The 57,671-nt window shown below is 54.9% G+C and carries 52 protein-coding genes and 1 rRNA gene (1 of these 53 running past the window's edge); 48 read left to right on the top strand and 5 right to left on the bottom strand.

Annotated features, from left to right (window positions below; all coding sequences use genetic code 11):
* The 13 genes from BN3277_RS00655 to hydG all read left to right on the top strand — a co-directional run.
* On the top strand, positions 1 to 901 hold the 3' portion of the coding sequence (locus tag BN3277_RS00655; RefSeq protein WP_059040398.1) for a peptidylprolyl isomerase. The gene continues 233 nt to the left of window position 1, outside the view; the window shows 901 of its 1,134 coding nt (coding positions 234-1,134); its start codon lies off the left edge, out of view; its stop codon occupies positions 899 to 901.
* A gap of 305 nt (positions 902 to 1,206) precedes the next feature.
* On the top strand, positions 1,207 to 1,749 hold the full coding sequence (spoVT, locus tag BN3277_RS00650; protein WP_059040397.1) for a stage V sporulation protein T: 543 nt from the start codon (positions 1,207 to 1,209) through the stop codon (positions 1,747 to 1,749).
* 206 nt (positions 1,750 to 1,955) lie between these two features.
* Positions 1,956 to 3,182, top strand: a complete 1,227-nt coding sequence (locus tag BN3277_RS00645) for a polysaccharide biosynthesis protein (protein WP_232436291.1) — start codon at positions 1,956 to 1,958, stop codon at positions 3,180 to 3,182.
* A 585-nt stretch (positions 3,183 to 3,767) separates the two neighbouring features.
* Positions 3,768 to 5,264: a bifunctional methyltransferase/pyrophosphohydrolase YabN gene (yabN, locus tag BN3277_RS00640; protein WP_059040395.1), complete on the top strand. Its 1,497-nt coding sequence runs from the start codon at positions 3,768 to 3,770 to the stop codon at positions 5,262 to 5,264.
* Positions 5,265 to 5,448: 184 nt separating this feature from the next.
* Positions 5,449 to 5,721, top strand: coding sequence for an HU family DNA-binding protein (locus tag BN3277_RS00635; RefSeq protein WP_018753532.1), 273 nt, complete (start codon positions 5,449 to 5,451; stop codon positions 5,719 to 5,721).
* Complete coding sequence (locus BN3277_RS00630) at positions 5,721 to 6,002, top strand: RNA-binding S4 domain-containing protein (protein ID WP_059040394.1); 282 nt, start codon at positions 5,721 to 5,723, stop codon at positions 6,000 to 6,002. Before BN3277_RS00635 ends, BN3277_RS00630 begins: the two co-directional genes overlap by 1 nt.
* 590 nt (positions 6,003 to 6,592) lie before the next feature.
* The gene (hydE, locus tag BN3277_RS00625; protein WP_059040393.1) at positions 6,593 to 7,651 is read left to right on the top strand and encodes a [FeFe] hydrogenase H-cluster radical SAM maturase HydE; all 1,059 of its coding nucleotides are present in this window, start codon (positions 6,593 to 6,595) and stop codon (positions 7,649 to 7,651) included.
* A 101-nt stretch (positions 7,652 to 7,752) separates the two neighbouring features.
* Complete coding sequence (locus BN3277_RS00620; protein WP_059040392.1) at positions 7,753 to 8,745, top strand: 2-oxoacid:acceptor oxidoreductase family protein; 993 nt, start codon at positions 7,753 to 7,755, stop codon at positions 8,743 to 8,745.
* A 57-nt stretch (positions 8,746 to 8,802) separates the two neighbouring features.
* The gene (locus BN3277_RS00615; protein WP_059040391.1) at positions 8,803 to 11,094 is read left to right on the top strand and encodes a thiamine pyrophosphate-dependent enzyme; all 2,292 of its coding nucleotides are present in this window, start codon (positions 8,803 to 8,805) and stop codon (positions 11,092 to 11,094) included.
* Positions 11,095 to 11,131: 37 nt separating this feature from the next.
* Positions 11,132 to 11,635, top strand: coding sequence for an NADH-quinone oxidoreductase subunit NuoE (nuoE, locus tag BN3277_RS00610; RefSeq protein WP_059040390.1), 504 nt, complete (start codon positions 11,132 to 11,134; stop codon positions 11,633 to 11,635).
* A gap of 16 nt (positions 11,636 to 11,651) precedes the next feature.
* Positions 11,652 to 13,538 (top strand): NADH-quinone oxidoreductase subunit NuoF, encoded by a 1,887-nt coding sequence (nuoF, locus tag BN3277_RS00605; RefSeq protein WP_198342942.1) that lies wholly within the window; start codon positions 11,652 to 11,654, stop codon positions 13,536 to 13,538.
* Positions 13,539 to 13,556: 18 nt separating this feature from the next.
* Positions 13,557 to 15,293, top strand: coding sequence for an NADH-dependent [FeFe] hydrogenase, group A6 (locus tag BN3277_RS00600; RefSeq protein ID WP_059040389.1), 1,737 nt, complete (start codon positions 13,557 to 13,559; stop codon positions 15,291 to 15,293).
* 90 nt (positions 15,294 to 15,383) lie between these two features.
* The gene (gene hydG, locus BN3277_RS00595; RefSeq protein WP_059040388.1) at positions 15,384 to 16,820 is read left to right on the top strand and encodes a [FeFe] hydrogenase H-cluster radical SAM maturase HydG; all 1,437 of its coding nucleotides are present in this window, start codon (positions 15,384 to 15,386) and stop codon (positions 16,818 to 16,820) included.
* A 76-nt stretch (positions 16,821 to 16,896) separates the two neighbouring features.
* Here the strand turns inward: hydG and BN3277_RS00590 are convergent, their stop codons facing one another.
* Both BN3277_RS00590 and BN3277_RS26355 read right to left on the bottom strand, forming a co-directional pair.
* Entirely contained in the window at positions 16,897 to 17,766 is an 870-nt protein-coding gene (locus tag BN3277_RS00590; protein WP_222860907.1) for an IS3 family transposase, read from the bottom strand.
* A complete protein-coding gene (locus BN3277_RS26355; RefSeq protein WP_059040387.1) occupies positions 17,763 to 18,074 on the bottom strand; it encodes a transposase in 312 nt (103 codons plus the stop codon). Before BN3277_RS26355 ends, BN3277_RS00590 begins: the two co-directional genes overlap by 4 nt.
* A 476-nt stretch (positions 18,075 to 18,550) precedes the next feature.
* On the opposite strand from BN3277_RS26355, the gene BN3277_RS00580 reads away from it, so the two are divergent.
* Positions 18,551 to 18,991, top strand: coding sequence for a hypothetical protein (locus BN3277_RS00580; RefSeq protein WP_059040386.1), 441 nt, complete (start codon positions 18,551 to 18,553; stop codon positions 18,989 to 18,991).
* Between the two features lie 183 nt (positions 18,992 to 19,174).
* Here BN3277_RS00580 and BN3277_RS00575 read toward each other — a convergent pair whose 3' ends face one another.
* The 3 genes from BN3277_RS00575 to BN3277_RS00565 form a co-directional block, all read right to left on the bottom strand.
* Positions 19,175 to 19,627, bottom strand: a complete 453-nt coding sequence (locus tag BN3277_RS00575; RefSeq protein ID WP_059040385.1) for a hypothetical protein — start codon at positions 19,625 to 19,627, stop codon at positions 19,175 to 19,177.
* 273 nt (positions 19,628 to 19,900) lie between these two features.
* The gene (gene hydF, locus BN3277_RS00570; RefSeq protein ID WP_059040384.1) at positions 19,901 to 21,142 is read right to left on the bottom strand and encodes a [FeFe] hydrogenase H-cluster maturation GTPase HydF; all 1,242 of its coding nucleotides are present in this window, start codon (positions 21,140 to 21,142) and stop codon (positions 19,901 to 19,903) included.
* Positions 21,143 to 21,157: 15 nt separating this feature from the next.
* Positions 21,158 to 22,591 (bottom strand): aspartate ammonia-lyase, encoded by a 1,434-nt coding sequence (locus BN3277_RS00565; protein WP_059040383.1) that lies wholly within the window; start codon positions 22,589 to 22,591, stop codon positions 21,158 to 21,160.
* Positions 22,592 to 22,753: 162 nt separating this feature from the next.
* Here BN3277_RS00565 and yabP point away from each other — a divergent pair, with 162 nt between their 5' ends.
* The 34 genes from yabP to BN3277_RS00395 all read left to right on the top strand — a co-directional run.
* A complete protein-coding gene (gene yabP / locus BN3277_RS00560) occupies positions 22,754 to 23,035 on the top strand; it encodes a sporulation protein YabP (RefSeq protein ID WP_059040382.1) in 282 nt (93 codons plus the stop codon).
* A complete protein-coding gene (gene yabQ, locus BN3277_RS00555; protein ID WP_059040381.1) occupies positions 23,032 to 23,619 on the top strand; it encodes a spore cortex biosynthesis protein YabQ in 588 nt (195 codons plus the stop codon). The genes yabP and yabQ overlap by 4 nt, the downstream gene beginning before the upstream one ends.
* Positions 23,620 to 23,636: 17 nt before the next feature.
* Positions 23,637 to 23,993 (top strand): FtsB family cell division protein, encoded by a 357-nt coding sequence (locus BN3277_RS00550; protein ID WP_059040380.1) that lies wholly within the window; start codon positions 23,637 to 23,639, stop codon positions 23,991 to 23,993.
* Positions 23,994 to 24,117: 124 nt separating this feature from the next.
* Positions 24,118 to 24,594 carry a S1 domain-containing RNA-binding protein gene (locus BN3277_RS00545; RefSeq protein ID WP_059040379.1) on the top strand — a complete coding sequence of 159 codons (477 nt, stop codon included), beginning with the start codon at positions 24,118 to 24,120 and terminating at the stop codon, positions 24,592 to 24,594.
* A gap of 452 nt (positions 24,595 to 25,046) precedes the next feature.
* Entirely contained in the window at positions 25,047 to 27,554 is a 2,508-nt protein-coding gene (gene spoIIE / locus BN3277_RS00540) for a stage II sporulation protein E (protein ID WP_089153290.1), read from the top strand.
* Between the two features lie 111 nt (positions 27,555 to 27,665).
* Positions 27,666 to 28,577, top strand: a complete 912-nt coding sequence (locus tag BN3277_RS00535) for an ArsR/SmtB family transcription factor (RefSeq protein ID WP_059040378.1) — start codon at positions 27,666 to 27,668, stop codon at positions 28,575 to 28,577.
* A 241-nt stretch (positions 28,578 to 28,818) separates the two neighbouring features.
* Entirely contained in the window at positions 28,819 to 30,573 is a 1,755-nt protein-coding gene (locus BN3277_RS00530; protein ID WP_059040423.1) for an ABC transporter substrate-binding protein, read from the top strand.
* A gap of 89 nt (positions 30,574 to 30,662) precedes the next feature.
* Complete coding sequence (locus BN3277_RS00525) at positions 30,663 to 31,619, top strand: ABC transporter permease (protein WP_059040377.1); 957 nt, start codon at positions 30,663 to 30,665, stop codon at positions 31,617 to 31,619.
* 14 nt (positions 31,620 to 31,633) lie between these two features.
* Positions 31,634 to 32,569 carry an oligopeptide ABC transporter permease gene (gene opp4C, locus BN3277_RS00520; protein ID WP_059040376.1) on the top strand — a complete coding sequence of 312 codons (936 nt, stop codon included), beginning with the start codon at positions 31,634 to 31,636 and terminating at the stop codon, positions 32,567 to 32,569.
* Positions 32,570 to 32,580: 11 nt separating this feature from the next.
* Positions 32,581 to 33,564 (top strand): ABC transporter ATP-binding protein, encoded by a 984-nt coding sequence (locus BN3277_RS00515; protein WP_059040375.1) that lies wholly within the window; start codon positions 32,581 to 32,583, stop codon positions 33,562 to 33,564.
* Positions 33,557 to 34,522, top strand: coding sequence for an ABC transporter ATP-binding protein (locus tag BN3277_RS00510; RefSeq protein ID WP_059040374.1), 966 nt, complete (start codon positions 33,557 to 33,559; stop codon positions 34,520 to 34,522). Before BN3277_RS00515 ends, BN3277_RS00510 begins: the two co-directional genes overlap by 8 nt.
* A 51-nt stretch (positions 34,523 to 34,573) precedes the next feature.
* Entirely contained in the window at positions 34,574 to 35,029 is a 456-nt protein-coding gene (locus BN3277_RS00505; protein ID WP_059040373.1) for a hypothetical protein, read from the top strand.
* 168 nt (positions 35,030 to 35,197) lie between these two features.
* Complete coding sequence (locus BN3277_RS00500) at positions 35,198 to 35,941, top strand: VWA domain-containing protein (protein ID WP_059040372.1); 744 nt, start codon at positions 35,198 to 35,200, stop codon at positions 35,939 to 35,941.
* Entirely contained in the window at positions 35,913 to 36,866 is a 954-nt protein-coding gene (locus BN3277_RS00495; protein ID WP_082691246.1) for a protein kinase domain-containing protein, read from the top strand. The genes BN3277_RS00500 and BN3277_RS00495 overlap by 29 nt, the downstream gene beginning before the upstream one ends.
* A 290-nt stretch (positions 36,867 to 37,156) precedes the next feature.
* The gene (gene tilS / locus BN3277_RS00490) at positions 37,157 to 38,620 is read left to right on the top strand and encodes a tRNA lysidine(34) synthetase TilS (protein WP_059040371.1); all 1,464 of its coding nucleotides are present in this window, start codon (positions 37,157 to 37,159) and stop codon (positions 38,618 to 38,620) included.
* A 51-nt stretch (positions 38,621 to 38,671) separates the two neighbouring features.
* Positions 38,672 to 39,211, top strand: coding sequence for a hypoxanthine phosphoribosyltransferase (hpt, locus tag BN3277_RS00485; protein WP_059040370.1), 540 nt, complete (start codon positions 38,672 to 38,674; stop codon positions 39,209 to 39,211).
* 99 nt (positions 39,212 to 39,310) lie between these two features.
* Positions 39,311 to 41,443, top strand: coding sequence for an ATP-dependent zinc metalloprotease FtsH (ftsH, locus tag BN3277_RS00480; protein WP_059040369.1), 2,133 nt, complete (start codon positions 39,311 to 39,313; stop codon positions 41,441 to 41,443).
* 573 nt (positions 41,444 to 42,016) lie between these two features.
* A complete protein-coding gene (gene nadA, locus BN3277_RS00475; protein ID WP_059040368.1) occupies positions 42,017 to 42,955 on the top strand; it encodes a quinolinate synthase NadA in 939 nt (312 codons plus the stop codon).
* Between the two features lie 36 nt (positions 42,956 to 42,991).
* Positions 42,992 to 44,608 (top strand): L-aspartate oxidase, encoded by a 1,617-nt coding sequence (gene nadB / locus BN3277_RS00470; RefSeq protein WP_059040367.1) that lies wholly within the window; start codon positions 42,992 to 42,994, stop codon positions 44,606 to 44,608.
* Entirely contained in the window at positions 44,598 to 45,464 is an 867-nt protein-coding gene (gene nadC, locus BN3277_RS00465; protein WP_059040366.1) for a carboxylating nicotinate-nucleotide diphosphorylase, read from the top strand. Before nadB ends, nadC begins: the two co-directional genes overlap by 11 nt.
* A 7-nt stretch (positions 45,465 to 45,471) precedes the next feature.
* A complete protein-coding gene (locus BN3277_RS00460) occupies positions 45,472 to 46,236 on the top strand; it encodes a type III pantothenate kinase (protein WP_059040365.1) in 765 nt (254 codons plus the stop codon).
* Between the two features lie 48 nt (positions 46,237 to 46,284).
* Positions 46,285 to 47,175 (top strand): Hsp33 family molecular chaperone HslO, encoded by an 891-nt coding sequence (hslO, locus tag BN3277_RS00455; protein WP_059040364.1) that lies wholly within the window; start codon positions 46,285 to 46,287, stop codon positions 47,173 to 47,175.
* Positions 47,176 to 47,442: 267 nt separating this feature from the next.
* On the top strand, positions 47,443 to 48,381 hold the full coding sequence (gene cysK / locus BN3277_RS00450) for a cysteine synthase A (protein WP_059040363.1): 939 nt from the start codon (positions 47,443 to 47,445) through the stop codon (positions 48,379 to 48,381).
* A 144-nt stretch (positions 48,382 to 48,525) separates the two neighbouring features.
* Positions 48,526 to 50,079 (top strand): anthranilate synthase component I family protein, encoded by a 1,554-nt coding sequence (locus BN3277_RS00445; protein ID WP_059040362.1) that lies wholly within the window; start codon positions 48,526 to 48,528, stop codon positions 50,077 to 50,079.
* A gap of 18 nt (positions 50,080 to 50,097) precedes the next feature.
* A complete protein-coding gene (pabA, locus tag BN3277_RS00440) occupies positions 50,098 to 50,679 on the top strand; it encodes an aminodeoxychorismate/anthranilate synthase component II (RefSeq protein WP_059040361.1) in 582 nt (193 codons plus the stop codon).
* Positions 50,676 to 51,653 (top strand): aminotransferase class IV, encoded by a 978-nt coding sequence (locus BN3277_RS00435; protein WP_059040360.1) that lies wholly within the window; start codon positions 50,676 to 50,678, stop codon positions 51,651 to 51,653. The genes pabA and BN3277_RS00435 overlap by 4 nt, the downstream gene beginning before the upstream one ends.
* Positions 51,634 to 52,473, top strand: a complete 840-nt coding sequence (folP, locus tag BN3277_RS00430; RefSeq protein WP_059040359.1) for a dihydropteroate synthase — start codon at positions 51,634 to 51,636, stop codon at positions 52,471 to 52,473. The genes BN3277_RS00435 and folP overlap by 20 nt, the downstream gene beginning before the upstream one ends.
* A 32-nt stretch (positions 52,474 to 52,505) precedes the next feature.
* On the top strand, positions 52,506 to 52,868 hold the full coding sequence (gene folB, locus BN3277_RS00425) for a dihydroneopterin aldolase (RefSeq protein WP_059040358.1): 363 nt from the start codon (positions 52,506 to 52,508) through the stop codon (positions 52,866 to 52,868).
* Positions 52,869 to 52,879: 11 nt separating this feature from the next.
* The gene (gene folK / locus BN3277_RS00420; RefSeq protein WP_059040357.1) at positions 52,880 to 53,428 is read left to right on the top strand and encodes a 2-amino-4-hydroxy-6-hydroxymethyldihydropteridine diphosphokinase; all 549 of its coding nucleotides are present in this window, start codon (positions 52,880 to 52,882) and stop codon (positions 53,426 to 53,428) included.
* On the top strand, positions 53,380 to 53,586 hold the full coding sequence (locus BN3277_RS00415) for a helix-turn-helix domain-containing protein (RefSeq protein WP_059040356.1): 207 nt from the start codon (positions 53,380 to 53,382) through the stop codon (positions 53,584 to 53,586). Before folK ends, BN3277_RS00415 begins: the two co-directional genes overlap by 49 nt.
* Before the next feature lie 44 nt (positions 53,587 to 53,630).
* Positions 53,631 to 54,632: a tRNA dihydrouridine synthase DusB gene (gene dusB, locus BN3277_RS00410; RefSeq protein WP_059040355.1), complete on the top strand. Its 1,002-nt coding sequence runs from the start codon at positions 53,631 to 53,633 to the stop codon at positions 54,630 to 54,632.
* Positions 54,633 to 54,999: 367 nt separating this feature from the next.
* On the top strand, positions 55,000 to 55,476 hold the full coding sequence (greA, locus tag BN3277_RS00405) for a transcription elongation factor GreA (RefSeq protein ID WP_009226297.1): 477 nt from the start codon (positions 55,000 to 55,002) through the stop codon (positions 55,474 to 55,476).
* A 101-nt stretch (positions 55,477 to 55,577) separates the two neighbouring features.
* Entirely contained in the window at positions 55,578 to 57,086 is a 1,509-nt protein-coding gene (gene lysS / locus BN3277_RS00400) for a lysine--tRNA ligase (protein ID WP_059040354.1), read from the top strand.
* Positions 57,087 to 57,446: 360 nt separating this feature from the next.
* Positions 57,447 to 57,671, top strand: a 16S ribosomal RNA gene (locus BN3277_RS00395); the annotation flags it as partial.

The raw sequence follows: 57,671 nt of genomic DNA, 5'->3' as shown, positions 1-57,671 counted from the left end.
GGATTTCCGCCAGTATTTGATCAAGCAGGAGATCGCTTATGAATACCTTGAAACCAAAGCCGACGACAAGACCAAGGAAGCCGGCAAGAAGAAGGCGGAAGAGCAGTTTGACCTGATGAAATCCTCGTACGGCGAGGACAACTTCAAGCAAATGCTGGACGCTCAGAAGCTGACCGAAGCGGAGTTCAAGAACTACATGGTGCGGATTTATACCGTGATGGAAGGCGAACGGCTGAAGATCTCCGAGGACGACGTGAAGAAGGAATTTGAAGCGACGAAGCAGGATTATACGACGGCTTCGGTCCGTCATATCCTGATCAACTTCACCGATCCGGACGGCAAAGAGCGTACCTCTGAGGACGCTTTGAAGCTGGCGAAGGATGTCAAAGCTAAGTTGGACAAGGGTGAGGATTTCGCCACTTTGGCGAAAGAGTACTCCGAAGACCCAGGCTCCAAGGATAACGGCGGTTTGTACGAAAACGTGGAGGTCAGCAATTGGGTAGAAGCTTTTAAGCAAGCTGCCTTGACCCAACCGGTGAACGAAATCGGTGATCCGGTAGAGACCGAATACGGCTACCACATTATTCGTGTGGAATCTCGGACCGAGAAGAAATTTGAAGATTTGACCCAAGAGCAGAAAGACATGATCCAAACGACGTTGGCCTCCAACAAATTGGACGAGTTCATGTCGGGTGATCTGGAGAAGAAGATCATCAAGAAAATCGAATTGCCTAAAGTGGAAACCAACACGGGCGAAAACGACACGGATGCAGGCACCAATGCGGGGAACGGAACGAACGCCGGGACCGACGCAGGGACCAATGCCGGTACGGAAGGGTCCGGCAACGCCGGAAACGCTGGAACAAACGGCAACGGGGCTGGGAACGATACGAACAAATAAGCAGAACAAGGAAGCAGCGCGGGAGTTCCGCGCTGTTTTTTTGCGAGGACATTTTTACCTATACGCGGCAAGGGGTTAAAAATCATGGTTCATTATGATGAATAAGGTGTTCGCCCGGGATGAATACTATGGTCATAATCACAGAACAAGCCATCCCTGTCCCCACCTTCGGCCGCTCGTTTTGGCGAAGCTCATGGCGCATACACTGTGTAAGCCGCAGATTACGTATAAAGTCCGAATAGGTGAAGCTTAAGGAAATTCAAGCCGTAGTTCAAAACTTCTAAGAAAGCGGGGCATCAAGTGAAATGAAAGCTACTGGTATTGTACGCCGTATCGATGATCTGGGCCGTGTTGTTATCCCTAAGGAAATTCGCCGCACGCTGCGAATTCGGGAAGGAGATCCGCTCGAAATTTTTGTGGACCGGGATGGAGAAGTGATTCTGAAGAAATATTCGCCGATCGGCGAGCTGGGTGATTTCGCCAAGGAGTATGCGGAGTCGTTGTATGAAAGCACCAGTCATATTACCTTAATCTCCGACCGAGATACGATTATTGCTGTGGCGGGGGCTTCTAAGAAAGAATATCTGGAAAAGCAAATCAGTTCGCTGCTGGAGAGCAGTATGGATGGCCGTAAAATCATTATGGAAGCGGAGTCGGGGTCCTACGAAATCACAAAGGATCATCCGGAGAACCTCTCCTCGTTCGTTATCGCGCCGATTATTGCCGGCGGAGATCCGATCGGAACGGTGGTGCTCGTCAACAAAGACGATTCCGTAAAAATGTCCGATTTGGAATCGAAAATGGCCGAAACGGCGGCTGGTTTTCTGGCTAAACAGATGGAGCAATAGAACCATAGGCAACAAGTATGGCGCATGGAGGAACTTACACACACCCGCTGTTTGGGGCGGACTTGGTCCGGCCGAAACTTTCGAGGGATGTGTAAGTTTTTTGCGTTTCACCCGGGGGGAAATGGCGGCAGCCCCTTGTTTCGTCATATAATGGAACCTGTTAGTTGATGCAATAGGTCATTATTGATGAAGCAAAGTAGGTTGCCATGATGGAAACGAAGGAAAGCTTGTCCTCGAAGCTGCTGAAGGGGGCGGCCGTGCTAAGCGCGGCGGCGTTGGTCACCAAGCTGCTGGGGATGCTGCAGAAGATTCCGCTGCAAAATATCGGAGGAGACGGCGTATTTGGCATTTATAATACGGTATATCCTTTTTATACGCTTTTGATTACGCTCACGACATCCGGCTTTCAGGCAGCGGTGGCCAAATTCGTGGCGGAACGCCAGGCGCCCAGTCTGGAACGGGAACGAGGCGAGGTGCTGCGACTGGCGTCGGCCGCAATGCTGGTCTTGGGGGTTGCCTTTGCGGGGCTGCTTTATTTTGGGGCGCCGTTTCTGGCGCAACTGATCGGCAGCCGGCTGTTGATCCCGGCTTTTCGCGGGGCGGCGCCGGCGTTGCTGCTCGTCCCGGTGGCGGCGGCGCTGCGGGGGTACTTTCAGGGACATCAAAGGATGACGCCTACCGCGGTTTCCCAGGTGTTGGAGCAGGCGGTCCGCGTCACGGTGATGATCGTTCTGCTGTTAGGGTTAAGCCGGATTGGGGCCGGAGAGGCGGAGCTCGCCGGCGGGGCGCTTATCGGCTCCTCGGCCGGAGCGGCCGCGGGTCTTGGGGGGATGTTGTTGTATTGGCGGAGGGAGAAGAGCGCACGGAAACAGGTACTGTCCGCTTACGGAGAAGGGATGCAGCGTGCAAATGTGGATCAGCTGTCGCAGCGGAAACGTCGCAGGCAGCTTCTGCCTACGTTGCTGAAGGATGCGGTGCCGATTAGCTTTGCCGCGCTGGCGGTTCCGTTAATCAGCTTGGTGGACACGTTTACGTTGCCGCGCCTGCTCTCTGCCCACGGCGAGGAGCTGCGTATCATGGCACAAGTGGGGGTTTACAACCGGGGGATCCCGCTGGTGCAGCTGGTGACGATGCTGGCGACCTCGTTGTCGGTGTTGTTCATCCCGTCGATGGCCGAGCTGCAGATGAAGGGAGACGCCGGGGCGATCCGGCGGCAGGTGCAGGTGGCTTTGCGCTGGTTTTGGTTGATCGGCCTGGCGGCTTCGCTGGGCCTGGCCTTGTTGGCTGCGCCCATCAACGTGATGCTGTACGAGGATGCGGCGGGGGCGGCCACCTTGGCTTGGGGGGCCTGGACAGCGGCGCCCGGCGCGCTGGTGGCGGTCACGAGCGCCCTGCTTCAGGGCCGGCTCTTTTTCACATCTAGAAGGGTATAAGAGACAGCACCAAAGCGGGGGACGGAAAGAACGCCGGGGCCGGCGCAGGGGCCAAAGCCGGGGCGGGAGGGGGCGGCAACGCCCGGAAAGCCGGGAAAAACAGCCTGCTCGGCGTGCTGCTGGGCGCAGCGGTGTTTGCCGCAGCCGTGCTGCGCACACGGCTGCTTAGCGCGGCAGAGCTGAGCGCCCTGCCGCGGGTGGGCCCGAAGCTGCTGACGCTGCTTCGGAAGCTGCGGCTGCTGCCGTAGCGTTGCTTTGGCTCGGCTCGGCAGCCGAATTTCAATTTCGCCCCCGGCAGTGATATAGTAAGAGGAGCAAGCTGCGGCGCGGAAAGCCGAGTCCCTAACGGACCGAAGCGCCGTTATTCCAGCGAAGTCTACCGTTTTCGGTCTTGTAACGGACCCCGGGGACCTTATTTGGCCCGGATGTGCTCGTATCGGACCATTTTGGGGGAAATAGCGGCTTTGCTGTCCGTTAGAAGAGAGAACGGCAATATTTCTGACAAATAAGGTCCTTTGGGTCCGTTAGCTAAAAAGGAACCGGATCGATGGACAAGTAGAACCCACAGGGAGTGAAGCCATTACCATGAGCGCAACCATTACGGTGGTCGGCCTCGGCTCGGGGGACCCCGACCGGCTGACCTTAGGCAGCCTGAAACGGCTGCAGGAAGCGGGCGAACGTTACGTCCGGACGAAGGACCATCCGGTCGTGGCTTGGCTGGAGCAGACGGGCGTCGAGTTCACCTCGTTTGACGAGGTTTATGAAGCAAAGGACGATTTCCCCTCCGTCTACGAGGAGATTGTCACCCGGCTGTTAGCACGGGCCGAAGCGGGCGGAGACGGGACGCATCTCGTTTACGCAGTTCCCGGGCACCCGCAGGTCGCCGAGGCGACGGTGAAGCTGCTGCGGGAGCGTTGTCCAGAGCGAGGTATTCCGCTCGACATCCTTGGCGGGGAGAGCTTCCTGGATGAGGCTTTTGTTCGCCTGGGTTTTGATCCAATCGAAGGCTTCCTGCTGCTGGACGCTTCGGAGGTCCGTGGGGAAGCGATCGATCCGAGACGGCATACCCTGATCGGGCAAGTGTACGACCAGCTGACCGCTTCGGAAGTGAAGCTGGGATTAATGGAGCTGCTGCCCGATGATTATCAAGTTGTTGTGGGACATGCTCTGGGCGTCGAAGGACAGGAACGAATCGAGCGGGTGCCGCTGTTTGAGCTGGACCGCCTCGATGGTTACGGTAACCTATCCCTCGTTTATGTGCCGGCCAGTGAGGACGAATCGCTTCGCATCCGCAGCTTCCAGCGGCTTCATGAGATTGTGTCGATATTGCGCAGTCCCGGCGGTTGTCCGTGGGACCGTGAGCAAACGCACGAGTCGATCCGCAAGAATCTCATCGAAGAAACCTACGAGGTGCTGGAGACGATCGATGACGATGATCCCGATCATATGCGCGAGGAGCTTGGCGATCTGCTGCTGCAGATCATGCTCCACTCCCAAATGGAGGAGGAGACCGGCGCTTTTACGGTGTATGATGTCATCCAGGAGCTGAATGAGAAGCTGATTTACCGCCATCCGCATGTCTTTGGCAATTTGAACGCCGAGGATGCCGAAGCTGCGTTGAACAACTGGGAAGCGATGAAAGCCGAAGAGAAGAAGCGCAAAGGCCTCGAACCCGAGCGCCAATCGGCGATCAGCGGGGTGCCGCGTGACTTGCCGGCTTTGATGAAGGCATACAAGCTCCAGAAAAAAGCGGCTAAGGCCGGATTCGACTGGGAGGACATCGACGGGGTCTGGACCAAGCTGGAGGAAGAAATTCGCGAGCTGAAGGAAGCCGTAACGCAAAAGCAAGATCCCGAAGCGCAGGAGTTGGAGCTGGGCGATGTGCTATTCTCGGTGGTAAATGCAGCCCGCTATATCGGGGCCGATCCCGAACAAGCCCTGTCGCGGACGATCCGCAAATTTACGCAGCGGTTCCATTATGTCGAAGAGCGACTCCGCGAACAGGGGAAGACGCCCGTCGACAGTACGTTAGCGGAAATGGACGTTTTATGGAATGAAGCTAAGTCGAAAGAACGGGAATGATGGGAGAAAAGGCCTAAATTTCGGGTTTTTTGCGAAAAAAACAAAAAAAAAGTTCCTAACAGTGCAGGATTTTTCATTTCAAGCAAGAATACTCATAAAAAGATAACCAAATGGCGCAGGACAGGCCTAGAGCCTGTAGTGCCAAGGTATCACCTATTTCTTTTATTATTGGGAGGCATTATTAATGAACAAAACAGATCTGATCAACAACATTTCCAGCAAAAGCGGTTTGACTAAAAAAGACGTTGAATCCGTATTGAACGGTTTCCTCGGCGAAATCACTGAAGCCCTTGCTGGTGGCGACAAAGTCCAATTGATCGGTTTCGGTACGTTCGAAACTCGTAAACGTTCCGGTCGTACGGGCCGCAACCCACAAACCGGCAAAACTATCGAAATCCCGGCTTCCAATGTACCGGCATTCAAAGCGGGCAACAAACTTAAAGAAGCTGTAAAATAATGCGTCTAGATAAATTCCTGAAGGTATCGCGGTTAATCAAGCGGCGCACGGTGGCCAAGGACGTCTCCGAACAAGGCAGAGTTCTAATCAATGGGCGCGAATCCAAACCGAGCAGTACCGTCAAGGTGGGCGATGAAATCACGGTTCAATTCGGCCAAAAGCTGGTGACCGTCCGCGTCGAACGCCTGGTCGAAACGACTCGCAAGGATGAAGCAGCGACCATGTATACCTTAATCAAGGAAGAGCCGATCGCGAAGGATACCGGTTTGGACTGGTCCTGAAATCGTGAAGCTCAAGAGCATGTTCCGTTTTCTCGGGACATGCTCTTTTTTTAACCCTATGGGGGTGTAAAAAATATCCTAGCCAAACTGTGAATTCATGGTAATATAGTAAATACACTTACTAACGTTTTCGATAAGCATACATCTGCTTCTTAGAAAACACCTCTGATTTAACCTCATGTCGAAATCATTCGACGCTGCGCACGCGGCACACATCTACGAACCGAAATCACACCTAACGATCAAGCCTTATTCCAACCAACGATCGAACAATCAAACGAAGCAGCAATCCATCAAACACACGATTAAGCTAACATCGCAACCGATCATCAAGCCAAACACATCAAGCAAACACATCAAGCCAAGATCGTACCATCCATCGAAGCAACAAACCCACCAACTCAACAGCAGCGGATCCTTACGTCGCTCAGACCGCAGCACTATTCAGAAACCGGGGTGATATTATTAGCGAACTTTATTAAAACGCCTATAAAGTGAAAATATTCACAATTACTTCATTCATCATTTTCCACGTCAGCCATAGGGTATACCAAGGTCCAAATCCAGTTTATCCAAAGGATGATTGCCTGATGAAACAACTCGTGCACAAGCTCTATGCGCGGGGAGAGCTCTCCAAGGAGGAGCTCGTCGATTTGCTGGGGCATATGGATGTCGAAACGCGCGGGGAACTCTTCCGATTAGCCCGTCTGAGACGGGAACAGGCTTATGGGGACAAGGTGTATATGCGCGGTTTGATCGAATTTTCCAGCTACTGCCGGCGGAACTGCTTGTACTGCGGTCTGCGGGCCGGGAATCGCGAGGCGGAACGCTATCGGCTCAGCCCGGAGGAGATTCTCGAATGCTGCCGGGAAGGATACGGGCTGGGCTTCCGCACATTTGTGCTCCAAAGCGGGGAGGATCCCTGGTATACGGCCGATCTGCTGGCTGCCTTGATCCGGAATATCAAAGCGGAATTTCCGGATGCGGCGATCACCTTATCCATCGGTGAACGGGAGGAGGAAACCTACCGATTGCTGTATGAAGCGGGGGCGGATCGCTTTTTGATGCGTCATGAAACCGCTTCCCGGGGGTTGTATCAAGCGCTGCATCCTTCCATGTCTTATGAACACCGCCGCCAGTGTCTGGAGACGTTGCAGTCGATCGGCTATCAAATTGGTGCAGGCTTTATGGTCGGATTGCCCGGCCAGACTACGGAGGATTTAGCTGAAGATTTGATCTATCTCCATACGCTCAACCCGGACATGATCGGCATCGGCCCGTTTATCCCCCATGACAAGACTCCGCTGCGCGATGCGAAGGCCGGATCGCTGGAGGATACGCTGGTTATGGTTGCCCTAGCCCGCCTGTTCCTGCCCGAAGCCTTAATTCCCGCGACAACCGCGTTAGGTTCGTTACACCCGGAAGGCAGGGAGTTGGCGCTAAAGGCCGGGGCCAATGTGGTCATGCCCAATCTGTCACCCGTTACCGTACGCAAGAAGTATGCGCTGTACAACAACAAAATTTGCACGGGGGATGAATCCGCCCAATGCAGGCACTGCCTGGAGCTCCGGATTGGAGTGGCGGGCTTTTCCGTAGATATGGGAAGGGGGGACAGCCTGAAGGCGACAGCAAGCCGCCGTCATGCTTAGTTAGAGTTGCACATGTAGTTCAAGTTGAAGAGATGAAACGTTATTCTTTTCGCTAATATTCGTGAAATATTTCACAACAAAACGTAGAGGAGACATGGCGAATGAGCATATTGACCAAAACAAATGACCTTGGCTTTTTTGAAATTCGGCTGGAATCCATCGGCGGGCTCGGCGCCAACCTGGCCGGGAAGATGCTGGCGGAATCCGGGGTTCTTGGACTCGGCCTAAACGGAGCGAACTTTTCGTCCTATGGTTCGGAGAAGAAGGGATCCCCGGTGAAGAGCTTCGTCCGCTTCTGCGAGCCGGACGTGGAGATCCATGATCACAGCCCGATCGAGGAACCCCATGTGATCGGCGTGTTCCATGAAGCGCTGCACAAGACGGTGAATGTCCTAAGCGGATTAAAGCCCGACGGAATCGTGCTGGTGAACTCAACCCGCGATTTTGAGGAGATTCGACGCGACCTGAAGTTCCCTTACGGGACGCTGGCTGTTGTGGACGCGATGGGGATCGCTATCGACGAGCATACGAAGGTCAACACCTCGATGTTAGGGGCGTTGTTCCGGATCTGCGATTTTCTGGATCCAGATTCGATGCGTGAAGTGATTAAGCATACGTTCCAGAAAAAATACCCGCACTTGGTAGAGCCCAACTTGCGCACATTCGACCGGGGATATCATGAAGTGCGTTTCCAGACGATCCCGGCTCCCGAAGGGGTCCAAGGGATGCGTTTCGAACGGCCGCAGCCGCTGCTTGGCTATGCGACACAGGCACCGGGCGGCATTATCCGCGCGCAGGGGAACAGCCTGCTGAAGGATTTGAGCGGTTCCCGTCAGGGCTTTGTGCCGGAGCTGGATGCGGACAGCTGCATCCATTGTGCCAACTGTGATACGGTTTGCCCCGATCTGTGCTTCGTATGGGAATCCGGGGAGGACAAGAAAGGGCGCGCTCAAATGTATCTTAGCGGAATCGATTATCAGTATTGCAAAGGTTGTTTGAAATGCGTGGAAATTTGCCCAACAGGAGCGCTTAGCATGCGGCGGGAGGAACCCGGGTATGCCGACAGCCACCGCGTCGCCCACGTCTTTCAGTAGAGGTTTTATTCCAAGGGGTTTTGAACTCGCAGAAGAGCCTAAAGGAGGACTTTATCGATGTCTATAACCGAAGAGAAAATGACGAAAATGACGCTGGCGGAACAAACCACGGCCTTCGAGTCGGGCAATGAAGCGGCGGCCATGGCGGCGGCTCAGATCAATTACCATGTGATGGGGTATTTTCCGATCACGCCGTCCACAGAGATCGCGCAGATTCTGGACCAGAAAAAGGCGCAAGGCCTGCATGATATCCAGCTGATTGCGGCGGATGGGGAGCATGGCTCGGCGGGGATTTGCTACGGGGCGGCGCTCGCCGGGGCCCGGGTCGTCAATGCCACCAGCGCCAATGGGTTCATGTACATGATTGAACAGCTGCCGGTGCAGTCCGGGACGCGGTTCCCGATGGTGCTGAACCTGGTAACCCGCGCGATCAGCGGTCCGCTGGATATTCGCGGCGACCATTCCGACCTGTATTTTGCGCTGAACACCGGCTGGTTAATCCTCACGGCAAGCACACCGCAAGCGGCCTACGACATGAACATTATGGCGTTGAAATGGTCGGAGCATCCGGAGGTTCGGCTGCCTGTAATCGTTGCTTATGACGGGTTCTTCACGTCTCACCAGAAACGGAAGTTAAGTTATTTCAAGGACGCCAAGTCGGTCCAAGCGTTTGTGGGCGAAACGCCGCCGGTTGGGTTTGATGACGTAGCCGATCCGTCGCGGCCGATTTCGGTTGGCGCGCATATGAACGGCGACGACTTATTGAACAACCACTACCAGCTGCACCTGGCCCAGGAGCGGGCGGCTGAAGTGTATCAACAAATCGCCGCCGAATATAAGGCGATTTCGGGACGCGATTACCCGGTGCTCGAATTGTATCAGATGGAGGATGCGGAGGTCGCTTTATTTCTGCTGAACTCAGCGGCGGAAACGGCCAAGGCGATCGTTGACAAGCTGCGAGCCCAGGGGATGAAGGCGGGGCTCATTCGGCCGAACGTCATCCGGCCTTTCCCTGCGGAGGAGATCCGTACCGCGCTGCGGGGTGTCAAAGCGCTCCTGGTGGGAGAACGCGCCGATTCCTACGGAGGCAAAGGCGGCAATATGACGCATGAAATCCGCTCCGCGCTGAAGCTGGACCCGGCGAACGAAACGATCGTTTTGTCCCGCGTATTTGGCCTGGGTGGGAAGGACTTCTATCCGGATGAAGCGGAAGCCTTCTTTAACCTGGCTATTGAGGCGATGAACCAAGGCGAAGCTGCGGTGCCGTTCGATTATTTTGGGCAGGTGCCCGGCGATCCGGTGCACGAGCTCAGACCGATCTTGACGCCGCAGCATGGCGATGCCTTTAACAGCGGGCTGATCCAGGTGACGCCGGATGAGGCAACCGGCAAGCTGAAGGTGAAGCTGCCGCCGCTGCGCAACCTGACGGCGAAGCCGAAGCGGCTGGCGCCGGGCCATGGCGCTTGTCCGGGCTGCAGCGCGATTTCCTCTTTGGAGCTGTTTTACAAAGGGATTGAAGGCGATGTGGTTACGTTGTTCCAAACCGGCTGCTCGTACGTCGTTACGGCCGGATATCCCTATACCTCGCATAAGCAAACGTTCATCCATAACTTGTTCCAGAACGGGGCTGCAACCGTGGCCGGTGCTGTCGAGGCGTTCTGGGAGCGGAAGCGCCGCGGGGAGATCGAAGTATCGGATAACGTTACCTTTATCATGGTGACCGGTGACGGCGGAATGGACATTGGGATGGGCCCGGCGATTGGCTCGGCGCTGCGGAACCACAAGATGATTATTTTGGAATACGACAACGAAGGATACATGAACACCGGCTCGCAGCTCTCCTACTCCACGCCGCTGGGGCATCAGACCAGTACATCCGGCGTAGGCAAGGCGCAGAAAGGGAAAGCGTTCCACCACAAGGATACTCCGCAGATCATGGCGGCGACGAATATCCCGTACGTGTTTACCGGGGCGGAGGCTTTCCCGCAGGACCTGATTACGAAGGCGGCCAAGGCGCGGTGGTACGCGCAAAATGAAGGCCTGGTTTACGGGAAAGTGCTGAGCACCTGTCCGCTGAACTGGCGGTCTGAGGATCAACTCGGCACGAAAATCCTGCAAACGGCGGTAGAGTCCTGCTTCTTCCCGTTATACGAAATCGAGCATGGCGTCACGAACATCACCTACAATCCGGAGGCGAAAAACAAGCGGATCTCGCCGCAGGAATGGCTGAAGCTGATGGGCAAAACGAAGCACATGCTGCAGGACCAGGAGCTGCTTGATGCCTTCGAGGAAGAGGTCAACCGGCGCTGGGAACGGCTCAAGCTGAAGCACGAAAGTCCGTTGCTCTAAGGCGAGCAGCCGGACGATGAAGGGAGAGGAAGCGAACATGGAAGAGACTTTTCATTGTGCGAAGGACGAGGAGCGGCTGCAGCGGGTGGGGGAAATCATCGATCAGTTCCGCCTGCTGCCGGGCGCGCTGATCCCGGTGCTTCACGAAATTCAGGATTTGTACGGCTATCTGCCGGAGGAAGCGCTACAGGTCGTTTCGAGGGAACTGGGGTTGTCGATGGCTGAAATCTATGGAGTTGCGACGTTTTACTCGTTTTTCTCGCTAGAGCCAAAAGGAGAGCATGTCATCCGCGTCTGCATGGGAACGGCTTGTTATATTAAGGGCGCGCAAGGGGTGCTGGATCGCCTGAGCCAGGAACTGAACGTTCCGGTGCAGGGGACAACGGCTGACGGGAAATTCACGCTGGATGCCACCCGCTGTCTGGGGGCTTGCGGTTTAGCGCCGGTCATGACCATCGGGGAAAAAGTGCATGGCCGGCTGACGCCAAACGAGATACCGAAAATTCTGAAGCAGATGCGCACGCCTGCCGGGACGCATTAGAAGGGATGGTGGAACGATGAAAACGTTGTTGGATCTCGAGGGCATTCGAACGGCGCAGCTTAGCCGGCTGGTCCGCCGAAAGCTGGGCAAGGTCGGGGCTGATGAAGGAAGCGTCGCCGCGCGTTCCGTAATGATTTGCGGCGGCACCGGCTGTACCTCCTCAGATTCGATGTTAATCGCGGAAGCCTTTGAGCAAGCGGTGGCCAGCCAAGGGATTCAGGACAAAGTCGAAGTGGTCCGGGCGGGCTGCTTTGGGCTGTGCGAGTTGGGGCCGGTCGTGATCATTTACCCGGAGGAGGTGTTTTATAACCGGGTGATGGTGAAGGACGTGGCGGAGATCGTCGACAAGCACCTGCTTCAGGGCAAAATCGTCGATCGCCTCGTTTACCAGCAGTCGCTGGAGAAGGACGGGCGGATCAAACCGCTGCATGAGGTCGACTTCTTCCGTAAGCAGCAACGGATCGCGCTGCGCAACTGCGGGACGATCGACCCGGAGGACATCGACGAATATATCGCTATGAACGGATATAAAGCGCTGCATAAGGTCTTGACGACCATGGAGCCGGCAGAGGTCGTGGCCGAGGTGAAGGAGGCGGGCTTGCGCGGGCGCGGCGGCGGCGGGTTTCCGACCGGAATCAAGTGGGAGACGGCAGCCAAGCAGCGAACGGGGCAAAAATATATGATTTGCAACGCCGACGAAGGCGACCCGGGCGCGTTTATGGACCGCTCGATTCTGGAGGGCGATCCGCATTCCGTGCTGGAAGGCATGGCGATCGCCGGCTACGCCATCGGGGCGAATCACGGCTTCATCTACGTACGGGCGGAATATCCGATCGCCGTGCGACGGGTGCAGGCGGCGATTAAGCAGGCCCGGGATTACGGGTTGCTGGGCGATGACTTGTTTGGGAGCGGGTTTTCTTTTGACATCAGCGTTCGTTTGGGAGCAGGGGCATTCGTCTGCGGAGAAGAAACGGCGCTCATGAACTCGGTGGAAGGCAAGCGGGGCATGCCCAACCCGAAACCGCCGTTCCCGGCTGTCAGCGGGTTATGGGGCCAGCCGACGGTGATCAACAATGTGGAAACGCTGGCGAACGTACCGATTATTTTGCTGGAGGGCGCTTCGTGGTATGCCGGAATCGGGACGGAAAAGAGCAAGGGCACCAAGGTGTTTGCCTTGGGCGGCAAGGTGGTGAACACCGGGCTGGTGGAAGTGCCGATGGGGATTACGTTGCGCGATGTCATTTACGAAATTGGCGGCGGGATTCCCGGCGGCAAAGCGTTTAAGGCGGTGCAGACCGGGGGGCCTTCCGGCGGCTGCTTAACGAGCGAGCATCTCGACCGTCCGATCGATTACGATACGCTGCTTAGCTTGGGTTCGATGATGGGCTCGGGCGGCATGCTTGTGATGGACGAAGAGACATGTATGGTTGACGTCGCCCGATATTACCTCGACTTCACGCGCGACGAATCGTGCGGGAAATGCGCGCCGTGCCGAATCGGCACCAAACGCCTGCTGGAGATTTTGGAGAAAATCACGGAAGGCAAAGGAACGATGGAGGACCTGGATGCGCTGGAGGAGCTATCCGAGCAAATCAAGGCGGCTTCGCTTTGCGGGCTTGGCCAAACGGCGCCTAATCCGGTGCTGTCCACGCTGAAATATTTTCGCGAGGAGTATATCGCCCATGTGGTCGACAAGAAATGTCCGTCCGGCGTTTGCCGCTCGCTGATTACGTACACGATTGACGAGGAGAAATGCCGCGGATGCACGCTTTGTGCCCGGAAATGTCCGGCGGAAGCGATCTCGGGCGAGATGAAAGAGCCGCATGTGATCGATCCGCAGCTGTGTATCAAATGCGGGATTTGCTTCGACAGCTGCAAATTTGAAGCGATCTATAAGAGTTAAAGGGGGGAGAGTTCGAGGATGGATACGGTGAAATTATGGATTGACGAAATGGAAACGGAGGTGCCGAAGGGAACAACGGTGCTTCAGGCAGCCCGCGGACTAGGCATTCACATTCCTACACTTTGTCATCTGCAGGGCATGAACCACCCGTCCAGCTGCCGCGTCTGCTTGGTGGAATCGGGCCCCCGCCTAATCGCTTCGTGCACGCTGGTGGCCGAGGAAGGCATGCGGATCCGGACCAATACACTGCAGGTGCGAAAAGCTCGCAAAACGACGGTTGAACTGATTCTGTCAGATCATAATCGGGAATGTCTCACCTGCCTGCGCAGCGGAACCTGCGAGCTGCAGGAGGTGGCGAATCAGATTGGGGTGCGCGATGTGCGATATGCGGGAGGCAAAGCGCGGTCGACGGTTGATCTCTCGTCGCCGTCGATCGTGCGCGACACTTCCAAATGCCTGCTGTGCGGTCGGTGTGTCGCCGTTTGCAGCGAGGTGCAGACTGTGGGAGCCATCGGGTTCATGAACCGCGGGTTCGACACCGTGATCGGGCCGGCCCTGGGGCGGCCGATTGGCGAGTCAGTCTGCGTGAACTGCGGCCAATGTATTATGGCTTGTCCGGTTGGCGCGCTGCAGGAGCGGGAAAATATCAACGACGTGTGGCAGGCGATCGCTGATCCGCATAAATTCGTCGTTGTGCAAACGGCGCCAGCGGTGCGAGTTGCCTTGGGAGAGGAGTTTGGGATGCCAATCGGCACGCGGGTGACGGGCAAGATGGTTGCCGCGTTGCGGCGGCTTGGCTTCAACAAGGTGTTTGATACCGACTTTGCTGCCGACTTAACGATTATGGAGGAGGGCACCGAGCTGGTGCATCGTTTGGCCACCGGGGAGAACCTGCCGCTGATGACGTCCTGTTGTCCGGGCTGGGTGAAGTTTGTGGAGCATTACTTCCCGGATATGCTGGAGAATCTGTCCAGCTGCAAATCGCCGCATGAGATGGAAGGGGCGATGATCAAGAGCTATTTCGCCCAAACGATGGGGATCGATCCGGGGAATATCGTCGTGGTGTCGATCATGCCGTGTACGGCGAAGAAATTCGAGGGGCAGCGCGAGGAGCTGGCCAATGAATCGTTACAGGACATCGATTACGTGCTGACCACCCGGGAGCTTGCGCGGATGATCAAGGAAGCGGGCATTGACTTCGCCGGCTTGCGCGGCGAGACGTTCGACAACCCGTTTGGCGAAGCCTCGGGGGCCGGCGTGATCTTCGGTGCGACGGGCGGGGTGGCCGAAGCGGCGCTTCGCACTGTGTTCGAGCTGGTCGCCGGCGAAGAGCTGGAGACGGTAGAATATACCGCGGTGCGCGGGATGGATGGCATAAAGGAGACGACGGTGGAGCTGCCGGACGGGCGGGTGATCCGCACGGCGGTGGTTCACGGGCTCGGCAACGCCCGCAAGCTAATGTCGATGATCCAATCCGGTCAGCGCCGTTACGAATTTATCGAAGTGATGGCTTGTCCGGGCGGTTGTATCTGCGGCGGCGGGCAGCCGCTCGTCAGTGCGAGCCTGCGGGATACCGTCGACGTGAAGGCCACCCGGGCCAAGGCCATTTACGACGAGGACGAAGCGTCAACGGTTCGCAAATCCCATAAGAACCCGTATATCCAGCAGATTTACCGCGAGTTTTTGGAGGAGCCGAACAGCCATAAGAGTCATAAGTATTTGCATACGCACTACTTGGTTCGCTCCCGTTATTAGCTGTGCGCTGTTACGTATGTTGTTGCTTTTGTCCGTACAGTCTCGAAGGGGTTCAAAGGTGATAATGGCATCATACAGGGAGGGATGGGGATGAGCAGGTCAGATCAAAGGGAGGCGGCGGACTTCATCCGGGATGAGACCATCGTGTCCGCGCTCGCTTACGGGTCGCAGCTGGCCCGCGATCGCAGGAAGGTGCTGGCGATTCTGGAGCGTGCCCGGACGGCCAAAGGCATCAGTGCGGCGGAAGCCGCCGTCCTGTTAAACGTGGAGGACGATGTGTTGCTGGAGGAGATCTACCATGCGGCACGCGAGGTGAAGGAACGCATTTACGGGAATCGGATCGTCTTGTTTGCTCCTTTATACGTCAGCAACTACTGCGTTAATAACTGTGAGTATTGCGGCTATAAGCAGTCGAATGAGAGCATGGTTCGGCGGCGGTTGAACCGGGAGGAGTTGATCCGGGAAGTCGAAGTGCTGCAGCAAATGGGGCATAAGCGGCTGGCGCTGGAGGCCGGAGAAGATCCGGAGTATTGCCCGATTGACTACATTTTGGAATGTATCGAAACGATCTACTCCGTGAAGGTCGACAATGGAAGTATCCGCCGAATTAACGTGAATATCGCCGCGACGACGGTGGAGGATTACCGCAAGCTGGCGAACGTTGGAATCGGCACATATATCTTGTTCCAAGAGACGTACCACCGACCGACTTACAGCCGTATGCACCAAAAAGGGCCCAAACGCGATTACGACTGGCACACGACAGCGATGGACCGCGCGATGCGGGCTGGCATCGACGATGTTGGCGTTGGGGTCTTGTACGGGCTGTATGATCACAAATACGAGACGATCGCCATGTTGATGCATGCTGAGCATCTGGAAGCCACGTTTGGCTGCGGGCCTCATACGGTTTCCGTTCCCCGCCTGCGGGCGGCGGACGGTGTGGATCTGAACAGCTTCCCGTATCTCGTGAACGATCATGAGTTCAAGAAGATCGTGGCTGTGTTGCGGCTCGCAGTGCCTTATGCCGGCATGATCCTGTCCACCCGCGAAGACTCGGAATTCCGCGATGAGGTCATCAAGCTGGGGATCTCCCAGATCAGCGCAGGCTCGTGCACCGGTGTCGGTGGGTACACGAACACGTACGGAGGGGAGGGCAGAGGGAGCGCAAGCAGCGATACCGCGCAATTCGAGGTGGGCGATCACCGCTCGCCGCTGGAGATGATCAAGTCGCTGTGCCGGGACGGTTATATTCCAAGCTATTGCACCGCTTGTTATCGGGAGGGGCGGACGGGCGACCGTTTTATGCGCCTGGCTAAGTCGGGCCAGATCCACAACGTCTGCCATCCAAACGCCTTGCTCACCCTGCAGGAGTATTTGCTGGACTACGGGGATGACGAAGCCCGGGAAATGGGGGCGTCGCTGATCAAAAACAACCTCCGCCGTATCCCCAAAGCCTCCGCGCGCGAAGTGACGATCGACCGCCTTCAGCGGATCCAGAACGGCGAGCGGGACTTGCGGTTCTAGGTAATAGAAATCGAAAACCTTCAATGTCACCCTAGCGGTTGGTCATACCCCTGTCAAGTAGACAGATAAAAAAAAGTTAAGCAGCCAGCGCGTGCCGAAACTCAATCGGCGCGCGCTGTTTGAGTTTCGCCTGAAAACGTTGGTAGTTATAAAAGTAGATGTATTCCTCGACGGCTTGATGAATCTCCACTTCTGACTTATATTGTTGAAGGTACAACTTTTCTGTCTTCAGATGCGAAAAGAAGGATTCGATACAGGCGTTATCCAGGCAGGTTGCTTTGCGAGAGTGGCTGCCTTTAACGCTGAATGCCTCTAATCGTGTGTTGTACGCCTGGGACGTGTATTGGAAGCCTTGGTCCGAATGGAGCACGGCTTCGGACACGTCTCTTTTTCGTGTCCATTGCTCAATCGTATTAAGCACCAACTTTACATCATTGCGCTTTGACATTTGCCAAGCCACAATCTCATTGTTGAAGAGATCCTGGATGACGGACAGGTAATAAAAGTCGGTTCCATCCGAGAGATACGTAATATCGGTCACAAGTTTCTGCTGAGGAGCTGTCGCATGAAACTGGCGCTTTAATCGGTTAGGATAAACCACGGAAGGAGCATAGTTGGAGCGATTCCTTTTCTTTCGAATGACCGACTGGATCGACAGCTCTTTCATGAGCCGCCATACTTTCTTATGGTTGACGAGGTAGCCTGCCTCCCACAAGGCTGTCTGCATTCGAGGATACCCAAAATAGGGATGGGCTAGGTGAATGGCCACCATATGCTCTTTTATTGCGTGCTCCTGTGCATGAGCTTCCGTCCGCTGAGAACGTGTACCCCGCCACTTGTAGTAGTTCGCCCGAGGCAGACCGGCAATGGCTAATAAACGGGTAACGCCGTGCAGGTCACGTAGCTCTTCGATTATGGTGTATTTATCTTCAAGTCTAAGCTTCACTCCGTTAGCAGATTTGGATACCGCTTTTTTAAGTAATCCACCTGTGCCTTCAAGTAATCCCGTTCTTCTTCAACACTGGCAAACGTGGTACGAGGACGCCCTTTCATAGGGTTTGTTGCGTCCTTACGTGTATCGAGGGGCTCCCCCTTTCGATGTTTCTGTACCCATACTTTAAGTTGGGTACAGTTTGTAATTCCCAACCTCTCTGCAATGACCTTGTAACTTTCCACTCCAGTGAGATAGGTTTGAACAGCCTCTATTTTGAATTCCTCTGTGTACGATTTAAAAACCTGCTCCTTTTTCGCCATACAAAAATCCCCTCCAAGTTCACTCATTTCCTCATGTTAACACATGAGGTTTTTTACGAGTGTCTACTTGTAGGGGATAATACCAGGTTGACGTTGAAGGTTTTTGCGTTGGTGAGGCGTTTTTTTGTTCCACTACTTCCTAAAAATCTGCTATGTCTATGCGATAATAGGGATTTTAATATAGAGGTTGTACTATCTCGCGGATGCATTGTATCGATGGAGAGATACGACTTTTTTGGATGAGATTTGTATTAACGAGACATACAGCAGTCTGAGATGGTTGTAGTATGTGTAAAATATAGATTCTAGTTTTAGTAGTACTACATTCAGCAAGAAAAAAGATTGGAAACAATAACAAAAAGTCCAATCCTTTCTTTCATAATTTCATATTTTGGGAGATATAAGGGAAAATTCCCTTAAAGTTGAGCAGTAAAGGCGCCAGCTCTCGACAAATCAAAAAAGGAGATGTTTTATTTATGGCATTTACAAAGGAGTATGCAAGGAAAATAATTTTAAGTTTGGACGGAGTAAGAAAAACTGAACGAGCGCAAAGAACAATCTATGACAAAGCTTTTGATAAACCTACGAATGTTACTGATCTGACGGACGGATTATCAAACGTTGCCGGTATATTAGGTCTTATTTTTCTAACATCTACAGCTACTGGTGTTGCAACAGGTGTATTTTCTATTGTTGCAATGCTTGCTCCGTCGGAAAAGGATGACCTTCAGGATATGGTTTATGAAGGATATTGGAATTTAGGATATTTGGAAGATTTTCTGGATGATCATCCAGAATATGATTTAATTGAGGTGAATTTTCCCTTCATCGAATATGAAACACAAGGAGTTCGGTTTATCACAGGTAAAGGTGCAGTAACACGGGTTCATTCAGGAAGTGGCTGGATCCTTTTGTAACGGGTTAAATTAAGAAGCGGCTGTTCCAAAAGGTAGTTAAACTGGAGCTACTTAAGGGATAGATTTTCGGTAAAAATACCCAAATTTTGAAGAATAGACGGCCAGGAAGATCATACCTGGCCGTCTATTCTTGCTTGTTGGCAATAACGAAATGAAAAAAGAGGGGTGCCCTTTCTACTTTAACTATTTATTGAACAAGCTAGGAATTACACTAGGATCATCAATCTTATTCGTTATTTCATAAGATGAGATGCCTCGTAAAGTGGCATTATAATCATAAACACTTAAATAATTGTTATCGTACAGTGTTATTCCAAACCTTCTTTTCTCATCTGTCCGTATAATTATTCGATACTGCTCCGTATAATCAACACTTGGTCTGGATTTTTTTTCTTTTAGTTTCATCTGAGAGAAATAATGAACCACTTTCTTTATTCCGTTGGGGTCAGTAATTGATATTTCTTCTTCTCTGTTATCATCAAGTGTCCTTAAGAGGGTAATAGAACTGATTTCATTTCCATTTAGACGTTCCAGAACAATCTTGTCAAAGGTAGTACTTTTTGAAACCTCAAAGATAATTACACCGGCAATAACAATTAGAACAATAACGGCAAGAGCATAGATCCTACGCTTCATTAAAACCAATCCCCTTTTACCTTTTTGATACTTTCGACACAGAAAAAAACAAACAACAAATATTGAATCAACTTAGTAAATATTCGCTTCGTCCAATGTTTACCACAAATTCAATGTGATATATATTTTACCTTAATTTATTAATGTCCTCAATAGAACTGAATGATTTGACGAGACGGATGAGTTAGGAAAAATTGAATTAAATATAATAAAACGACGGTCAGGGAAAACATCCAGTTTCCTTAACCGTCTTAACTATGCGTTAATGTTCACTCAGTTTCGTTCCCACGCCATCATGGCGGAGGGGAAAAGCTCGATGGCCCGGGGGAACACGCCGTGAAGGTAGGCGATCAGCACGCCGTAGTTGACGATCGGAACGCCGGCCGCTTGGGCTTCGCCGAGGCGATGCAGCATGGCGCGGCGGTTGAGCATGCAGGCGCCGCAATGCACGATCATTGCGTAGCGGGCCAGGTCCGGCGGGTAAGAGTAGCCGGAGACATGCTCGATGTGCAGCTGCTTGCCTGTGGCCTGGCGTAACCAGCGTGGGATTTTGACGGTGCCGATGTCGTCGGACTGCTGATGGTGCGTACAGGCCTCCGCGATCAGGACACGATCCCCGTCCTTGAGCCGATCAATGGCCCGTGCGCCCCGGACCAGCTCATTTAAGTCGCCTTTATGCCGGGCGAACAGGATGGAGAACGAGGTCAGGGGCACGTCCCTCGGCGTGTCGGCGGCAACCTTGAGGAAGACCTGCGAGTCAGTGACGATGAGCCGCGGCCTCGTTCCGAGCCGCTCCAACGTCGCCCTGAGCTCGTGCTCCTTCGTCACGACGGCGATGGCGTCGCTCTCGAGCAGGTCGCGGATCGTCTGCTGCTGCGGCAGAATCAGCCGGCCCTTAGGCGCGGCTTTGTCAATCGGCACGACCAGCACGACGAGATCGCCCGGCGCGACAAGGTCGCCGACGAGCCGGAAGCGCTCCTCCTCGTGCGGAAGGGCCGCCACGATCGCCCGCTTCAGCTCGGGGATACCGCGGCCGTCCAGGGCGCTGAACGCCACGCATTCCGGCAGGCCCAGCTGCGCCATCGTATCAACAAGCGCAGCCCCCGCGTCTGCATCCAAGAGCGCATCGACCTTGTTCAGCACGCCCACAACCGGGATGTTCCGCTGCTTCAACTCGGCCAGCAGCTCCCGGTAAAAGTCGTCGGGCCCCGTCATAGCGTCGATCACCAACAAGGCTAGGTCGGTACGGTGGATCAGCTCCCGCGTTTTTTGCTTCCGCAGTTCGCCCAGCGTTCCTTCGTCGTCCAGACCCGCGGTGTCGATCAGCACCACCGGCCCCAAAGGTAGCAGCTCCATCGCTTTGTACACTGGATCGGTGGTCGTCCCCCGCACCGGCGAGACCACGGCAATCTCCTGCCCGGTCAAAGCGTTGACCACGCTCGATTTCCCCACATTCGTCCGGCCGAAAACGGCGATATGCGTCCGCTCTCCGCGCGGCGTTGCGTTTAGGCTCATCTCGCGTTCCCCCTTCTATTCGCCGGGGATGCCCGGCTTCGTCACTTGCAGCGGATTCAGGATGGCGGCGGCGCGCTCGGCGGTGAGCCAGCCGCCGTCGACGGCGACATGCTCCACCGACAGCCCTTCGCGCCGGGCGGTCCCGGCAATCTCGGCGGCCGCCTCGTAGCCGAGATGCGGAACCAGCGCGGTGGCCAGCACGGTGGAGCGCCGCAGATGCTCGCGACAAGCCGTCTCGTTGACGGCGATGCCGCGAATGCAGCGTTGCTCGAACAGCGGAACGGCCCGCCCCAGGATCTCAAGCGATTCCAGCAGGGAATCGGCGATCAGCGGGCCAAACGCGTTCAGTTCGAGCTGGCCGCCGGCGGCGGCCCAAGTGATCGCGGCGTCGTTCGCGATCACCCGCATGGCCGTCTGGCCGGCCATTTCCGCCATGACCGGGTTCACTTTACCCGGCATGATCGACGAGCCGGCCTGGACGGCGGGCAACGTGTATTCGCCGATGCCCCCGGCGGGGCCGGACGCCAGCAACCGCAGGTCGCCGGCGATCTTCAACAGCGTCACGGCTGCCGCTTTCAGCAGCCCGGAGACTTCGACGAAGACGTCCATGTTCTGCGTCCCGTCCATTGGAAATTCGCTGCGCGCCAGGCCGAGCCCGGTCAACTCCTGCAGCGTGTCGGTCACCTGGAAGACGTAGGCTTTGGGCGCGTCCAACCCGGTGCCGATCGCCGTGCCGCCGAGATGAATCTCGCGCAGCCGCTCCTCGGCTTTGTACAACCGCCAACGGTCGCGGGCGACCGCTTTGGCGTAAGCGCCAAACCCCTGCCCGGCCATCATCGGCAGGGCATCCATCAGCTGCGTGCGCCCCAACTTCATCAAGTCAGCGAATTCCTGCTCCTTCTCCTGCAGCGCCTCCTGCAGGGAAGCATACGCTTCGCTGAGTGGTCGCAGCAGCCGGATCGCCGCAATCCGCAGCGCAGTGGGGTACACGTCGTTGGTCGATTGACAGCGGTTGACGTGGTCTAGGGGATGGACGAGCTGATAGTCTCCCTTGGACCCGCCAAGCCGTTCGATCGCTAAGTTGGCGACCACCTCGTTGACGTTCATATGAGTGGAAGTCCCCGCACCTCCCTGCAAGGCATCGACGACAAACTGATCCGCCAAGGCGCCGCTGATAATCTCGTCGCATGCCCACCCAATCGCCCCTGCCACCCCTGCCGGGATCAGGCCCAACTTGCCGTTGACCCGCGCAGCGGCTTTCTTGACTACGGCGATCGCTTCGATCAGCCGGGGATGAGTCGGACGCCCACTGACCGGAAAATTCTCCATCGCCCGCGCCGTATGAATGCCGTAGTAGACCTCTGCCGGGAGATCCTTGCTCCCTAGCGTATCGGTCTCTCGGCGGAATTTTTCATGCGAATCGGGACCTCTCGAAAATGCAGGACTCATACTAATTCGCCTCCAACTACGAATGTAAATCTCTTCCACTTCATCGTAGTTGAAAGCGGTTTCTAAGGACAGTAAAGAAGATCACGTTAAAGGCCGAAAGGAACTTGTTCTAAAGCCGATTTTTCGTCCATAAGCTAGGGATAAGAAGGAGGGGTACATGCCATGGTCGAACCAAATAAAGCAAAGCATCAGGAGCTGCACCTGCTAAATCGCAAGCTGCTGGACATTTCGGGGGTTCTCAATGTGGAAAGCTTCGACAGTGAGGAGTTCCTGCTTCAGACCGAGCTTGGGCATCTGACGATCCGAGGGCAAAATTTACATATCAAAAACCTGAACCTGGAGCAGGGGCTGGTCAGCATCGAGGGTACGGTGAACTCGCTGTCGTATTTGGACCCGGGATCCAACTCGTCCGGTAAGGGCCTGCTCGGCAAGCTGTTCCGATGAATTTGGAGACGCAATGGGCGACCCTGCTTTGGATGCTGGCCTCCGGCGGGATCATGGGCATCGCCTTTGACAGCTATCGCGTCGTCTCGGGACAACTCCGGTTTCCCCGCTGGAGCGTTCACGCCCTCGACCTGCTCTACTGGTTGGCTGCCGCTTTGTTCGTTTTTCGCACATTGTACCACAGCAACCAGGGGGAACTTAGGTTCTATGTTTTTTTAGGCCTTTTTCTAGGCATTTGGATTTATTTTTTGTTCCTCAGTGTTATCACCGAGCGTTTTGTGTTAATGTTAATGAGGATAGTTAACTCTATTTATCGTTTTATCGTACGAATGATCGAGATTTTTATCATCGCTCCGTTACAATGGCTGATCAAGATGATCCGCGTCCTACTCGGATTCGTTTGGATTGTGCTGCTGTTCCTGGGCCGGGTGACCTTGCTGCCGATCTGGAAGTTGCTCGTATGGGTACTTAGACCTATATGGACAAGACTTCGGATTCCGCAAGGATGGGACAAGATCCGGCGCTGGGCGGCTGTGTGGCGAGAGCGCGTTTTGCGTCTATTACGCTGGTTCAACAAAGAATAACGCTGGGAGGTGCCCTGATGCGCGAAGTGTCGACAAATCCGAAAACATCGAATAAAAGTCAGTCCTCCGGGAACGGATCTGCTTTCGCAAAGCGCAGGCTGCGGCTCTGGATGGGATTTATGGTCCTGTTCATGGGCTGGGCCGGGTACACGTATATTTCCCAAGCCGGGGAGATCGGCGGCAAATCGCAGCAGTTGTCCGAACGGCAGGCTGCCAAGACGGCCAGCGAACAGGAGCTGAACCAGCTCAAATATGAAATTAACCGACTGAACGACCCCGAGTACATCGGACAAATTGCCATGAAGAAATATGGTCTATACAAACCGGGCGAAATCCCGGTCCGGGTATCCGAGTCCGAAGCCGGAAATGACTGACCCCATGCGGGTTGACGGGACATCCGTCTGTTGACCTTGTATCAGTCATTCGGTATAATCAAATCACCGCAGTCATGATTTCGAGGCCTGGCTGTATATTTTTAAGGGAGGATCATTTTATTTTATGGCAATTGAAGTGGGCACCAAGTTAGAAGGAAAAGTGACAGGCATCACGCATTTCGGAGCATTTGTGGATCTGTCAGGAGGTGTCACGGGTCTCGTTCACATTTCGGAGATCGCCGACAACTACGTGAAAGACGTCAACGATCATCTGAAGATCGGCGATACGGTTACCGTTAAGGTAATCAATGTCGATAAGGACGGCAAGATCGGACTTTCCATCAAGCAGGCTGTTGACAAACCGGCCGAAGCCAGACCGCCTCGCGCACCGAGACCGGACCGGCCAAGCGGAAGAGACGGAGACCGTCCGGGCGGCGGATTTAACCGAGACCGGGGAGGACGTTCTTTCAAGCCCCCAGCCAACAAAGCTTCTTTCGAAGACAAAGTATCTCGTTTCCTGAAGGATAGCGAGGAGCGCATCTCTTCGTTGAAGAAGAATACGGAAGGCAAACGCGGAGGACGCGGAGCCAAACGAATGTAATCCCTGAAACTTAATCAATCAAACCCACCGTAGGCGGTTCGTTCGCCTGCGGTTTTTTGTTTTGCGGTTGAACGAACGGATGGCCCGGCTGAATTCGAGATTCGATGTCGAACTCACTTTTGGTTCCGCTTCTTCAAAAGATGACTATTTGAATCTCCTCCAAAGCATCTTTTGTCGCCTCGGGGCTTTTTGCCGACAGGTTCTTACGGTTTTTTACGAGGAGCGCCCCTGAACGGCAGACTTTCGCTTACTTGGCCCGTGATCTCTGATGCGAACATAGAAACCCCTAACACGATCCATCGCTAGGGGGGGCATGCATTCGCGCCGTGTCGGCGTCCCCACTCAATTTGTCGGAAATTTCTTTGGCCTCGGCTCCGGTATCTGACAAACTTTCCGGTTCTAGCCTCCTATAATGGGACATACCTTACTAATTTGGAAAAGGCGGTGCCAGGATGTTGAACAAGTGGAATGTCACCCTGTTTCCGGGGATGAGAAAGGCGAAGGCATGGGACAAGGGATCATGGCGGAGCATGTTGCTGGACCAGCCGGTCATCCGGCGGGCCGGGCGGCTATTCGCGGTCAACAAGTGGAACGGGTTGCTCCTCGCGATGAGCTTCCTGCTGGGCCGTGCAACGATATTGGACGAGCTGGCTCCTTTTGCCGTGGCCTTCTTCGCGGTGATCCTGTTTATGCGGCGAGATATCGCCTGGATTGCGGGGGCCGCGATGGTGGGAGGGGCGCTGCTGACGCCAGAGGCGCATTTCCATGCCGTGGAAATCGCCGTGGAGCTGCTGATTTTCTATCTGCTGCAAAAGGGGCTGGAGACGTTTGAACGGGCGGATCTCTCCTATGCTCCGATCATGGTGTTTACGAGCACGTTTTTCGTTGGAATGTTTGGGGCGGTGATTGGCCCCTCGCTGACCTGGTACGCACTGGCGATGACCGTGATGGACGCGTTGCTGAGCTTCGTCCTGACGTTGGTCTTCATTCAGGCGGTCCCGGTGTTTACGTACCGGAAGAAGCATTACCAACTGCGCGGCGAGGAAATTTTATGTCTCGTCATCCTGCTGGCCTCGGTCATGACCGGTACGGTCGGGTGGGAGATTCAAGGGTTATCGGCCGAACACGTGCTGTCGAGATATTTGATTCTACTGTTCGCTTTGGCGGGCGGAGCGCCCTTAGGCGCATCGGTTGGCGTGATTACCGGCCTAATCCTAAGCTTAGCGGACACGTCAGCTCTGTACCAAATGAGCTTGCTGGCGTTCTCCGGGATGCTGGCCGGTATGCTGCGGGAAGGGCGCAAATGGGCCGTGGGTTTCGGCATGCTGCTCGGTTCATCCATTCTGTCGATCTACGTGGCCGGTCCGGCGGACGTGATGTCCTCCACTTGGGAGAGCTGCGCTGCAGTTCTGCTCTTTCTGTTGACCCCCAAAAAAACGGTCCAAGTCATTGCCAAATACGTACCCGGCACGCAGGAGCATGCCAAAACGCAGCATGAATACGCCAAACGGGTACGCGATATTACGGCCGGTCGGGTGGCGCAGTTCTCCCAAGTCTTCAAGCAGCTGGCGCGCAGCTTCGGGCAAGTGTCGAGCACTGGGGAAATCGCTAAACGCGGCGAGGAGATCGACCACTTCATGAACGCGGTGACCGAGGGGGCATGTGCCACCTGTTTCCGCAAGAATACGTGCTGGGACGGGCGATTCTATCAAACGTACAAGCTGATGACGGAAATGATGACGGCGATCGAAGAGAAGCCGGAGGTCACCGTGGCCGAGCTGCCGGCTCGATGGGGCAAGCTGTGCGCGAAGACAGACCAGGTGTTGGATATCATGAAGCATGAATACGATCTGTATCAGCACGATCTGCATTGGAAAAGGCAAATTTACGACAGCCGCCAACTGGTGGCCGAACAGCTCTCGGGCGTCTCACAGGTCATGGAGGACCTGGCCCGGGAGATCCAGCGCGAAGGACAAGCCATGTACAAGCAGGAGGAACAAATTCGCGAAGCGCTGGAAAAAATGGGCCTTTCCATTCACAGTATCGATATCGTGAGTTTAGACCACGGCAACGTGGAGATCGAGATCGTCCATGCATACACCCGCGGTTTCGATGAATGTCGGAAGATTATCGCGCCGCTGCTGTCGGATATCTTAGGCGAGCATATCGCCGTGATGAGCGAAACGCTGCATGGCGGCAAAGAAGGCCTGTCGACGGTGACCTTCGGCTCGGCCAAAGCCTTCGAGATCACGACGGGGGTCGCCGGCACCGCCAAAGGCGGGGACATGCTCTCGGGCGACAGCTTCAGCGCCAAAGAGCTTGGCAACGGCACGTATGCCGTAGCGATCAGCGATGGCATGGGCAACGGGGAGCGGGCGCGGCTGGAGAGCAGTACGGCGCTGAACATCCTCGAGCAGCTGCTGCAGTCCGGCATGGAGGAGACGCTCGCGATCAAATCGGTGAACTCGATTCTGATGCTGCGCTCGCCGGACGAGGTGTACGCGACAGTCGACATGGCTCTGATCGATCAGTATACGGCGCGGACGACGTTTATGAAGATCGGTTCATCGCCAAGCTTCATCAAGCGAGGCCAGGAGGTCATCCCGGTCACAGCCAGCAATCTGCCGATCGGTATCATTCAGGATATCGAAGTGGACCTGGTCTCGGTCCAGCTGTATCCGGGCGATACGCTGATTATGATGACCGACGGCATTTACGATGCGCCGGGACCGGCGGTCAACAAGGAGCTGTGGATCAAGCGGCTGATCCAGGAGATCCAATCCGAGGAACCGCAGGAGATCGCCGATTGCCTGCTGGAGTCCGTTATCCGATACCAGAAGAACGTCATCCACGACGATATGACCGTTGTCGTCGCCAACGTTGACCATCTGCGGCCCGAGTGGTCCACGCTGCATATCCCCGGCATCAGCCGGCTGGAGCGGCCGCGAACGGTGAGCTAGAAGAGAGCTTGAGGTGAGAACCTCAGGTTCTTTTTTTTTGCACAAAAATCTTGTTTTGCCTGAACCGGGGGGGAGCACGTTATAATAGGGGGGAGAAAGGGGCGTGAGATTTTGGATTACCGCGTGGATGTTGCATTTGAACCTCGGTACGAGCTGCTCAGCAGTCTACATACGATGATTTGCCGCAAATCGCATAAGAAGATCGACCTGACCCCGGCATGGGTCAAGGATACCTTAAAGCGGATCACGCCGGATTTCGGCTCCCTTCTCGGCGACCTGGAAGTGGACGGCGATTGGAAAACGACGTATTTGCTTGCCTACTTGTGCCCGAACGGGACGTCGCCCGAGGGGTTCCTTGCTTGGCTGGAGGCGAAGACGCCGGGAGATCTGTACGAGCTGATCGCGGAGTACAGCCAGCAGTTTCCGAAGGACATGGGGCAATTCCGCTCCCGGACCTTGACGGTGTTATCCGGCTGGCATGAGCAATATTTCCGTAAGCTGGAGCCGGAGGTGATCGGCGCTTTGCGTTCCGAGGCACAGGCGCGGACGATGGAACTGACTAACGAGGCTGAGACATCGGCGTTTATCGAACGGACGACCAACGGCTTGACGTTTCTGCCGAAGCAAGGGTTAGAGCAGTTGGTCCTCGTTCCGCAATACCATTTTCAACCGATGAATGTCATTTATCATTTTGGCAAAATCACGTTGTGCCACTACTCGGCACGAATTTATTTGGGAGACGAAACGGGGTTTCCTCCTCATGAATATCGAATGATTCGGGCGCTGGCCGAGCAGAGCCGGCTGAAAATTTTGCGTTATTTGAGTGGCGGCCCCCGAACGTTTACGGAAATCGTACGTCATTTGAAGCTGTCCAAGGGGATTACGCACGACCATGTGTCCAAGCTGCGCAGCGGCGGCTTTATTCGGGCCCATTTCGATGGGGAGGCGGTATCCGAATACAGCTTGCGCCCGGAGATGCTAGACGTGATGCATCGGAAACTGGTGGATTATATCGTCAACTAAAACAACGCCAGAAATGGCGGCCAAAACGATTCCGCACCGTGTGAACGGCGGCGGGGTCGTTTTTATTTTGGCATGATTATTCATTTCTCCGAATAAAGAAATATTATCAAGTTCTCTATTTACAGAACTAATGCCCTCTCGTATAATAGGAGCATTAAAAGACGACTTAACTTATCGGAATTAACGTCTATTGTAAGTTTTCGCCTAAAAAAAGGCAACACGGAGGGAGAGAATCATGCAAATGAAGAGAAATCGTATCACCGCACTGCTGACTTTATTATTATCCGGGGCTTTGGTCTTGGCCGCCTGCGGGGGGAACGGAGGCAACACGACCGCGCAGGGAGCGGAATCGGCATCGGCCCAGTCCGGGAACAACTCGAGCGAAGCGGGTACGGACAACACGGGGGCGGATGCAGGGAGCACGCTGCAGTTTATCCCGGCTAGCGATCTATCTAAATTGCCGGCGGTAGCCAAAGGACGCACCGATACGATTATCGTTGGCTTAACCGACCCCAGCGGCGCGTTTACACCGTATTTCCAGCAAAGCGGTTATGACGGCAATGTTTCGTCGCTGCTGTATACCCCGCTGGTGACGGTGGATGACCAAGGGCTACCAGCACCGGGCCTCGCCGAGAGCTGGGACGTGTCCGAGGATCAGCTGACGTATACGTATCATCTCCGCAAGGACTTGAAGTTCAGCGATGGCTCGCCGTTGACTGCGGACGACGTGGCTTTTACTTGGACGCTTCTCCACGACAAAGCCTATGACGGGGATTCACAAATTCCAACGCTACATATCGTGGGCGGCGAAGCCTATAAGGAGGGCAAAGCCGATAGCATCTCCGGGATTACCGTCCAGGATGCGCAGACCGTGTCGGTAACGCTGGAGCAACCAAACGCGACGGCGCTGGTGCTGCTTGGCAGCGACGTGTTGTCCAAAGCTTACTACGGCAAGGACTATAAGTTCGGACAGATCGATTACATCAAGAAGTTGCACGAGAAGCCGGTCGGCAACGGTCCGTACATCCTGGAGAAGTTCATTCCGGGGCAGGAGGTCCGTTATATCGCCAACCCTTACTACTATGCAGGCAAGCCGAAAACCGAGAAATTTATCTATAAAACCTCCGAAGGGGACACCTGGCAGTACCTGGAGACGGGCGAAGTGGACTACGCTTCTTTCAGCGCCACGACGGAGAACCTCGATAAATTAAAGAGTATGGGCTTCGTTAATATCTTGCCTTATACGCCAAGTACGTATGGATACTTGCAATTGAATTTGGAGCATGAGGCCTTGAAGGATAAGAAAGTGAGACAGGCGTTGACGTATGGTCTGGACCGTCAAAGCATCTACGTGGATGCCAACCAGGGCGCCGGGGAAGTCGCCAACATACCGGCTTCGCCAATCTCCTGGGCCTACACGGAAGAGGGAATCAACAAATATGCCTACGATGCGGACAAAGCAAACCAACTGCTGGATGAAGCCGGGTGGGCCAAAGGGGCAAACGGCATCCGTGAAAAAGACGGCAAGAAGTTGACCCTCCATTTCCTCGGTTCCAAGAGCGCTCAGACCGATGTCTTTATCGCGGTTGCTACTGAAGGCTTCGCTGCAATCGGCGTCGATTTCCAACCGGAGGTGTTTGCGGACTTCAACGCGTTGGTCTCTAAGGTAGAAGGCGGCGACTACGATATGGCGTCTTTCTCTACGCCGATGTTAGCCGATCCTTCCGACGGCGTACTGCAGTTTGTCGACGGGGAGATCAAGGGCTACGACAATCCGAAGGTCAAAGAACTGTACGATAAAGCGTTAAGCACCAGCGACATCGAACAGCGTAAGGCAACGTATAAGGAGCTGTTCCAACTGCTGAACGACGAGTTGCCGATTATCTTCACGAGCTATAAGAAGACCGTATATGCCTATAATGGCCGCATCCAAAACCTGTCCGTCAGTCCGTTTACCGGCCTGTCCTCCAGCTTGCCGAACTGGACGCTGGAGTAAACTGGAGCACCCCCCTATCTTCGAAAAATCAGCCGCTCCCCTCGCATGCTTGCATGCGGGGGGATGGCTTGTCTAAGGAGTGCGACGAAATGAGCGCATATATCACCAAACGATTGATTTATATGGCGGCGATCCTTCTGGCGGCATCGCTGTTGATCTTTTGCCTGTACGCGTTAACCCCCGGCGACTTTATCAGCGGGAACATCAAGCTGACGCCGGAGCGCAAGGCCGAGCTGCGGGAGATCTACGGTTTAAACAAGCCGGTGCTGGAACGGTACGCCATTTGGATGAAAAATGCTTTCCACGGGGACTTCGGTTATTCCTTAGCCCAGCAAAAGCCGGTGTTGGCGTTGTTTAACGATTATATTTGGAATTCGTTCCTGCTTGCGGCGGTATCTACGTTCCTCACCTGGTTTATTGCGGTGGTCATCGGCGTCATCTCCGCGTATAAGCAGTATTCCTGGTTCGACACGCTGGTGCTGGTGTTGATCTTTGCCGCTATGTCACTGCCGTCCTTTTTTATCGGCTTATTCTTAATCAAGATCCTAGCCGTCGATTTCAAATGGCTGCCGCCGGGCGGGATGATTACGACGGGGAGCAACGCCACCGGGATGGCCTACGTCAAGGAGGTCATTCACCATATGACCCTGCCGGTGATCGTAATGACGATTCTGGGCGTGGGTTCGTTGACTCGTTATTTCCGGACGAACATGATCGACGTGATTAAGCAGGATTATATCCGAACGGCTCGCGCCAAAGGGCTGAAGGAGAGCAAGGTGCTGTACCGCCATGCGCTGCGTAACGCGCTGCTTCCGGCGATCACACTGGTGGGCTTTGAGCTGCCCGCTTTGTTTGGCGGTTCGTTGATCATTGAGAAGATCTTTAACTGGCCGGGGATTGGGCAGCTGTATATGTCTTCCTTTTCCGTCCGGGATTATCCGTTGCTGATGGGATTTACGATGCTGATTGCGATCTTGACTGTGATTGGAACGCTGTTGTCGGATTTGCTGTACCAAATTGCCGACCCGCGCGTCCGGTTGCAATAGGGGGGCAGCTAACGATGAGTTCGATTCCAGGGAATCTGTCACAGCCGGGCCAAGCGGCCGTTCCTAGCGCCGCACCTAAGAAGCCTTCGCTTTGGCGGCAGTCATTGCGCCGGCTGCTTCGCAATAAACTCGCCGTGTCGGGATTTATTGTCGTTGTTTTTATGTTTCTGGCCTGCTTCTTGGGGCCGTTATTCTCGCCGTATACGGATAACAAAATCCAAATGTCGCTGATGAACAAGCCGCCGAGCTGGCAGCATTGGCTAGGGACCGACAAGCTGGGCCGGGACGTCTTAACCCGGGTGCTGCAAGCGGGCCGCATTTCGCTGACCGTCGGCTTGGCTTCGATGGTGTTGTCCGTCTTCTTGGGCACGTTGCTCGGCGCGATCGCCGGGTATTACCGCGGGGTCGTGGACCAAATCATCATGCGGATTGCCGATTTGCTGCTCACGATCCCCGGCCTGCCGCTGCTGTTTATCTCCGGCGCGCTGTTATCGGAGTGGAAGGTGCCCACCGACTACCGGATGTACATCGTGATGCTCATGCTTAGCTTGGTCAACTGGCCGGGTCTGGCGCGGATGATTCGCGGGCAGATGCTGAGCCTGCGGGAGCGCGAATTTATGCAGGCGGCCGTAGTGTTGGGATTACGCGACCGGCGCAAGCTGGTCCATCACCTGCTGCCGAATCTCGTGCCGTTAATTATCGTCATGGCTACGCTGAATATCGGCGGGGCGATATTAAGCGAGTCGGTGCTCAGCTTCTTTGGCCTAGGCGTCATGCCGCCGACACCGACCTGGGGGAATATGATCGACGCCGCCAACAACATGATCGATTTTCAGTCGCACCCTTGGCTTTGGATTCCGCCGGGATTGTCCATTTTTGCCACCGTCATCGCCATTAATTTGTTTGGCGATGGTCTGCGCGACGTGCTGGACCCCAAAATGAACAGGTAGGTGATGAAACGATGTCGACTTTGCTGGAGATAGACCGGCTGAGCACGCATTTTAATACGGAAGAGGGACGGATCAAAGCGGTTGACCAAGTGAGCCTGCGGATCAAACCGGGGGAAACCGTTTGTATCGTTGGAGAGTCGGGCTGCGGCAAAAGCGTGACGGCGATGTCGATCATGGGGTTGCTGCAAAGCGGGCCCGGGGTAGAGATCGGCGGGCGAATCCAATTTGGGGATACCGAATTGATATCCCTAGATAAACATCATCTTCGCGCCATTCGCGGCCACGAGATCGCGATGATTTTTCAGGAGCCGATGTCTTCACTTAACCCGGTGCTGACGATCGGAGAGCAGTTGATCGAGCCGATGGTGCTGCACTTGAAGCTGAACAAGAAGGAGGCTCGCAAGCGCGCGGTTGAATTGATCGAGCAGGTTGGAATCTCGCGGCCGGAGCAGATCCTGAAGAGTTATCCGCATGAGCTAAGCGGCGGGATGCTGCAGCGGATCATGATCGCCATTGCGATCTCTTGCCAGCCGAAGCTGCTGATCGCGGACGAGCCGACGACAGCGCTCGACGTAACGATTCAAGCGCAAATTCTCGATATGCTGCGGCAAATTAAAGCGGAATCGGATATGTCGATTCTGCTGATCACCCACGATCTTGGCGTCGTAGCCGAAATGGCCGATTATGTCGTGGTGATGTACGCCGGCAAAGTTGTAGAGGAAGGCGAAGTGACCGCGCTGTTTGAATCGCCGAAACACCCTTACACGCAAGGATTGCTGAGATCGAAACCGGTACTGGGCCAGCGTCAGGATGAACTGTTCTCCATTCCGGGCCAAGTGCCCAACCTGCTGGACTTGCGGCCTTCGTGCTATTTTCAGGACCGCTGTGCACACTGTATGGACATTTGCCGGACGCAGGAGCCGGCTTTGAAATCGGTTGGAGGCGGCCAGAAAGCAGCCTGCTGGTTGTATGAGGAGGAGAAACGCCATGGGTGAGCCGCTGCTGACGGTACGGCATTTGAAGAAGTATTTTCCGGTGAAGACAGGGCTCTTACAGCGGACAACCGGACAGGTGAAGGCGGTGGACGACATCAGCCTCACGATCCAGCCCGGAGAAACCTTTGGTTTGGTTGGGGAATCGGGCAGCGGCAAGAGTACGGTCGGCCGCAGTATCGTTCGTCTGACGGAGAAAACGGACGGCGACATTCTGTTTAAAGGCACCGACCTTTACGCGTTGCCGGAAGAAGAACTGCGTCGGCTGCGACCCAAGCTGCAAATGATTTTTCAGGACCCGTACGGTTCCTTGAATCCCCGAATTCGGGTTGGCGATGCGATTGGCGAAGCCTTGCTTGATCACGGGTTGCTGCCGAAGGGGGAGATTCGTGACCGGGTGCTGGAGGTGCTGGCCTCATGCGGGCTGTCCTCCTATCATATCGATCGTTATCCGCATGAGTTCTCCGGCGGGCAGCGCCAACGGATCGGGATCGCTCGCGCGCTGATTCTGAACCCTGAGCTGATGATAGCCGATGAACCGGTATCCGCGTTGGATGTCTCCATTCAAGCGCAGATCATCAACCTGTTCCGTAAACTGCAGGAGACCCGCGGGTTAACCTATCTGTTTATCTCGCATGATCTGAGCGTGGTCGAGCATCTTTGCACGCAGGTGGGGGTTATGTATTTGGGCGGGATGGTCGAAATGGCCTCGCGGGACGAGTTGTTCCTTCATCCCTTGCATCCCTATACGAAGGCGCTGCTGTCCGCAGTGCCGTTGCCGATCCCACGCTTGAAGCGGGAACGGATCATTCTGAAGGGCGATATCCCAAGCCCGGCTAATCCCCCGTCCGGTTGCAAGTTTCATACGAGATGTCCGTTTGCTACGGCGGAATGCAAGGAACGGGTCCCTGAATTCCGCGATGTGGGCGGAGGGCATTTTGTGGCGTGTCATTTGGTATAGCTTGATATAGACTAAAATGAAAGTTAGTTATATAGGTAGGGAGGTCATGCGATGACAGCACGAATAGCGAGCTTGCCGCAGCTCTATGCGCTTCGATTGGAGCGGATCCGGGCGAAGGGCATCCAAGGCGTGGAGGCTGTGGCGCTGCTGGAGCGCAAGGATGCCGCGGAATTGCAGCAGCGGATTGATTCAGAACTGCAGTGGGATGGATTTGTGGAATACCTCCAGGAGCATTTGGATGAGGTAAAGCAAGCTCTAGTGGAAGGCTACGGGTTTAAGTTTATGACTGTGGGCGGTCTGCGGAGCTTGCTGGAGATCCGATTCGGGTTGCGAGCCGGGCAGGATTATGTTTTTGACAACAACCGTTTTTCCGGTGTGAGGCTTCATCGGGAAGACTATCAACACCTAAGAATCCTAGCTCCGGACTATTGGGAACTCCGGATGGATAAGGAAGACCCGGATGCGGAGTTTCTCGAGCTGTGCATCGAGCATAAATATGCGGATTAATTCTTGATTCTATCGAACTTAAGACGCTTGTCTTAGGTTCCTTTCTTTTTTATGAGGAAGTGATTGGGGGCCGGGTCTTTCTTCGCTCAACTGGTTTGAATTCGAACCTCGCTGGAAATGATAGATACGAGAATGTTGAACTCTATCTATTAGAAGGGCGGGTAATGGATGAAACAGATCATGTTGATTACGGACGGTTGTTCGAATGTCGGGGAAAGTCCGGTGATGGCGGCGGCGCTGGCGAGGCAGGAAGGGATCACCGTAAACGTGGTGGGGATCGTCGATTACGGCACGATCGGGGAGCTCGGCAGCCTGGAAATTTCCGAAATCGCCAAGGCCGGCGGCGGGATGAGCCGGATTGCGGGAACGGAGAACCTGGCGCAAACGATGCAGATGCTGACGCGAAAAACAGTCGTCCAGACGATTCAGCAGGCGGTTCATAAAGAAATCCGGCAGATCCTGGGCGATCAGACGGTCGGGGACTTGCCGCCGGAGCAGCGCTCCCAGGTCGTCGAGGTGATTGACGAGCTGAGCGAGAGCAGCCCGCTGCAGGTGGCGCTCCTGATTGATGCCAGCGCCAGCATGAAGCCGAAGCTTCGGGCCGTAGAGGAAGCGATTCGCGACATGATGCTGAGCCTGGGCTCGAGAAAAGGGGAAAGCCAGCTGGCCGTGTTCCATTTTCCCGGCTCGCACAGCGGAGAGGATGCCGTTCTGGACGTAGACTGGACCAGCGATTTGGGGTCTGCGCGCTCGATCTTCCAGCGCCTCGTTATGAGAGGGGCAACACCAACCGGACCTGCGCTCTTAAAGGTGATGGATTTTATGCGATATGGTACACTGAATGAACATGGTAAGTCTTGGCGTGAGAAGACGGAGGGACAAGATGGAATCCTCGGTGACTACGTCGTCTAAAATCAACCTGCCGCAGGGAACGCGGATTACCGGACGCTGGAACGGCGGACGGTATATCATCCAGCGTTTGTTGGGGCAAGGGGCTAATGGCGTCGTATTCCTGGTGAAACGGGAGAAAAACGGAAAATTATACGCCCTGAAGCTGGGCTTCGATACGCTGGATATCCAATCGGAGATCAACGTGCTGAAAGCGCTGCAGCGTCAAGGGCGGCGTCGGGGCGCGGCGGAACGGGATCTCAATTACCTGGTGGAGGTGGACGATTTCACTTTCCAGGGGAGGGAGATTCCTTTCTACGTTATGCGCTATGTGCAGGGAGAGCCCTTGCGCGCCTTTTTGGCACGGCGCGGTCCGCGCTGGCTGGACGTGGTGGGTCTCCAACTGCTGCAGCAGCTCGGACGGCTGCACAACTCAGGTTGGGTATTTGGCGACCTTAAGCCGGAGAACGTGCTGGCCGGCGCTTATGGCGAAGTCGAATTGATCGACTACGGCGGGGTGACCGGCGAAGGGCGCAGCGTTAAGCAGTTCACGGAGTGGTACGACCGTGGCTTCTGGGGAGCCGGCACCCGAACGGCGGATCCGGCCTACGACTGGTTCTCCTTTGCTGTCGTCTGCGTTCATTTGCTTGCGGAGGGGCCGTTGAAAAAGGCAGCCACCCAGCTTCCGCAGACGCGAAGCCGCGGCGATCTCATCGCGATCATCGACGGGCAGGAGGCGCTCGCTCCCTACCGGGCTTGGCTGAAGCGAGCCTTAAACGGGGAGTTCCGCGATACGGCGGAGGCTTGCCGTTTGTGGAAGGAGCTGGTGGCCGACCGGTTCGCTCCGCGACGCCGAGCCCGGCCCGCTACGCCAGGTTGGATCGTGGGGGCGTTTGCAATATCACTGACATTGCTGGCTTGCGCGCTTTATTTAACTTTTCGATTTTAGCTGCGAATCGCAATTCGGTGCTAGCGGACACCAGAGACGCTATTCGCTTGCAATGGTCCTTCGTCTGATTCTTACGGACTAAGGAGACCTTATTTCGAATAATTGTGGCAATCGGGCCCATGATAGAACGATATAAGGTCACGGGAGTCCGTTAGGTTGGGAAATCGCCGGGAAATGGGCCAATAGGGTCATTATGGTCCGTTACGTTTCGTTTACGCGAGTTGCGGAAGAACTAACTCATATGGCTCCAATAAGCTCGCTCATTTTTGAGGGAAGGGGGAGGATGCCTGATGAAGGAAACGATCCTGCACCGATTAACGGAGCAGGTCCGGCGGATTGGCCGGCAAGAGCGCTTATGGTCCCCCGGCGACGTCATCGTCGTGGCGGTGTCAGGCGGGGTCGATTCAACGGCGCTGCTGCATATAATGAAGGAAATCGCCATGGACGAGGGGCTGGGCCTGCAATTGGTTTGCGCTCATCTTCACCACGGCTTGCGCGGGATTGAGGCTGATCGGGATGCGGAATTTGTACGGGAGCTGGCCGGGCGGCTGGGCCTCCCCTTCGAGCTGGGTCACGCCGATGTGCGCACCTATATGAAGGAAACGGGAAAAAGCCTGGAGCTGGCGGCCCGGGAGAAGCGGTACGAATACCTGAACCAGGTGGCGGAGCGTTACGGGGCCTCGTCCATCGCGCTCGCTCATCATGCCGATGATCAGGCGGAGACGGTGCTGATGCGGCTCTTGCGGGGCAGCGGCCCTTCCGGATTATCCGGAATGAGGCCCAAACGCCGAGAAAAAAATGTGGAACTTATCCGCCCCCTGCTCCGTATATACAAGACGGATTTGCTCCAGGCGTGCCGCGAGTCCGGGATTGATTTCGTAGAAGACAGCAGCAACCTGGATACCGAGTTGACGCGAAATTCGATCAGGCTGGATGTCCTGCCATTTTTGGGGCAATATAATGGTCAGTTGCCGGAGTCGTTAAACCGGCTGGCAGAGCTGAGTGCCGCGGAGGATGACTATCTGCAGCGGGAGGCCTCGAAGGTATACGACGAGGTGGTGCAGACGGATAACGGGATTCTCTCGTTATCGGCTTCGCTTTTTACGACTTTACATGTCGCTTTACAACGGAGGTTGATTAAACTAATATTAAATTATCTGCCTTTAAGCACGGAGGATCGCGATTTTGTCAAGGTTGAGGCCATTCGCCAAGGGACGATTCAGGATCGGCCCACGACGTGGAGCTTGGATCTCGGCGGCGGCGTCAAGTGCGTACGCGAGTATGACAGGATCCGTTGGATCCCCCCGGCTGCGGAAAGTCGGATTCCTCATTATACATATTTGGTGGAACAATTTCCGGCGGACGTGCCGATCCAAGGCACGGGCCAGTGCTTACACATGACGATAACGCATCTTAGCGCCGGCAAGGAGGACGTTCTCGCGAAGGCAGAGGGCAATAACGAAGCGATATTTGATGCGGATGAGCTGGTTTATCCGCTTACCGTGCGTTCCCGGCTTTCGGGAGATGCCATGAAAGTTTTGGGATTAAACGGCAGCAAAAAGGTAAAAGATATTTTCATCGATGCGAAAATACCTCCATCCCTCCGCTCCCGCATCCCGATCGTAACGGATGCCGCAGGCCGGATCCTGTGGATTCCCGGCGTTCGCCGTTCCGCGGTCGCCGCGGTGAACCCGCGTACGACTTCCGTCGTATATATGGTTCAGACGCCGCGCTCAGATCCGTTTGCACCTTGAGGATTAGCGAAAGACCGGCATTCATAGTATAACGTAGGAGGTTCACTCATTTTGCTAAACGATATCCAGGAAGTTTTGATTACGCGAGAACAAATTCAGGAGAAGGTTGTTGAACTGGGCAAACAGCTCAGCGCGGAATACGAAGGACGCAATCCGCTCGTGATTTGCATTTTGAAAGGTGCTTTTATTTTCATGGCCGACCTGGTTAAGGAAATTACCGTGCCGATCGAGCTGGATTTCATGGCCGTCTCCAGTTATGGGGCGGGGACTCGCTCCTCTGGGGAAGTGAAGATCATCAAGGATTTGGACACCTCCGTGGAAGGCCGCGATATCTTGATCGTGGAAGACATTATCGATAGCGGGCTGACGCTGAGCTATTTGATTGATGTGTTGGAACGGCGTAAGGTGAAATCCGTAAAAATCGTAACGTTGTTCGACAAGCCTGCGCGGCGTACGGTGAACCTGGAAGCGGATCTGTCGGGGTTCGTTCTGCCGGACGCATTCGTTGTTGGGTACGGACTGGATTATGCCGAGAAATACCGTAACCTCCCATTCATCGGAGTACTGAAGCCGGAGATTTACACCAGTTGATTTCGTCGTCCGCATGGACGAAGACCACCCTTGCCGGAATTTTGAAATGGCGAGATTGGCTATGGTAAAATAACTTAAGGTCTTGAGAGGAGGTAGGGGATGAATCGGTTCATCCGGAATTCTGGTTTTTATTTAATACTTTTCTTAGTCGTGGTGGGCATCGTCCAATTCCTCAATGGCGGACAAGAAGCAACCGTCACCCCTAAGTATTCGGACTTACGTCAGGAACTGAAGGATAACAATGTTGCTGATCTAACCGTTAAATTTGACGGTTACGCTTATTTGGTAACCGGTGAGTATAAGGAAGCTGTCGGGAACGACAAGACGAAGAAATTCTCTCTATATGTGCCTTTTGACGAGAACGTTGTAAAGGAGATCATCGCTTATAGCGATCAGAACAATTTTAGCGTGGAATGGAAGAAGATGCAGGGCGAAAGCATCTGGCTCACCTTCCTGACCTCGATCGTTCCGCTTGCGATTATGTTTATCCTGTTCTTCTTCCTGTTCAATCAGGCGCAGGGTGGCGGCGGCAAAGTGATGAACTTCGGCAAGAGCCGGGCTCGCCTCTATAATGAAGAGAAGAAGAAGGTCACGTTTGAAGATGTTGCGGGTGCCGACGAAGAGAAGCAAGAGCTTGTCGAAGTCGTTGAGTTCCTGAAGGATCCGCGGAAATTCTCCGCCGTTGGCGCGAGAATTCCGAAAGGCGTATTGCTTGTGGGCCCTCCGGGTACCGGTAAAACCTTACTCGCTCGGGCGGTTGCCGGTGAAGCAGGAGTTCCGTTCTTCAGCATTTCCGGTTCTGACTTCGTGGAAATGTTCGTTGGGGTCGGGGCATCCCGCGTCCGGGATTTGTTCGAAAATGCGAAGAAGAATGCGCCATGTATTATCTTCATCGACGAAATCGATGCCGTGGGTCGTCAGCGGGGCGCTGGACTCGGCGGCGGGCATGATGAACGCGAACAAACATTAAACCAATTGCTCGTAGAAATGGACGGCTTCGGCGGCAACGAAGGGATCATCATCGTGGCGGCAACGAACCGTGCGGATATTCTGGACCCGGCCTTGCTGCGTCCGGGACGTTTTGACCGTCAAATCACGGTGGATCGTCCGGATGTGAAGGGACGCGAAGCGGTATTGAGGGTGCATGCGCGTAACAAGCCGCTCACCAAGGACGTCAAGCTGGACGTTATCGCGAAGAGAACGACCGGTTTCACGGGTGCCGATCTGGAGAACTTGCTGAATGAAGCAGCCCTCCTCGCGGCACGTCGGAACCGCAAAGATATCTCCATGCCGGAAGTGGATGATGCGATCGACCGTGTTATTGTCGGGACTGAGAAACGCAGCCGCGTGATCAGTGACCGCGAGAAACGGATCGTCGCCTACCACGAAGCAGGGCATACCATTGTCGGTTACTTCTTGGAGCATGCCGATATGGTGCACAAAGTCACGATTATTCCACGCGGTCGTGCCGGCGGGTATGTGATCATGCTGCCGAAGGAAGACCGCATGTTGGCTACGAAGAACGAGCTGCTGGACCGGGTAACCGGCTTGCTTGGCGGACGCGTATCCGAGGAGCTGTTTATCGGCGAAATCGGGACCGGCGCGTACAGCGACTTCCAGCAAGCGACCAACATCGTACGCAGCATGATTATCGAATACGGGATGAGCGAGAAGCTCGGACCGATGCAGTTCGGTACCTCGCAAGGCCAAGTGTTCCTGGGCCGCGATATCGGCCACGAACAGAATTACAGCGATCAAATCGCTTACGAGATCGATCAAGAAATGCACCGGTTCATCAGCGAATCGTATGAACGTTGTAAACAGCTGCTGACCGAGCATGCCAAGGAAGTCCACCTCATCGCGGAAACGTTGCTTGAAGTGGAGACATTGGAGCTGGATCAAATCAAGTCTTTGATTGAAACCGGCACGCTGGACGGCTTGAAGAAAGACGGCGACGAAGAGGGCGGCAACGGCTCTTCGGAGTCGGGTGAGCCGACCATCGACAATGTTGGTGATGTTCGCGTCCGTATCCAAGGTAAATCCGAGGATCCGGCACCGACCGCTCCGACAGGGGATATCCCCAATGATGTTCCGGGCGGCACAGCCAGCGATCGGACGAATGATCCGGTTGTCGACGCACCGCAAGGCACCGTCAACGATACGCCGGGTCAAGGCGATTCGACTGATGAAGGCAAAGATCCAAACAACGGGGGCGGCACGCCAACCGTATAAACCAAACTTGCAAAGACCTAATCCGGGAAACGTTGATGTTTCCCGGATTTTTTATTTAGTGCGAAATACGAATGACGACGCTAACGCTTATCAACGACGTTATTTGGTCTAATACGGGGGTTGAAAAATTGTAACGCTTATGGGGAGGCTTATTTCCGGCGTTTACGCTTTAATTGAGGGGATCTGGGGCAGATAAGCGTGCTGACAAGCGTTAGAATTACTACGGCTACCTTTTCGACGATATAAGAGTTCGGATCAGCGTTAGAGTCCAGTGGGACAAGATGTACCAAAAATTTTAGATATTCAAGAACACGCGAATCCCCTCGCTAATCCTGATTTTTCCTGCAAAATCAAAGACAATTGGAGCTATACGCCCCCGGACGGCGCATTGACAGTGCCTTTCACCTTGTGTAAATTAGTTGATAAACACCGTGTGAAATTTAATACGTTCTTGCCGTTTCACGCAGGATTGTCATACAGAGCACCAGGACACCCGGACGACGCGAAGAGATAGAGAGCCAGGATGGGGAAGCAGCAATAGACGATACATGAGCTAATGGGGGAGGAATTCAAGTGGAGGCTCTAGCGCTTGAGCGTAAGGCTGAAATGAACCGCGAACTGCGGGAAAGGCTGGTTCAGCTCAAGAAAGAACGCAACGCCATCATACTGGCGCATTATTATCAGCGAGATGAGATTCAAGAGGTCGCGGACTTCCGGGGCGATTCTTTTTTGCTGGCCCAAAAGGCCGCTTCGACCGACGCGGAAACGATCGTGTTCTGCGGCGTACATTTCATGGGCGAAAGCGCCAAGATTTTAGCGCCGAACAAGACGGTGCTTATTCCGGACGAACGCGCAGGGTGCCCGATGGCCGACATGGTGAACGTCGACGGTTTGCGCAAGCTGAAGGCGCAGCATCCCAATGCTAAAGTGGTCACCTATATCAACTCTTCGGCCGAAATCAAGGCGGAGACGGACATCTGCTGCACCTCGTCGAATGCGGTGAAGGTGATTAATTCCGTGGATGCGGACGAAATCATTTGGGTGCCGGACAAAAACCTAGGCCATTACGTACAGCAGCATACCGACAAGAAGCTGATCATTTGGGAAGGCTACTGCAACACGCATGATATGCTGACGGTGAAGGACGTCGTTGAGATGAAAGCGAAATATCCCAACGCCGAGTTCGTTGTGCATCCGGAGTGCCGTCCGGAAGTGGTAGCGATGGGCGATTTCGTAGGCAGCACTACGGCGATCCTGGATTACTGTAAAAATTCCTCCGCCAAGGAGTTTATCGTCGGCACGGAGGATGGAACGGGATATCAGCTGCGTAAAGACAGCCCGGACAAAACGTTCCACTTCGCCACGAAATTCCTGGTGTGTCCGAATATGAAAGTGAATAACCTGAAAAAACTGGTGAAATGCCTGGAAACGATGCAGCCGCAAATTTACGTACCACCCGTCGTTGCCGACAAAGCCAGATTATCCTTAGAGCGCATGTTACAAGTTAAGTAGCATGCGCTACTCTCTTGTCCAAGATAGGTGACGATCGTGATTCCACAATATTTGGTTGATTTTGAGGCAGGCCGGCTGCCGATCGTTGATACGGATGTGATCGTGATCGGTTCGGGGATTGCGGGTCTTTTTACCGCTATTAAAGCAAGTGAAAAAGATCGCGTAATCCTGATCACGAAAAAATCGATGCTAGAAAGCAATACCCGCTATGCGCAAGGCGGCATCGCCGCCGTCATTTCCGAGGAGGATTCGCCTGCTTACCACCGGCAGGATACACTGTTGGCCGGAGCGGGTTTGTGTTCCTCCGAAGCGGTTGATATTCTAGTTAATGAAGGCCCGGAAGGCGTAAAAGAGCTGATGCAGCTGGGTACGGCCTTTGATTTGGAGAACGGCGAACTCGCCTTAACGAAGGAGGGTGCGCATAGCCATCGCCGGATTCTGCATGCCCATGGGGATGCGACGGGGTATGAGATCGTGCGGGCTTTGTCCGAGCAGGCGGGGGTCCATCCCAATATCGAGGTTTGGGACAATCATTATGTCATTGATTTGATCACGGAGGAAAATGAATGCTTAGGCGCGCTGGTGCAGCGGCCTGACGGACAGCGCGTATTTCTGCGCGGGAATGCGACGATTCTGTGCTCCGGGGGAGTCGGGCAGCTGTACCGCTATACGACTAACCCCGAGGTGGCTACGGGTGACGGGATGGCCATCGCTTATCGCGCCGGCGCAGTCCTTCGTGACATGGAGTTTATTCAGTTCCACCCCACCTCGCTCTGTTACCCGGGCGCGCCGCGGTTTCTGATCTCCGAGGCAGTTCGCGGCGAGGGAGCTGTCTTGCGAAATATTAAGGGCGAGCGATTTATGAGCAAATACCATGAGCTGCTGGAGCTGGCGCCCCGCGATATCGTGGCGCGGGCGATCGTAAGCGAGATGGAAGCGACCGGAGCGAATATCGTCTACCTGGACATCACCCATGAAGATCCGGAGAAAGTGAGAACCCGGTTCCCGACGATTTACGAAACCTGCCTGAGCTACGGGCTTGATCTGACAACCGACTGGATTCCGGTAGCCCCGGCTGCGCATTATATGATGGGAGGCGTTCGCGTCAGCCATCACGGCGAGACGAGCGTACACCGGCTGTTCGCCTGCGGCGAGGTTTCGTCGACCGGCGTGCACGGCGCTAATCGGCTGGCCAGCAACTCGCTGTCGGAAGCGATTGTGTTCGGCCGCCGGATCATCCAACGGATCGGGGAGCTTCCGCCGCGTACGCGCACCGGCGAGACGATCTCTTACCAAGCCGGCCGCATGGCCCCGGCTCCGTTCTCGCTGGTGGAGCGTCGCCTGGACCTGCAGAAAACGATGGTTCGCCGAGTGGGTCTTCGCCGTACGGCCGCCGGCCTTGCCAAAGGGATCGAAGAACTGGAACGGCATCAGGCGATTTTTAGCCAAGTGTTGCATACCCGCGACCAATGGGAATACGCCAATATGCTGACCTGTGCGCTGCTGCTGGCCAAATCGGCGCTGGCGCGTGAGGAGAGCCGGGGCGGGCATTACCGCGAGGACTTCCCGGAACGCAGCGATACGAAGTGGCGTAAGCATCTTTTGTGGCAACGGGATAAAGGAATGTTGGAGGAAACTAGCGATGATGTTTAATGGATATAATGAAGGACTCGTGGAGGCCATCCGCGGCTGGCTGAAGGAAGACGTAGGCTCCGGGGACGTGACGACCGCCGTAACGATCCCTGTGGGCCATGAATCTAAAGGGATCATTCACGCCAAGCAGGGCGGCATCGTGGCCGGAATGCCGGTGGCTCAACTCGTCTTCGAAATCGTAGATCCGAACCTGACGTTTACGCCTCGCGTGAAGGACGGCGAACGCATCGAGATAGGTGCAATTTTGGCCGAGGTGGAAGGTAGCACGCATAGCATATTAACCGGGGAGCGGTTGGCGTTGAATTTGCTGCAACGGCTGTCCGGGATTGCCACGCGCACGAAAACATTCGTAGAAGCGCTTGGCGGATTGCCAACTCGGCTGGTAGACACACGTAAGACGACGCCGGGCCATCGAATGCTGGAGAAGTATGCCGTGCGTACCGGGGGCGGCTCAAATCACCGCTTCGGTTTGTACGATGCCGTCATGATCAAGGATAATCATATCAAAGGGGCTGGGGGGATCGCCCAAGCGGTCAGCCGCGCCCGTGCGCATATTCCGCATACGATGACCATTGAGGTGGAGACGGAAAGCCTGGAACAGGTGGAGGAAGCGCTGCAAGCCGGAGCCGATATTATTATGCTCGACAACATGGCTCCCGATCTGATGAAGGAAGCGGTGCGCCGAATCAAGGCGAAAGCGCCGCATGTGACGGTGGAAGCGTCGGGTAACGTGTCGCTGGAGACGATCCGCGGCATTGCCGAGAGCGGGGTGGACGTCATTTCCGTGGGACGGTTGACGTATTCTTTTGAAAGCCTGGATATCAGTTTGGACCTGAACGGCAAAAAGGAGGCTTAACAAGCGCATGTTCCTTGTAGTCGATGTAGGCAATACGAATATCGTGCTGGGGATCTACCGGGGAAAAGAGCTGCTCCATCATTTCCGCATTAGCACGAACCGCCAAGCCACGGTGGACGAGTATGGCGTATTGATTCATAACCTGTTCGATATGGTAGGCATCCGGGAAAGCGAGATGGAAGGCGTCATCATCTCTTCGGTTGTTCCGCCGTTAATGCATGTGCTGGAGGAGCTGTCTGAAAAATATTTGCGGCAAAAGCCGCTGGTCGTTGGCCCGGGCATCAAAACCGGGTTAAACCTGCGCTACGAAAATCCACGTGAGGTTGGAGCCGACCGGATTGTCAACGCGGTGGCTGCCATCGAACGGTACGGCGGGCCGCTGGTTGTCGTCGATTTCGGCACGGCTACAACGTTTGACTGTATCGATGCCGCAGGCAATTACCTCGGCGGTGCGATCGTGCCGGGGATCGGCATCTCAACGGAAGCGCTGTACCAGCGTGCCTCCAAACTGCCGCGCATCGAGCTCGAGAAGCCAAAGAAGGTGATCGGCCGCAATACGGTGCATGCGATGCAGGCGGGGATTATTTTTGGGTATGCCGGCCAGGTTGACGGTATTGTCGAACGGATTGCCAAGGAGATGGGGATGAAACCGAAGGTGATCGCAACCGGGGGATTAGCCGAGCTGATCGCCAGCGAAACACGGACGATCGAGGAGGTCCATTCGCAGTTGACCTTAGAGGGGCTTCGGATTATCTACGAACGCAATCAATAAATCAAGCGATGGTTATACTAAAAGGAACGAAGGGAGGTCCTTCGCATCATGGACCAAAACAGCAAGAAAGACCGGTTGATCCGCGGGATCGCCTTGGGCGGGAAAGTGCGCGCCTTCGCGGTGCGGACGACCGAGCTGGTGGAGGAACTGCGCCGCCGGCATGATACTTATCCGACTGCAACGGCCGCCTTGGGGCGTACGGTAACCGCCGCCGCCATGATGGGCGCGATGCTCAAGGGTGAGGAGAAGCTGACCGTACAGGTCAAAGGCGACGGGCCGATCGGACAGATTATGGCGGATGCGAACGCCAAAGGCGAAGTGCGCGGTTACGTGAAGAACCCGCATGTGCATTTGCCGAGCAACAGCCAAGGGAAACTGGACGTTCGCGGTGTAGTCGGAACGGATGGATTTATCCATGTGACGAAGGATTTGGGGCTCAAGGAGCCTTATCGCGGCAGTGTGCCGTTGATTTCGGGCGAACTTGGCGAGGATTTCACCTATTATTTTGCCGTATCGGAGCAAACGCCTTCCGCCGTTGGACTAGGCGTCCTGGTCGACGTGGACAACACGGTGATTGTAGCGGGCGGCTTCATTATTCAGCTGTTGCCGGGCTTAAGCGATTCGGACATCGATTCCATCGAAAAGGCCGTGGGTCAGCTGCCGCCGGTGACGACGCTGCTCGATCAGGGGCTGGAGCTGGAGGATATGCTGCGCCGGATCGTGCCGGACGTACAGGTGTTGGAGGAAATGGACATCGTGTTCTCCTGCAGCTGTTCCCGGGAGCGGGTGGAGCGTACCCTGATCAGCTTGGGTAAGAAGGAGTTGGAAGAACTGCGGGACGAAGGGAAAGAAACGGAGGTTGTCTGCGACTTCTGCAACGAACCGTACTCGTTTACGCCCGAGGATCTGGACCGGCTGATTGCGCAGACGGGAAAATAGGTTGGGAAGGCTAGAGGGCCTTAACCAAGCAAAATGGGACGGAAGATACTTTGCGGAGGAGGTCGCCGGGACCTTTGATGCAAAGTATTTTTTGTGACTTTTCTTGACAACTCCGATCGGGGTTGTTAAGATAATAATCAGAAAACCAACTTAAATACTCGGAAATAAATGAAAGCCGATAAATCGCACATCCTATATTGTCTAAGCTTTCATTTTGAAGCAGCCAGATCGACTAGGTTATTTTTATCCAAAGGGAGGATATTTGATATGGCAAAAGTCGTGAACAATGTAACGGAATTGATCGGAGATACGCCGCTGGTCCGGTTGAGCCGGATTGTACCGGAGGACAGCGCAGAAATCTATGTGAAGCTGGAATACCAAAACCCGGGCTCTAGCGTTAAAGACCGGATTGCCATCAGCATCGTGGAGGAAGCCGAGAAAGCCGGCAAGCTGAAGCCGGGCGGCACGATTATTGAAGCGACAAGCGGAAACACAGGGATCGGCTTGGCGATGGTAGCCGCAGCGAAAGGGTATAAAGCCGTTATCGTCATGCCGGAAACGATGAGCTTGGAACGCCGCAACCTGCTGCGCGCTTACGGGGCAGAGCTTGTTCTGACGCCAGGAGCTGAAGGCATGAACGGTGCGGTGAAGAAAGCCGAGGAGCTGCTGGCAGCGAATCCGGATTATTTCTTGGCGGATCAGTTCAAAACACAAGCGAACGTGAAGATCCACCGCGAAACAACCGGCCCGGAAATCGTGGAAGCCATCGAATCGCTGGATGGACGTCTGGATGCGTTCGTGGCAGGGATCGGTACGGGCGGAACGATTACCGGCGCAGGCGAAGTGTTGAAGAAGCGCTTCCCGGATCTGAAGATTTTTGCGGTTGAACCGGCGGCTTCGCCAATTTTGGCAGGCGGCAAACCTGGCCCGCATAAAATTCAAGGTCTTGGTGCGAACTTTATTCCGGAGATCTTGAACCGTGAAATTTATGATGAAATTATCCATGTTGAGAACGAAGAAGCCTTCGAACAAGCGCGTACGGTAGCGAAAGAGGAAGGGATCCTGTCGGGGATTTCCTCCGGTGCTGCAGTATTTGCGGCATTAAAGGTGGCGAAACAGCTGGGCAAAGGCAAACGTGTCGTGGCGATCATTCCAAGTAACGGCGAACGTTACCTCAGCACGCCGTTGTACAATTTCGAAGCGTAAAGAGGATTGCGCCGAGAGCGCTGGCGACCCCGGCCGTTCAATCGAACGGTTTGGGGTCTTTTATTTTTAGGTGTTCTTCGAGTATACTAGCTTCCAATAAGATTAGGAGCTTGACGACGAAGATTTGGAGGATCAGCGGGGTTCATGGAAAAGATGACGTCTTGGGAGCAATGGAGAGATTGGGCGCAAACGGGGAGCTGGACGATGCTGCCGTTTGCGGTCAAATGCCCGCTTACGGCCTCCGGGTTGCCTGCGGATTGGTCGCAGGCCTGGGAGGAGGCCGGGCCATACGCCTGTGTGTTGGAGAGCGGGAAGGGAGGGCGATACACTTTCCTGGGCCTGGAGCCGGTCTCGGTGATCCGCGGCAAAGGTAACGAAGCCGTTGTCCACGATTTGACCGCCTCCGGGCAGGCTTTGGTACGTTCAGGCAAGCCGCTGGAACTGCTGCGGGACTGGATGGCGCCGTATCGCTCGCCTGCGGTGCCGGGGCTGCCGAAGTTCAGCGGCGGCGCTGTGGGGTATCTCGCCTATGATGTGGCGCGTTCGCTGGAGCGGCTCCCGAACCGGGCGCAGGATGATCTCGGCCTGGACGACTATGTCTGGATGCGGCTAGAGGAGCTGTGGGCCATCGATCAGGCCCAAGGCGATGTGTATTGCGTCGTCCATGTCCCCATCGCTTCGCCCGACTTGGAGAAGCTGCGCGAAAGCTATCGCTGCGCTGAGGTCCGGGCTGTGCGCATGGCGCAGCGTTGGAAGGATTTTTGCGCTGCGACGGTCGGTGCAGAGAGTGCAGCCGCCCCCGGAGGTTTGGCGACCGCCCCTTCTTCGATAAGCGACGCAGAACTGGAACGCCGCCGCTTGGCCGTCTCGATGACGCAGGAGGCGTTTGAAGCGGCGGTGCGGCGGGTTCAAGAGTATATCGCCGCCGGTGACGTTTTCCAAGTGAATCTCTCACTGCGACAGGCTTTTGCGTTGACGGCTAGGCCCGAGCTGGTGTACGAGCAGTTAAGACGACTGAACCCGTCGCCTTATATGGGCTTGCTTCGCTTCCCCGACTTTCAGCTGGTTTCGGCTTCGCCGGAGCTGCTGGTGAAGATGGAGCAAGGGAAGCTCAGCACCCGCCCGATCGCGGGGACACGGCGGCGGGGGCATACGCCGGAAGAGGATCGGCAGATGGAGGAGGAGCTGCGCGGCAACGAGAAGGAGCAGGCGGAGCATATTATGCTGGTTGACCTCCTGCGCAACGATATCGGCCGGGTGGCGGAGTACGGAACGGTGCGGGTGAGCGAGCTGTTTACGGTGGAGCGCTACTCACATGTGATGCATTTGGTGTCTGAAGTCGAAGGGGAGCTGGGGACGGAGCCTTCGATTTACGATGCGATCGCGGCTGTTTTTCCAGGAGGAACGATCACTGGAGCGCCTAAGGTACGGACGATGGAAATCATCGAAGAGCTGGAGCCTGTCACAAGAGGACCCTACACCGGTGCAATGGGGTGGATTGACTATGCCGGGAATATGGAATTAAATATTATTATACGTACGCTGGTCGCGAAGGACGGCGTTGGCTACCTGCAGACGGGAGCCGGCATCGTTATCGATTCGGACCCGTACCGTGAGTATAGGGAGTGCTTCAACAAAGCCAGAGCCGTTGCTTTGGCCATTCAACAAACCGAGAAGAGCCAGCTGGACAAAGTCTAGGACAGGAGATGAGATGAGATGATTTTGGTGATCGACAACTATGATTCTTTTACGTACAATTTGGTGCAGTATTTAGGCGAGTTAGGCGAGGAAGTAACTGTCCGCCGCAATGATGAGATCGATCTTGCGGGAATTGAGGCTTTGCAGCCGGATCATATCTTAATATCCCCCGGCCCGTGTACGCCGAATGAGGCGGGGATTACGCTGGAATTGATCGAGCATTTTAAGGGAGTGATCCCGATCTTTGGCGTTTGTCTGGGACATCAAGCTATCGGCCAGGCCTTTGGCGGCAAGGTTATCCGCGCCGAACGGCTGATGCATGGTAAGACGTCGCCGATCCACCATCAGGGGGAGTCGGTGTTTGCCGGCCTGCCGTCGCCTTTTACGGCCACGCGGTACCATTCGCTGATCGTGGAACGCGAGAGCCTGCCGGATTGCCTGGAGATTACCGCCGAGACGGCGGAAGGAGAGATTATGGGGCTGCGTCATAAAACGTATGCCATTGAGGGCGTGCAGTTCCATCCCGAATCGATTATTACCCAGCATGGCCACCAGATCCTCCGCAACTTCCTGAACCGGAAGGCGGAAGCGCAAGCATGAAATACATCGGGGTGGATGGCGTTCCGACCCCGGCCGACCAAGCCGTGATCTCTGTAATGGATCACGGCTTTATGTACGGGCTCGGCTTATTCGAGACGTTCCGCACCTATGGAGGGCGGCCGTTCCTGTTGGAGCGGCATCTGGAGCGGTTGGCCTCCGGCTGCCGGGCGCTGGGGATCGGCTACCAGGCCGACCCCGTTCGGATTGAGAAGGAAATCGCCGAACTGCTCGAGCGGAACGGATTAGCCGAAGGCTACATCCGGTATACGGTGACGGCTGGCGAGGGACCGCTGGGTTTGCCGGCCGGAGACTACGACAAGCCGAAGGTCGTGATCTATGTGAAGCCGCTGCCGGAGCCGGGAGCGGCGTTGTACACGAACGGGAAGCCGTTGTGGCGGCTGGCGACACCCCGCAACACGCCGGAGGGTGAGGTTCGGTTCAAATCGCTGCACTATATGAATAATGTGCTGGCGAAGCGCGAGCTTGCCCGGTTGGAGCGCGAGGTGCAGCTGCCGGCGTCGACCGCCTCCTTCGCGGGCCAAGAGATACGCCCCTTAACCGCTCCCGTCCCTGCCGAAGGGCTGCAACTGACGCCCCAGGGCTGGCTGGCGGAGGGGATCGTCAGCAATGTATTTTTTGTGCGGAATGGCCAATGTTATACGCCGGGTATCGAAACGGGCATTCTCCCCGGCATCACGCGCGCCATGGTCTTGGAACTGGCAACCGAACAGGGGATTCGGGTAGAGGAAGGCCTGTACACCTGGGACGAGCTGTGGGAGGCGGACGAAGTCTTCCTGACCAATTCGATCCAGGAGCTCGTACCGGTGACCGAATTAGTGGAACCTGGCAAGCCCGGCGGACGAGGGAGGCGGCGGCGCACGGTCGGAACCGGACGCATTGGGGCGGTTACGGAGCGGCTGCTGGGGAAATATAGGGAGAAAGCGAGGAGCGGCGATGCAACCGATCATTTATAAACGCAGCTACCGGCTCGGCGAGGCGTCTTTTACGCTTGGCGAACGTACGCTGGTGATGGGGATTTTGAACGTGACGCCGGACTCTTTTTCCGATGGAGGTCGTTACAATAATGTGGAGCGCGCTGTTCAGCATGCCCGGGAAATGGTGGCGGAAGGCGCGGATCTTATTGATATCGGCGGGGAGTCGACGCGTCCAGGGCATGAGCCCGTGAGTGAACAGGAGGAGCTGGAGCGGGTCCTTCCCGTTGTGGAGGCCCTCCATCGCGAGATGCCGAAGGTCCCGCTGTCGGTGGATACGTATAAGGCCCGGGTAGCGAGAGAAGCGTTAAAAGCCGGGGCGCATATCATTAATGATGTATGGGGCTTTAAAGCGGAAGCGCCGATGGCCGCGGTGGCGGCGGAGTTTGGGTGTCCGGTGATCTTGATGCATAATCGCCAGGATCGTAACTATGGCGATTTGATTGCCGATGTAGCGGCGGATCTCCGCGAATGCGTGGAGATTGCCCGACGTGCCGGCGTGCGTGACGAGAACATCATTTTGGACCCGGGGATTGGCTTTGCTAAGGATTATACGGAAAATCTACGGGTGATGCGCGCGCTAGACACCTTGGCGGGACTTGGCTTCCCGCTGCTGCTTGGTACGTCCCGCAAACGATTTATTCGTACGGCGCTGGATTTGCCGGTCGATGAGGTCGTGTTCGGGACAGCAGCGACGGTGGCGTTGGGGATCGCCCAGGGGTGCCAGATCGTCCGCGTTCACGATGTGAAGGCGATCAAGCAGACCGTGCAGATGTGCGATGCGATCGTGTACGTTTCATAAATAGTTAATTGCAGGAAAAGGAGCCGGATTTCATGGACAAAATGACGCTACGGCGCATGGAATATTACGGATACCACGGGGTGTTTGAGGAGGAGCGCAAGCTGGGTCAGCGCTTTTATGTGGATCTGGATCTGGAGCTGGATCTGCGCCAGGCGGGGACTAGCGATGATTTGAACCAAACGGTCAACTATGCCGAAGTCCACGAACTGGTCAAATCCATTGTCGAGCAAAAAAGCTTCCAATTAATCGAAGCGCTGGCGGAGCATATTGCATCTGCGGTTTTGGACACTTATACTAGGGTAGATGCGTTAACGGTTCGGGTTACGAAGCCGCACCCTCCGTTTGATATTCATTTCGACGGCGTGACGGTGGAGATGTACCGTTCCAGAAAGTGAGCCTATCGTTTATGAACACGACTACTCCCTCTGAGCATTCAGAGGCTTATATTGCTTTAGGCGCCAATTTGGGAGACCGCGAGGCCACCCTGATGCAGGCGATTGCGGCACTGCAGGAGCATCCAGCTATCGAGGTGCTGCGCTGCTCCGATTTATATGAGACCGATCCGGTAGGTTACCTGGATCAGCCGAATTTTGTAAATATGGCATTGGCTTTGCGTACTTCGCTGGAGCCCGAGGCGCTGCTTACGGTTATGTTGGATATCGAGCTGCGATTGGGGAGAGAGCGTACCATCCGATTTGGGCCGCGTACGGTGGACCTGGATTTGTTATGGGCCGGCGGCCGCGTGATGAACACACCACTTCTCACCTTGCCGCACCCGCGGATGATGGAGCGGGCTTTTGTGCTCGTCCCTTTGTCCGACATCGTGCCGGAAGGAGAGCCCTCCGGGCTGTATGCACGCATTCACAGTGCCTTGGACACCCTAGATGGAAAGGAAGGCGTCCGGTTTTGGAAAACATGCACCTGGCACAGCGCATCCGCGCTTTCCGAAAACTAAAAGGTTTTACCCAGCAAGAGCTGGCGGAGAAGTCCGGCGTATCCCTCGCCTTATTGGGAGCGGTGGAGCGGGGGAACCGCCGGGCGGATGATCAAATTTTAATTAAAATTGCAGATTGTTTGGGGATTACCTTGGCCGAGCTGAAGCCTGGACCCTAAGCAGAGTCGCTTTTTACGAAACTCATCGATTGGAGGGGACCATCTTGCTGAAGATAGGCGATATTGAATTGAAAAACCAGGTCGTGCTTGCCCCGATGGCAGGCGTATGCAATCCGGCCTTCCGCCTGATTGCCAAGGAATTTGGGACAGGGCTTGTCTGCGCAGAGATGGTTAGCGATAAAGCGATCCTTCATGGCAACAAGCGCACCCGAGAAATGCTCTTTGTGGACGAGCGAGAAAAACCGCTTAGCCTGCAAATTTTCGGCGGGGATCGCGCGTCGCTTGTAGAAGCGGCTAAAGTCGTCGATCAGGAAACCAATGCCGATATTATTGATATCAATATGGGCTGTCCTGTACCGAAGGTGACGAAATGCGACGCCGGCGCACGTTGGCTGCTGGATCCGAATAAAATTTACGAGATGGTCTCCGCTGTGGTGGATGCCGTAAGCAAACCGGTCACCGTGAAAATGCGGATCGGCTGGGATGCGGAGCATATCTACGTGGTGGACAACGCCAAAGCGGTGGAACAAGCCGGCGGCAAAGCCGTCAGCGTGCATGGTCGGACCCGCGAGCAGCAGTATACCGGCACAGCGGACTGGAGCTATATCCGTCAGGTGAAGGAGGCCGTGTCGATTCCCGTCATTGGGAACGGGGACGTGGCGACGCCGGAGGATGCCCGGCGGATGCTGGATGAGACCGGATGCGACGGCGTGATGATCGGGCGCGGGGCGCTCGGCAATCCATGGATGTTGTATCGGACGGTGGAGTATCTGAAGACCGGACAATTGCTTCCGGAACCGGAGGCCGAGGAGAAAATCCGCATCGCTATCCTGCACATGGACCGCTTGGCCGCCCTGAAAGGCGAGCGCGTGGCTGTCCGCGAAATGCGCAAGCATTTGGCTTGGTATTTGAAAAACTTGAAGGGTGCCGCGCGCATCAAGGATCTCATTATGGAAGAAACTCGTCGTGACGAGATGGTGCGTATTCTTGAGGATTTTGTCGCCGGCTTAGCGGCGGGAACGATTCTTGACGAGGTATCCGCATAAGGGCGAATTGGGATGGGGGGCCCTTTTAACGGGTACCTCCTTCTTCATGAAACGTTTACATTTGTAAAATCGGGTGTCATTGACATTTGACAATCGTTCACCTATAATTTCACAATATAAATTCGCCTTAAGCGTGAGTCTTCCCCTTTGGGGAGGTCTGACCCTTATCACATAATGCATATGATATACACAATGAGCAAGGAATTTAGTGACCATTGCTGACGGAAGCGAGCGCTTCCAAGCACCTAAGCGGCAGTGGAACGGCAAAGGAACCTTTCCTTTGGGGAAGCGTTCATTTTCCAGGAGGGTTTTCGGGTGCCGCACGCACCGTGCGAAAATTTTTTCCATGACAGGAGAATCGGTTGAGATGAGCGATAAGGAAGTTATTCTTACCCAGGATGGTCTGAAGAGACTGGAAGAAGAATTGGAGAACTTGAAATCCGTGAAACGCCGCGAGGTTGCGGAACGGATCAAGGTTGCCATCGGATACGGGGATATCAGTGAAAACTCGGAATACGAGGACGCGAAGAACGAGCAAGCCTTTATCGAAGGTCGGATTATCACGTTGGAGAAAATGCTGCGCAACGCGCGAATCATCAACAACGACGAAATCGACACGGATACGGTAAGCATCGGTTCGATCGTGACAGTGGAAGATCTGGAATTTGGCGATACGATGGAATATGCGATCGTTGGGACAGCGGAATCCGATCCGATGCAGAACAAGATTTCGAATGAAAGCCCTGTCGGCAAAGCCATTCTCGGCAAGAAAAAAGGCGCTATCGTGGATGTAAACGTTCCGGCCGGCGTGATTCAATATAAAATCGTGGACATTAAGAAGTAAGGCGGATTGAGCGACGAAGGAAGCTTCCCCAGCGGAAGCTTCTTTCACTGTTTCTTTTGTCGGCGAGCAAATTCAGCAGGATTAAGGAGTGGAGTAGGGCTATGAGCGAAGAGATCAATAACCAGGAAACCTTGGAGGTCAGCGAGCTGCTGCAAATTCGCCGCGATAAATTGGACGAGCTGCGCGGGCTTGGAGTCGACCCTTTCGGCAAAAAATACGAACGCACCCATAATGCGGGTGACATTCTCCGGCAGTATGACGGGCTTTCCAAGGAAGAATTGGAGGAGAAGCACGTTGAGGTATCCATCGCCGGACGGATCATGGCGAAACGGGGCATGGGGAAAGCCAGCTTTGCGCATATCCAGGACCTGTCGGGCAAAATTCAGATTTATGTCCGTCAAGACAGCGTGCCGGAAGTTAAGTATGAGGCGTTCAGCATTCTGGATCTCGGGGATATCGTAGGCGTAACCGGTGAGGTGTTCAAGACCAAAACCGGCGAAACGACGATCAAGGTCAAGGATTTGGAAGTGCTGTCCAAGTCCCTGTATCCGTTGCCGGATAAATATCACGGCTTGAAGGACGTTGAGCTGCGTTATCGTCAGCGTTACGTTGATTTGATCGTCAATCCGGAGGTGCAGCAAACGTTCATCAAGCGCTCCCGGATCATCCAATCGATGCGCCGTTATCTGGATTCCCTGGGGTATCTGGAAGTGGAAACGCCAACCCTGCACGGGATTGCCGGAGGAGCGGCGGCTCGTCCGTTCATTACGCATCATAATGCGCTGGACATGCAGCTGTACATGCGGATCGCGATCGAGCTTCATTTGAAGCGCCTGATCGTCGGCGGCCTGGAGAAAGTGTATGAGATCGGCCGGGTTTACCGGAACGAGGGGATCTCTACGCGCCATAACCCGGAATTCACGATGATCGAGCTGTACGAAGCTTATGCCGATTATAAGGATATTATGGCTTTGACGGAAAATATGATTGCTCATATCGCCCAAGAAGTACTGGGCACTCAAGTGGTGCAATACCAGGGTCACGAGGTGAACCTAACTCCGCAATGGCGTCGCGTTTCGATGGTTGATGCGGTCAAGGAAGTAACCGGGGTTGATTTTGGCATCCAAATGAGCAATGAAGAAGCGCATCGTTTGGCTAAAGAGCACAAGGTTCCAGTGGAGCCGCACATGACGTTTGGCCATATTCTGAACGCCTTCTTCGAGCAATTCGTGGAAGAAACGCTCATTCAACCGACGTTTGTATACGGACATCCGGTAGAGATTTCGCCGCTGGCCAAGAAGAACGAAGAAGATCCGCGTTTTACGGATCGCTTCGAGCTGTTTATCGTCGCGCGGGAGCATGCTAACGCCTTTACGGAGCTGAACGATCCAATCGACCAGCGCCAACGGTTTGAAGCCCAACTGCTGGAGCGTGAGCAAGGCAATGACGAAGCGCATGAGATGGATGAGGATTTCATCCGTTCGTTGGAATACGGAATGCCGCCAACCGGTGGTTTGGGGATCGGGGTGGACCGCCTCGTGATGTTGCTGACCGATTCGGCTTCCATCCGCGACGTGCTGCTGTTCCCGCATATGCGTTCTGCGGAATAAGGTATAGATGTAAGGATGTCGAAAGCCCGGCTGATTGCCGGGCTTTCTCTATATATATGATGAATGAGGTATTCCGCTTGCGGGTGGATGAATCTGGATGCATAAAAAGCCGGCCTTCGGGTTGCGCCCGGGTTGAAAAGATGATATATTATAAATCCGGTCGTTATTCGTGGGCATTATGAACTTCAGCTCAGAATCGCAGATAAAAATAATGCTTGCAAGATAACGCCGGACATGATATACTATAAAAGTTGTCGCCGATAAGACGATAACGAAGTTGATCTTTGAAAACTGAACAACGAGTGAGTAATAAATGAGATTTTAAATCTCGTCAGTTTTGAAATGAGCAAGTCAAACACTTTATTGGAGAGTTTGATCCTGGCTCAGGACGAACGCTGGCGGCGTGCCTAATACATGCAAGTCGAGCGGAGTTAATCGGGAGCTTGCTCCTGATTAGCTTAGCGGCGGACGGGTGAGTAACACGTAGGCAACCTGCCTGTAAGACTGGGATAACTACCGGAAACGGTAGCTAATACCGGATACGCAAGTCTATCGCATGGTGGACTTGGGAAAGACGGAGCAATC

It is taken from the genome of Paenibacillus rubinfantis (assembly GCF_001486505.1).
GTDB lineage: Bacteria > Bacillota > Bacilli > Paenibacillales > Paenibacillaceae > Fontibacillus > Fontibacillus rubinfantis.
The sequence above is the reverse complement of the archived record's forward strand: the minus strand, read 5'-3'. Positions and strand labels throughout refer to the sequence as shown.

Excerpts from the sequence above, each read along its gene's own strand:
- spoVT (WP_059040397.1), top strand. The coding sequence starts at position 1,207 with ATGAAAGCTACTGGTATTGTACGCCGTATCGATGATCTGGGCCGTGTT.
- BN3277_RS00645 (WP_232436291.1), top strand. The coding sequence starts at position 1,956 with ATGATGGAAACGAAGGAAAGCTTGTCCTCGAAGCTGCTGAAGGGGGCG.
- yabN (WP_059040395.1), top strand. The coding sequence starts at position 3,768 with ATGAGCGCAACCATTACGGTGGTCGGCCTCGGCTCGGGGGACCCCGAC.
- BN3277_RS00635 (WP_018753532.1), top strand. The coding sequence starts at position 5,449 with ATGAACAAAACAGATCTGATCAACAACATTTCCAGCAAAAGCGGTTTG.
- BN3277_RS00630 (WP_059040394.1), top strand. The coding sequence starts at position 5,721 with ATGCGTCTAGATAAATTCCTGAAGGTATCGCGGTTAATCAAGCGGCGC.
- hydE (WP_059040393.1), top strand. The coding sequence starts at position 6,593 with ATGAAACAACTCGTGCACAAGCTCTATGCGCGGGGAGAGCTCTCCAAG.
- BN3277_RS00620 (WP_059040392.1), top strand. The coding sequence starts at position 7,753 with ATGAGCATATTGACCAAAACAAATGACCTTGGCTTTTTTGAAATTCGG.
- BN3277_RS00615 (WP_059040391.1), top strand. The coding sequence starts at position 8,803 with ATGTCTATAACCGAAGAGAAAATGACGAAAATGACGCTGGCGGAACAA.
- nuoE (WP_059040390.1), top strand. The coding sequence starts at position 11,132 with ATGGAAGAGACTTTTCATTGTGCGAAGGACGAGGAGCGGCTGCAGCGG.
- nuoF (WP_198342942.1), top strand. The coding sequence starts at position 11,652 with ATGAAAACGTTGTTGGATCTCGAGGGCATTCGAACGGCGCAGCTTAGC.
- BN3277_RS00600 (WP_059040389.1), top strand. The coding sequence starts at position 13,557 with ATGGATACGGTGAAATTATGGATTGACGAAATGGAAACGGAGGTGCCG.
- hydG (WP_059040388.1), top strand. The coding sequence starts at position 15,384 with ATGAGCAGGTCAGATCAAAGGGAGGCGGCGGACTTCATCCGGGATGAG.
- BN3277_RS26355 (WP_059040387.1), bottom strand. The coding sequence starts at position 18,074 with ATGGCGAAAAAGGAGCAGGTTTTTAAATCGTACACAGAGGAATTCAAA.
- BN3277_RS00580 (WP_059040386.1), top strand. The coding sequence starts at position 18,551 with ATGGCATTTACAAAGGAGTATGCAAGGAAAATAATTTTAAGTTTGGAC.
- BN3277_RS00575 (WP_059040385.1), bottom strand. The coding sequence starts at position 19,627 with ATGAAGCGTAGGATCTATGCTCTTGCCGTTATTGTTCTAATTGTTATT.
- hydF (WP_059040384.1), bottom strand. The coding sequence starts at position 21,142 with ATGAGCCTAAACGCAACGCCGCGCGGAGAGCGGACGCATATCGCCGTT.
- BN3277_RS00565 (WP_059040383.1), bottom strand. The coding sequence starts at position 22,591 with ATGAGTCCTGCATTTTCGAGAGGTCCCGATTCGCATGAAAAATTCCGC.
- yabP (WP_059040382.1), top strand. The coding sequence starts at position 22,754 with ATGGTCGAACCAAATAAAGCAAAGCATCAGGAGCTGCACCTGCTAAAT.
- yabQ (WP_059040381.1), top strand. The coding sequence starts at position 23,032 with ATGAATTTGGAGACGCAATGGGCGACCCTGCTTTGGATGCTGGCCTCC.
- BN3277_RS00550 (WP_059040380.1), top strand. The coding sequence starts at position 23,637 with ATGCGCGAAGTGTCGACAAATCCGAAAACATCGAATAAAAGTCAGTCC.
- BN3277_RS00545 (WP_059040379.1), top strand. The coding sequence starts at position 24,118 with ATGGCAATTGAAGTGGGCACCAAGTTAGAAGGAAAAGTGACAGGCATC.
- spoIIE (WP_089153290.1), top strand. The coding sequence starts at position 25,047 with ATGTTGAACAAGTGGAATGTCACCCTGTTTCCGGGGATGAGAAAGGCG.
- BN3277_RS00530 (WP_059040423.1), top strand. The coding sequence starts at position 28,819 with ATGAAGAGAAATCGTATCACCGCACTGCTGACTTTATTATTATCCGGG.
- BN3277_RS00525 (WP_059040377.1), top strand. The coding sequence starts at position 30,663 with ATGAGCGCATATATCACCAAACGATTGATTTATATGGCGGCGATCCTT.
- opp4C (WP_059040376.1), top strand. The coding sequence starts at position 31,634 with ATGAGTTCGATTCCAGGGAATCTGTCACAGCCGGGCCAAGCGGCCGTT.
- BN3277_RS00515 (WP_059040375.1), top strand. The coding sequence starts at position 32,581 with ATGTCGACTTTGCTGGAGATAGACCGGCTGAGCACGCATTTTAATACG.
- BN3277_RS00510 (WP_059040374.1), top strand. The coding sequence starts at position 33,557 with ATGGGTGAGCCGCTGCTGACGGTACGGCATTTGAAGAAGTATTTTCCG.
- BN3277_RS00505 (WP_059040373.1), top strand. The coding sequence starts at position 34,574 with ATGACAGCACGAATAGCGAGCTTGCCGCAGCTCTATGCGCTTCGATTG.
- BN3277_RS00500 (WP_059040372.1), top strand. The coding sequence starts at position 35,198 with ATGAAACAGATCATGTTGATTACGGACGGTTGTTCGAATGTCGGGGAA.
- BN3277_RS00495 (WP_082691246.1), top strand. The coding sequence starts at position 35,913 with ATGGAATCCTCGGTGACTACGTCGTCTAAAATCAACCTGCCGCAGGGA.
- tilS (WP_059040371.1), top strand. The coding sequence starts at position 37,157 with ATGAAGGAAACGATCCTGCACCGATTAACGGAGCAGGTCCGGCGGATT.
- ftsH (WP_059040369.1), top strand. The coding sequence starts at position 39,311 with ATGAATCGGTTCATCCGGAATTCTGGTTTTTATTTAATACTTTTCTTA.
- nadC (WP_059040366.1), top strand. The coding sequence starts at position 44,598 with ATGATGTTTAATGGATATAATGAAGGACTCGTGGAGGCCATCCGCGGC.
- BN3277_RS00460 (WP_059040365.1), top strand. The coding sequence starts at position 45,472 with ATGTTCCTTGTAGTCGATGTAGGCAATACGAATATCGTGCTGGGGATC.
- hslO (WP_059040364.1), top strand. The coding sequence starts at position 46,285 with ATGGACCAAAACAGCAAGAAAGACCGGTTGATCCGCGGGATCGCCTTG.
- cysK (WP_059040363.1), top strand. The coding sequence starts at position 47,443 with ATGGCAAAAGTCGTGAACAATGTAACGGAATTGATCGGAGATACGCCG.
- BN3277_RS00445 (WP_059040362.1), top strand. The coding sequence starts at position 48,526 with ATGGAAAAGATGACGTCTTGGGAGCAATGGAGAGATTGGGCGCAAACG.
- pabA (WP_059040361.1), top strand. The coding sequence starts at position 50,098 with ATGATTTTGGTGATCGACAACTATGATTCTTTTACGTACAATTTGGTG.
- BN3277_RS00435 (WP_059040360.1), top strand. The coding sequence starts at position 50,676 with ATGAAATACATCGGGGTGGATGGCGTTCCGACCCCGGCCGACCAAGCC.
- folP (WP_059040359.1), top strand. The coding sequence starts at position 51,634 with ATGCAACCGATCATTTATAAACGCAGCTACCGGCTCGGCGAGGCGTCT.
- folB (WP_059040358.1), top strand. The coding sequence starts at position 52,506 with ATGGACAAAATGACGCTACGGCGCATGGAATATTACGGATACCACGGG.
- folK (WP_059040357.1), top strand. The coding sequence starts at position 52,880 with ATGAACACGACTACTCCCTCTGAGCATTCAGAGGCTTATATTGCTTTA.
- greA (WP_009226297.1), top strand. The coding sequence starts at position 55,000 with ATGAGCGATAAGGAAGTTATTCTTACCCAGGATGGTCTGAAGAGACTG.
- lysS (WP_059040354.1), top strand. The coding sequence starts at position 55,578 with ATGAGCGAAGAGATCAATAACCAGGAAACCTTGGAGGTCAGCGAGCTG.